Raw genomic sequence first — 57,671 nt, forward strand, 5'->3', positions numbered from 1 at the left:
CACCGGCCCCCCAGTGATACAACACCGAGGTGGACGCTGGGGCCTTAGTTTCTAATTCCTAGTTGCGTTTGTTCATTACCCCACACGCACGCCACGGGGGCCCGGCCCGCCCCCTCCGGGGCCGGGCCCCGCTGCACGTCCCCGCGGTGCTGGTCATGACGCTGGGCTTCTCCCGGTTCGCCCTACCCCCCCCCATCTGGTGCCTTCTGACGGTCAAATGCAGGAGTCGCAGCGCGCATTTCTTGTTAATCCCCTTATATGGGCTTTGGGCGTGGTTTCTTCCATTCCAGGCCTACGTAGGTTCATGTCGAAGAGAGTGGAGAACATGAAGCAGTCGCTGAGATGGAGAACCGTCCTGGCCCCGGCCGCCATGGCTGCTGCGCTCGTCGCAGCGCCGCTTGTCGGCACCGGTGTCGCCTACGCGACGGACAACCCCTACCCGCCGCACGCGACGGACCACCCGTACCCGCCGAAGCCGCACAAGCCGCACGACTCCGACCATCAGTACCCGCCGGGGCACCACGAGCCCGGACACGGGGACTCGGACCACGACAACGGTCACAAGCCGGGCAAGCCGCACCTGGCAGACACCGGTGCCGACAACACCAAGGAAATCGTGCTGGGCGGCACTGCGGCTGCTCTGGTGGCCGCAGGTGTGGGCGCCGCGTGGGTCGCTCGCCGCCGGCAGAACTCGTGATGATGGCAGTTCCACGTATGACCTTCCGGAGGCGTCCCGAGTCCGCTCGGGACGCCCACCGGGCACGCAAGCGCGTCCACGGCCCCTGGGTCAGAAACGTGCTGTTGGCCGCCGCCGCTCTGTCGGCGGCGGCCGCCGTCTGGATCGGCACTACGGGCTGGCTCGCCCGCGACGAACTCCTCGCTGCCCAGGACGACCTGAACGCACTGCGCGAATCCCTTGCGACGTCGGTCGCAGGGGACAGTGCGCCGGCTGTCGTTGCAGGGTCCCCGGGCGAGTCGGATCAGGAGCGACTGCTGCGGTCCGCCGCCGGCCATGCTGAACGCGCACACGACCTCACGACCGGGCCTGCCTGGTACACCGTCGCGCAACTCCCCTTCGTCGGCGAGCCTTTCAGGACCGTACGCGGTATCGCGCAGGCCTCGGACGGTTTGGCCGGCGACGTGCTACCGCCGCTGGTGCGCGCGGCTCCCCGGCTCAAGGCGGGCGCGCAGACGGGCGGCATGTCCCGGGTTCTGTCGGAGCTGGAGCGTCAAGCACCCACGTTCGCCCGGGCCGCGCAGATCGCGGCCGAGGTGCAGGACGACACCCGCCGACTGCCCGACTCGACCTGGCTGCCGGCGGCCGACCGGGCTCGTGCCCAGCTGGCGCGGCAGCTCGACCGGCTCGTCCCTCAGGCGGACGACGCCGCCTTCGCGGCCCGCACGGCGCCGCCTCTGCTCGGGGCCCATGGACCACGGCGTTACATCCTTGTCTTCCAGAACACGGCTGAGGCACGGGGCACCGGTGGCCTCCCGGGAGCGTTCGCCGTGCTGCGAGCCGACCGAGGGAAACTGGCGTTCGAGCGCTTCGGCAACGACACGGCCATGGACGGCGTGCGCGCGGACGTGGACCTCGGAGCCGAGTTCACTGCCCAGTACGGGGACAACGCACCCGGCAGACTCTTCGTGAACTCCAACTTGAGCCCGCACTTCCCGTACGCAGCCCGCCTCTGGAAGGCCTACGGCGAGAAGCTCACCGGTCAGCGGCTGGACGGTGCGATCGCCACCGACCCGGCCGCGCTCGGCCTTCTGCTGCGCGCCACAGGACCGGTCGACATGCCCGACGGCACGACCATCACTGCGGACAACGCCGTGGACCTCACGCAGCGGACCAGCTACGTGAAGTACTCGGACTACGTCGAGCGCAAGGCGTTCTTCATCGAGGCCGCTCGTGCCGCCGCCATGCGGCTCATGAACGGGATCAACGACCCGCACCTCTTCCCCGCGCTGCTGAGGTCCCTGCACGACGTGCAGCAAGAGGGCCGTGTCCAGATGTGGAGCGCACACCCGACAGAGCAACGCCTGCTGGCGGCAAGACCGTTGGGAGGGGCGCTGCCCGATGCGCACGGTCCCTTCGCGGGGCTCGTGGTGAACAACGCGGCCGGCTCCAAGCTGGACTACTACCTCGACCGGAGCCTGGTCTGGACGCCCGGCGCCTGCACGGACACCGGCCGGTCGGTCACCGCGACCGTGGCGCTCACCAGCCGGGCACCGACCTCGGACCTCCCCGACTACGTCACCATCCGGGCCGACGCCCCGCCTTACCCCACCCGGCCGGGCGACAACCGGCTCCTGGTGTCGTACTACGCCGGTTCAGGTGCGACTCTGACGCGGGCCACACTGGACGGCCGCCCGGTCAAGCTGATCCGCGGCGTCGAACGCGGCCATCCGACGTACACGCTCGACCTGGAGCTTCCCCGGCAGACCAGCCGCACGTTGGTGCTGCATCTGATCGAGCCCGAGGCCGACAGCGCCCCGACGGTTCTCCGGCAGGCCCTGGTGACGCCGCTGCGCACCACGGTGAAGCCCGCCCGGCCGTGCAGCGGCTGAAACACGTCCGCGCGCCTCGGGGGCGCACCGCGCAGTGCGCGGTGCGCCCCCGTTGTCACGGAGCCAGGATCCCGGCCAGCGTGCGGACGGCGTCGCGGACCTCCAGGGCCCGTGCCCGGTGCACCTTCGGAGAGGCGCCGACCGGATCGTCGATGCCGTCCGACTCATCCGCCGGGGGAATCACCGTGCCACGCCGGGACGCGGCCAGCCGCACGGCCTCGTGCGGCGTGTCGGCCTTGGTCCCCTCTGCGAGGCGGTTGAACTCCCGGAGGGTGAAACAACGGCGTAGCGCCAGTGGGCTGAGCCGCACCGCGGCCTCCCGGTGGCACCGTTCCAGACCGAGCACCAGATCGGCCTGTTCGATCTGACCGGCATCCAGCCGCAGTGTGGCGAACCCCTTGGCGTCGCCGCCGAGTTCGTCGAGGATCGCCCTGGTGAGCGGGTCCAGCGGCATCGACCGGGCAGCGGTGCCCGCGCTGCGCACCCGGAAGCCCGGCTGGGGCAGCGCGGCGGCCAGCAGCCGCTCCGCGACGGGCGAGCGGTGCAGATTGCCGGTGCAGACGAACAACACCTCGAAGCCGTTCATCGAACCACCACTTTCCCCGGCGGCCGCCGACTGGCCCCTCATGACTTACCGACGGCGGTCGGCGAGGCGGGCTTCTTCGGTTTACCGACCGCCGTCGACGAGGCGGCCTCCTCCGGTTTGCCGGCGGCGGTCGGCGAGGCGGGCTTCTTCGGTTTGCCGGCGGCGGTCGGCGAGACGGCCTCCTCCGGTTCGCCGGCGGCGGTCTGCGATGCGGGCTCCTCGGTGCTCGTCGCCGGCCGGGGCATCGGCAGTTCGGTCGGGGCGTAGCCGTAACCGTAGCCGTACCCCTTGCCCTTGTAGGTGGAGGACATGTTGAGGGCTGTCCCAAGGACGGGTACGCCGATCCGGCTCAGCGACTCGGCTGCGTCGACGATCTGGTCGCGTCCGGTCTTGGAGGCGCTGACGACCAGCAACACCCCGTCGGTGAGCGAGGCCAGGCCCAGGGTGTCGGCCACCGGCAGCAGGGGGGCGCTGTCGACGATGACGATGTCGTAGGTGTCGGCGAGTTCCCGCAACACCTCCGCCATCCGGCCGCAGGAGAGCAGCTCTGTCGGGTTCGGCGGCAGGGTGCCGCTGGCGAGCACCGAGAGTTGGCCACCGGCCTCCTGCACCACGTCCTCGATGCGGCCCTGGCCGATGAGCACGGTGGTCAGTCCGGCGCCCTCGATCATCCCGAAGGTGGGGGCCACGGACGGGCGACGCAGGTCCGCGTCGACCAGGCAGGTCCGCAGGCCGGCATCGGCGAGGGACAGCGCGAGGTTGACGGAGGTGGTCGTCTTCCCCTCTCCCGGCAACGGGCTGGTCACGACGATCACCCGTGGCGGGTCGTCGACCTGGGCGAATTGCAGGTTGGCCCGCAGCTTGCGGAAGGCTTCGGCGCGCGCGGAGGTACTGGCCGCCTCGATCGCGATTCTCTTCCGGCCCGCGCCCTTGTCGTAAGGGATGGAGCCGAGCACCGGCAGGGAGGTGAGTTCCCCGAGAGCCTCGCTGGTCTTGACGGTGGTGTCGAGCGCCTCGCGCAGCGCAACGATTCCGGCACTGAGCAGCAGGCCGCCGAGCACTCCGAGCGCCAGACCGAGCAGCCGGTTCGGTGACACCGGCTTCTTGGGGACGGCTGCCTTCTCCGTGACACCGAGTGAGACGGGTGAGACGGAGGAAGCGCTCTCCTTCTTGCCCGACGTGAGGGCCTTCTTCGGCGTCTCCAGCCGTTCGACGAGGCCGACGAAGCGATCCGCGACCGCGTCGGCGATCCGCGCCGCACGTGTCGGATCTGTGTCGCGCACCTTGATGTTGATGAGGACGGTGTTGAGCGGAGCCTCGGCGGTGATGCGGGACGCGAGCTCCGACGGCGTGTACGGCAGCTTCAGCTGACGCACGACGGGTTGAGTCACCTGGCGCGTGGCGACGATCGCCGAGTACGACTGCACCCGCGCCTGCGAGAAGCTCTGACCCTGGTTCAGTTCGGAGGTGTCCGCACCGCTCCGGGTGGCCACGAAGAGCTGGGTACGGGCCTCGTAGACCGGTGTTCTCACGGCCGTGACGACCTCTGCCGCGGCGATGCCGAGCATGAGACAGATCAGGACGGTCGGCCAGCGTCTGGCCAGTAGCTTGAGGTATCCACGAAGATCCAACGTTCACCCCTTCACAGGGCAAGAAGTGCCCAATTCACCCATTTTCCTGCTGATTTTCCCGTTCACCATAGACGCAGCGGGTCGCAAACCGGCAGCGACGGCGGCAAGGGCACCCCGACCGGCCTATCGTTCGCACCTGTTGCGCCGGATGCGCCCCACCCGACGGGCAGGGTGATCCCCCATGGACAGGCCTGCGACGACGCCGACGCGTTCGTGATGACCAGCCTGCGGGACTCCTCCGGTGATCCCGGCGATCTGCCTCAACGCCTCGCGTGGGCGCTCAGCGGTGTGCTGGGCGGCCGGCGCGCCCGCCGATGCACGGCACGGGCCGCCGTCGAGTGGGCACGCAAGCACACCTGCGCGGCGAAGGCGGAGATCGCCGAACAGCTCTACCGCACCGCCCTCGGCACAGCCGGGGGCCGGCCGCGTACGGCGATGCGGCCGGCCCGCTTGGATGCCCCCTCGGCTCCTGTGGCAGCAGCCGTATCGGCTCAGCCCCGGCCCGCGGAGTAGACCGGCGACATGTGGCCGACGGCCGCCTGCTGGGCCGGCAGCGCGGGCGGCGCCGGCCTCCCCAGCGCACGCAGGGTCCAGCCGGCGGACTGCCACCGCGCCGCGTCGAGGGCGTTGCGCGCGTCGAGGATTCTGCGCGCGGGCGTCACGGCCGCGAGCGCGACCGGATCGATGCGGCGGTAGGCGGACCACTCGGTCAGATGCAGCACGAGGTCGGCCCCCGCACACGCCGTGTCCACGTCGGGCACGTAGTCGAGCAGCGGCAGGACGGCCCGCGCGTTGTCCATGCCCTCCGGGTCGTGCAGCCGGATCTCCGCGCCTTCGCGATGGATCGCGGCCGCGACGGCCAGGGCGGGCGAGTCACGGACGTCGTCACTGTCGGGCTTGAACGTGGCGCCGAGGACGGCGACACGGCGTCCGGCGAATCCGCCGCCCACCATGTCCCGGGCGATGTCGATGGTGCGGCGCCGCTGCCGCGCGTTGATCTCGTCGATCTCGTGGAGGAACGTCACCGCCCCGCCGACGCCGAGTTCGTCCGCGCGGGCCGCGAGCGCCCTGATGTCCTTGGGGAGGCATCCGCCGCCGAACCCCAGCCCGGCGGAGAGGAATCGACGGCCGATCCGGCTGTCGTGGCCGAGGGCGTCGGCCAGGGTGGTCACATCGGCGCCCGCGGCGTCGCAGACCTCGGCCATGGCGTTGATGAACGAGATCTTCGTCGCGAGGAAGGCGTTCGCCGCCGACTTCACCAGCTCGGCGGTCGCCGGATCGGTGCAGATGTACGGCACGCCGGCGCTCAGCATCGGCGCGTACACCTCGCGCAGGACCTCGTCGGCCCGCTGCGACAGCACTCCCGCCACGATCCGCTCCGGGCTCAGCGTGTCCTGGACGGCGAAGCCCTCCCGCAGGAACTCGGGGTTCCAGGCCACCTCGACGTCCGCGCCCTGTGGGGCGAGTTCGTGGACGCGCGCCGTGAGCCGGTCCGTCGTCCCCACCGGAACCGTGGACTTGCCCACGACCAGACAGCGACGGCGCAACAGGGGCGCCAGCCCGTCGATGACGGCGTCGACCGCCCGCAGGTCGGCGGACGGTGCGTCCCGGCGCTGCGGTGTGCTCACACAGACAAAATGCACCTCGCCGAACTCGGCGGCCTCGGCAAGGGAGGTCGTGAAGCGCAGCCGGCCGGAGTCGACGGCTCTGCCGAGCACCTCCTGCAGACCTGGTTCGTGGAAGGGGGCCACGCCCTTGCCGAGGGCCGCGATCTTCTCGGCGTCGATGTCGACGCCGAGGACCTCGTGCCCGATGTCCGCCATGCACGCGGCGTGCACGGCGCCCAGGTAACCCGTTCCGATGACGGTCAGTCGCATGTCACTCGCTTCTTCTAGGATGTGGTCCGGTTCATGGGTCAGGCCGGATAGCCGGAGGGGTTGAGCTCCTGGAACCGCCACGCGTCCTCGCACATGGCGGTGAGGTCCCTCGTCGCGGTCCAGTTCCAGGCCCGGGCCACGGCGCTCGGGTCGGCGACGAGGGCCGGCACGTCGCCCGGGCGGCGATCGGTGATCTCGTACGGGATCGGCGTACCGCAGGCGCGCTGAAAGGCCGCGACGAGTTCCAGTACCGAAGTGCCCTGTCCCGTACCGAGGTTGAGTACGCGCATGCCGTGCTCGTCATCGAGGTGTTCCAGTGCCACGCGGTGGCCTTCGGCGACGTCCATCACATGGACGTAGTCACGGACGCCGGTGCCGTCGGCGGTGGGGTAGTCGCCGCCGAAGACCTGGAGCTGCGGGAGCCGGCCCGCGGCGACCTGGGCGAGATAGGGCATCACGTTGCCCGGCGTGCCCCGGGGTACTTCGCCGAGCAGTCCGCTGGGGTGCGCGCCGGCCGGGTTGAAGTAGCGCAGCGACAGCACGGACAGCTCGGGCAGATACCGGCAGGTGTCGGCGAGCACCTGCTCGCACAGCCACTTCGAGGTGGCGTACGGGTTGGTGGGGTCCGCCGGGTCCGCTTCGGTGAGCGGCACCCTGGCAGCGTTTCCGTAGATCGAGCAGGACGAGGAGAACACCAGACGGTGGACTTTGTGGTCGTGCATGGCGTGCAACAGAGCCGTGGTGCCGCCGACGTTGGTGTCGTAGTACGCGACGGGCAGCTCCACGGACTCCCCGACGGCCTTCTTCCCGGCGAAGTGGATGACGGCGTCGATGGCGTGCTCGTCGAACACGCGGGAGAGCGCGCGTCGGTCGCGCAGGTCGATCTCGTACACGGCGGCCGGCGGGCGACCGGCGATCTTCGCGACGCGTTCCAGCGCGCCGGGCGAGCTGTTGGAGTAGTCGTCGACGACCACCACGTCATGGCCGTGGTCGAGGAGTTCGACGCAGGTGTGGCTGCCGATGAATCCGGCGCCACCGGTCACCAGCACAGTGGTGCGACCGGGCATGGGTCACCTCTCTTGATGCCGTCAGGAGTGTGAGGGTGCGGAAGGCGCCCGGTCAGGTGGCGCTGAACCATTCCACGGTCCAGCGCACGCCGTCCGCGACCGGTACCTCCGGTCGCCAGCCGAGGTGTTCCAGGGCGCGTGTGATGACCGGTCGGCGGCGGACCGGGTCGTCCGTGGGGAGTGGGTGGTACTGGATCTCCGAGTCCGAGCCCGTGATGTCCAGTACGAGTTCGGCGAGGTCGTGCACCGTCCACTCATCGGGGTTCCCGAGGTTGACGGGCCCGGTCTCGGACGAGTCCAGCATCGCCACGAGACCGCGAACGAGATCACTGACGTAGCAGAAGCTGCGGGTCTGCTTGCCGTCGCCGTAGATCGTCAGCGGTTCGCCGCGGAGAGCCTGGTTGATGAAGCTGGAGACCACCCGGCCATCGTGCGGACGCATGCGCGGGCCGTAGGTGTTGAAGATCCGGACGATGCCCACGTCGACGCCCAGCGTGCGGTGGTGGGCGAGCGAGACGGCCTCCGCGTACCGCTTGGCCTCGTCGTAGACACTGCGCGGTCCGACGGGGTTGACGTGCCCCCAGTACTCCTCGTCCTGCGGATGGATCTGCGGATCGCCGTAGACCTCACTGGTCGAGGCGAGCAGGAAGCGGGCGTCGTTGCGTCGGGCCAGTTCGAGGGCGTTCTCGGTGCCACGGCTGCCCACGGCCAGGGTCTGCAGCGGCAGCCGCAGATAGTCCGGCGGCGACGCGGGACTTGCGAGATGGGCGACCGCATCGACTGGACCGGGCACGTCCGCGGCGATGCTCACGTCCGCGTGGATGAACTCGAACCCGGGATACGTACGAAGGTGCGCGAGGTTCTCCGGCTGCCCCGTGCTCAGGTCGTCCAGGCACACGACGGCGTCTCCACGCCGCAGCAGCGCCTCGCACAGATGTGAACCAAGAAAACCGCACCCGCCGGTCACAGCTACGCGCATGATTCATCTCCATGAATGCAGGAAAGGGATGGAGATTTCCTTCCGGAAAGAAGGCGATAATCTCCCGAAACATCGGAAGGATATGATCCGATTCCGCCCCGTCTTTCGCGCGGGAAGCCTGCTGTGAACCGTTTGGCCGGTATCCCGATCCGACGGAATTCCGGAGCATGAGCGCGCATCCCGGACGTGAGCGATGAGCGGACAATCCGTCCGCCCGTGGGCCGATCACTCGTACGTGTGAGAGGACACCTCGCGCGTCGGGCGCGGGAAGGCTTTGCCGCCGTGCAAGGGTGCGCACCTGACGCCGATCCTTCGTGACAAAGGTGGGAGCGACCACCCCATGACGCAGCTGAGTTCCGCCACCGTCCGGGGCATGCGCTGGACCTATCTCGCCAGCGTGGCCGGGGTCGTCCTGCAGCTCCCCTACACGGCAGTGATGGCCCGTCTGCTCACCCCCGAGGACTTCGGCCTGATGGCCCTGGCCCACCTGGTGCTGCGCTTCGCCCACCACTTCGCCCAGGGCGGCCTGCGCTCCGCGGTGGTCCAGCGCGCCTCGATCACGGACCGCGACGTCCGGGTGATCTTCACGCTGGCACTCGCCGTCGGCACCTGCTCCTTCGCGGCGGTCTGGTGCATGGCGCCGTACGCCACCGACCTGGTCCGCGGTCCCGCCGAACTGACCCGCTTGATCCGGGCGACCGCGCTGATGCTGGTGTTCATGGCCCTGGGCGCCCCCGCCGCCGGACTGCTGACCCGCGCCATGCGGTACCGGGCCGTCGCCCTCACCGACCTCTTCTCCTTCGCCTTCGGCTACTGCGTCGTCGGATTCACCTCCGCCCTGTTCGGCGCGGGCGTATGGAGCCTCGTGTACGGCACGCTCTGCTGGTACTTCCTGCAGGCCCTGCTGCCCTGTCTTCTGGTCAGGCACTCGCTGCGTCCGCTGTTCGACGTACCGGCCATGCGGGACATCCTGGGCTTCGGCGGCAAGATCTCCGTGAACGGATTCCTGGAATACCTGACGGAGGACTTCGGCAAGCTCGCCATCGGCCGTTACGTGGGGGTCACGGCCGCCGGCCTCTACGACCGCGCCGTACTTCTGGCCCACCTGCCGCAGTACCAGATCCAGGCGGCGGCGAGCAAGGTTCTCCTCCCCGCGTTCAGCCGCATCCGGCACGAGACCGGTCGGCTCGGCGCCTCGTACGCCGACTGCGTCGCTCTGACCACCCTGAGCCTCTTTCCCCTGTGGGCGGTGATCGGCGCGAGCAGCGAGCAGCTGGTGGCGCTGCTGCTCGGCGAGCAGTGGCGCGCCAGCGCGGAACTGGTGCCTTTGCTGGGCCTGGTCAGCGTGCTCGCTCTGGTGGCGCAGTTCCTGGGCACGTTGATGGAGGCCATGGGGGTGGTGGGGCCCAAGGTGGTCATCCATCTGGTGCAACTGGCGGTTCTCATCGGCGGCACGGCCGCAGCGCTGGCCGTCGGCGGCGGGATCCACGCGTTCATCGTGGTGGTGCTGATCGGGCAGGTCGTCAGACTCGCCCTGTTCCAGGCACGGCTGAGCCGGCTCTTCCCCGCGACCCGGCGACCGGTCGCGGTGGCATACGCACAGGCGGCCTTTCTGGCGGCCCTGACCTGGGCTGTGCTGTGGTCCGTTCAGCACGTGCTCGGGAGCACGTGTCCTTCGGCGCTGCTCCTCGCGGTCAAGCTGGCGACCGCGGGTGCGCTGGTGGTGTGCTGGGTGCGCTACGGGGGAAGCCTGCAGGGCGTGCGAGTCGCCCGGGAACGCGGTCTGCTCCCCGCCGTGCTCATGGGGCGCCGGTCCGCAGCAGGTCAGTAGGCGCCATTGCCCTCGACGACGGCACGCACCGTGCGGCGCAGGATGCCGAAATCGACGGCGGGCGACCAGTTGTCGACGTAGCGCAGGTCCAAGGCGACGGTCTCGTCCCAGGACAGGTCGGAACGCCCGCTGACCTGCCACAGTCCGGTGAGCCCCGGCTTGACGCTCAGCCGTCGCAGCTCCACGTCGGTGTACTGCGCGACTTCGCTCGGCAGCGGCGGCCTCGGACCCACCAGGGACATGTGTCCCCGCAACACGTTGTAGAGCTGAGGGAGCTCGTCCAGTGAGAAGCGGCGCAGTACCCGGCCCACGCGGGTGATCCGAGGGTCACGGCGGATCTTGAACATGAGGCCGTCGTGCTCATTGGTCCGGGTGAGTTCCTCCCTCATCTGCTCGGCGTCCGTGACCATGGTGCGGAACTTCACCAGGCTGAAGTGACGCCCGCCCAGCCCGACGCGGATCTGACGGTGCAGGGCCGTTCCGGGCGAGTCCAGGCGCACGGCGACGGCCACCGCGGCCAACGCCGGGGCGAGCAGCACCAGCAGCAGGGCGGCACCCACCACGTCCGTGACCTCCTTCAGCAGCACGGCGGCGCCACGGCGGACGGGCGGAGCCACGTGCAGCAGCGTCAGACCGGCCACGGACGAGACGTCCACCCGGCGCTGGGTCACCTCGGTCAGACCCGGCACGACGACGAGGGGACGACCGTCCTCGTGCACTGCCCACGACAGCCGGCGCAACCGCTCACCAGCCATGCTCGGCCCGGACATGACGAAGACCAGATCGGGGTCGAGCGCGCGGGTCGCCGCCAGCACCGGCGAGGCGTCACCGGACAGTTGCGCCGGCGCCCGCTGCTCCAGCCGTGCCATGACCGGGGCGACGGAATCGGGGGAGTCGTCGCCGATCGGGCACACTCCGACCACGACGAATTCGTGGTCGGTGCGGCGGGCGAGATGGCGGAGCAGATCGTGCAGAGCGGCTGCCTCACCGATCACCAGGGCACGGCGGACGGACCGGCCGGCGCGGCGTTGCGCCACCAGATGGCGGTGTGTCAGGTTCTGGCAGGCCGCGGTGACCACGAGGCACACGAGGAGGCCGGTCAGCACCGGAAGAAGGGGGGAGTCCTCGCCGGTGGCCGCTCTCACCGCGGTGAGCAGCGCCAGCAGGACCGCCCAGTCGCGCAGCAGGGCGTCGGCGTTCCGGCGCTCCCCCAGATCGCGCCACGCGTAGCGCATGCGCGAGCCCCGGACGAGAACCCAAGCCACGGCCACCGCTGCCGCGTACCACAGGGCATACGCCTCGCCGGCGAGGCGGAGGGCCGTGTACACCGGCACGGACGCGCCCACGGCGTCGACGGCGATCGCTGCCGGCCGGTACCAGGCGGGTTTGCGGCGGCGTCGCTTGCGGTTCGGTGGCTCGCGGTCGGGCTGCTCCTGTTGCTGCCCCGACAGCGGCACATGAGGTACCTCTCCCCGAACGGTCACGATGCCCCTTTCTCAGCGGTTCCAGCGGATCGTTGTCGGTCCTTGCACCTGTCCACGTCATGAGACCGACGCCGGATAGCCGTGCGGGCCAGGGCATCTTTCGCGGTGTGGCGGAGCGGCGGACGGTATCGAGTGTGTCCGCCGGGCACCCACTGACGCCGCCGACGGCGCTCGCCGCGGTGAACTATCACCCGATGAGCAGCATGGTGGGAGACCACGCCGATTCCGGAACCGGGCAGTCCACCCCGCCGCACTCGGCCAAGCGGGTGGGCTCACCGCGACGATCTCCCAGAAACATCGGAGACGACCACCTCGTGCGCGAATTTGTCTGTTGGCCCGCCCAGCTCTGCACGCCCTTGTCCGAGAGATTGCGGGGAGCGCGGCGGCAGACCAGCGTCCACCCGTCCCTGCCAATGACGACGAGAAGCCCATGCCGACGACCAAAGGTGCCCTGTCATGAAGATCGCGGTGGTTCACAGCTTCTACACCGCGGGGAAGCCCAGCGGAGAGAACCAGCTCGTACGGGACCAGGTACGCGCGTTGCGCACGGCGGGCCACGCGGTGGAACTGTTCGCCGCGCACACCGACGAACTGGCACGTGATCCGCTCTACCCGCTGCGGGCGGCGGCGCGCGTCGCCACCGGCCGCGGCAACAACCCGCTCGCCCTGCTGCGCGCCTACGGCCCCGAGGTGGTGCACGTCCACAACCTCTTCCCCAACTTCGGGCGCTCCTGGGTGAGGCACTGGGACGGCCCGCTCGTCGCGACCCTGCACAACTACCGGCCGATGTGCGCCGCGGCGACCCTCTACCGTGCGGGCGCCGTCTGCACGCGCTGCCCCGACGGCGAGCCCTGGGCGGCGCTGAAGCTCGGCTGCTACCGCGACTCCCGGGCCGCGACCCTCCCCCTGGCCTGGGCCGGACGACACGGCCCGACGCGGGACCCGCTGCTCGCCCGCGCCGACCGGATCGTCGTGAACTCCCGGCTGAGCGAGCAGACGTACCGGCGTGCCGGTGTGCCCGCAGAGCGCCTGACGCTCGTACCCAACTTCGTCGACGCGCCGCAGACCGGTGAGGCGCCGGGTGACGACACCGGCCGCTGGCTCGTCGCCGCGCGCCTGTCGGCCGAGAAGGGCGTCCTGGAACTGCTGCGTCAGTGGCCGACCCACGAGCCGCTGGACATCGTCGGCGACGGCGAACTCCTCGCCGAGTGCCGGGCGGCGGCCCCCTCCTCCGTTCGCTTCCTCGGCCAGATCGACCGCACCGAACTGTGCCGGCGGATGGCGACCTGGCGCGGCCTGGTCTTCCCGAGCCGCTGGTACGAGGTCCAGCCCTGCGTGCAGGTCGAGGCGCTGGCGGCAGGGCTTCCGACCCTCGCCTTCGACGGCTCGTCGGTGGCCGAGTCGGTCCGGACACACGGCACCGGCCTGGTCACCCAGTGGGACAAACCCCTGGCCCCCGTCCTGGCCGAGGCCGCCGCCCTCTTCCCCTCGCTGCGCGCCCACTGCCGGCAGGTCTACGCCGACCACTTCACAGAGCGGGCCTGGCTCTCCCGCATCACCACGGTGTACGAGGAGGCGGCACGGATCGCCGGCGGCCGCGCCCTGACCACCGCATGAGCACACACCTGACGCACCCGGGAACCGGCATGACCCGCCCCGCGGGCGCCGCCCTCCGCCCACCCGTCCACACGGCGGCCACTCGCGAACCCGCCGGCGAAAACAAGCTGATCGCCGGGGTCGTGGTCGTCGCCGTGATGCTCACCGGCGGCCGGTGGCTCTCGCACATGCGAGTGGGGCCGCTGTACATCGGCGACATCCTGTTGGCAGCGGCCTTCCTGCACACCCTGCTGTGGATCCCCCTGTCCAGGAAACGGCACCAGCACATCCACGGGCCGGGAATCGCGCTCGGGCTGCTGCTGCTGGTGACCGGAGCACATCTGCTCACCGTCCAGGGCGACCTGCGCACGGCCGCCCGCGACGCGGCCCCGTTCGCCTACGCCGCGATCGCCTATCTCTCCGCGGGCAGCTACCAGAGGGTGAGCGAACGCGGCAGGCAACGCACCGTCCGGCTCCTGCACGGCGCCCTGGTGCTGCACCTCGCATGGATGATCGTGGCGACACTCGCACCGGCGTTCGTCGCAACCCTGCCCGAGGTGGGCCGCACCCGCGTCTTCGAGATCAGGACCGACTTCGACGTGGCCGTGCTCGGTGTGCTGGCAGGAATGTCGATCCTGCGGATCAGACGGGGCCGGGTCTGGCTGCACGCTTCACTGGCTGCCGCCGCACTCGTGACGGGCCTGGCTCAGGTGAACCGGGCAGGCCTCTTCTCGTGCTGTGCGTGCGTGCTGGTGGCGACCCTGTTCCGGGCGGGCAAGAACGGCCGTATCACCCCCCGTGCGGTGCTGCTCTCGGCGACCGCGCTGCTCACCGTTGCCGTGGCGCTGCCGATGTCCCCGGCCGGCCAGCGCCTCCTCGCTCTGAGCACGGCCACGACGGCCGGTCCGGACGTTCTGCACGCCCAAGGCACCAAGCGTGCACGGTTGTTCGCATGGGAGCGGGTCGTGACCTACACCCTCGACGACTCCACCCGCACCGCCGTCGGCGTGGGCTTCGGGCCGGACTTCCTCCAGGAGTCCGACGGCGACCTCCCCATCGGCCGGGGAACGGGGGTGCGCTCGCCGCACAACTACCTGATCACCGTCTTCGCCCGGCTCGGCATCGTCGGTGTCGTCCTCATCGTCTCGACGCTGGCCAGTCTCCTGATCATCACGATCCGAACCGTCCGCAGAGGACCGCCCGACGAACTGACGTCGCTGTGCGTCCTGCTCGTGATCTCACTTCTCATCGTCGCCCTGCTGGGCGTGATCCTGGAGTCGCCCTTCGGCGCCGCTCCCTTCTTCTGGGCGGCCGGAATCCTGCTCGCCGGCGACCGGTCGCGACGCAGTCTCCTCCGTCGCACACCGGAACAGAAAACCTTGGTCAACTCCTCTCGGAAAGTGATGGTATGAGCGTCGCTGTGGTGACCGGCTCAGCCGGTCTCATCGGATCAGAAGCGGTACGGCACTTCAGCCACCTGGGACTTGACGTCGTCGGCATCGACAACGACATGCGGGCACAGTTCTTCGGACCGGAGGCGTCCACCGCGTGGAACGTCACACGCCTGTCCGCGGACCTCGGCCCGGCCTACGCCCACCACAACGTGGACATCCGCGACCGGGATGCACTGGCCTCACTCTTCCGCCACTACGGCCAGGACATCGCCGTCGTCATCCACACCGCCGCGCAACCGTCCCACGACTGGGCGGCACGCGATCCGTTCCTGGACTTCGACATCAACGCCGCAGGCACCCTCAACATCCTGCAGAACGTACGCGAACACTGCCCCGACGCCCCCGTGATCCACTGCTCCACGAACAAGGTGTACGGCGACCGCCCCAACTCCCTGCCGTTCGTGGAACAGGAGACGCGCTGGGAGATCGCCCCCGATCACCCCTACGCGGCCGGCATCGACGAGAACATGTCGATCGACACCTGCCTGCACTCCGTCTTCGGCGCATCGAAGACGGCCGCGGACATCCTGGTCCAGGAGTACGGCCGCTACTTCGGACTCCGGACGGCGTGCTTCCGTGGCGGCACCCTCACCGGGCCCGGCCACTCCGCCACCGAGCTGCACGGATTCCTCGCCTACGTGATGCGCTGCGCCATGGAGAGGCGCACCTACAAACTCATCGGCTACAAGGGCAAACAAGTCAGGGACGCCATCCACAGTCACGACGTGGTCGCCGCGTTCGAGGCGTTCTTCCGTGCCCCACGCAGCGGCGAGGTGTACAACGTGGGCGGCGGCCGGCACTCCAACGCCTCCAACCTCGAAGCGATCGCGCTGGCCGAGAAGATCTCGGGGAACGAGATGCTCGTCGAGCAGGTGGACACGCCCCGAACCGGCGACCACATCTGGTGGATCAGCTCCAACGCACGGTTCGAACAGCACTACCCGGGCTGGCAGTTGACGTACGACGTACCCATGATCATGCAGGAGATCCATGAGGCCAACGTGGACAGATGGGCACCGGCCCGGTGAAGCGTAACGTTCTCGGCGTCCTCGTCGACGTCACCAGCTACGGGGAAGCGGTGGACGCCGTGGTCGACGCAGCCCGGCAGCGCCGCCCCTTCGCACTGACCGCGCTCGCCGTCCACGGCGTGATGACGGGTGTGCTCGACCGTGAACACGGCGCCCGGCTCAACTCCTTCGACCTGGTGACTCCGGACGGCCAGCCAGTGCGCTGGGCGCTCAACGCGCTGCACCGCGCGGGCCTGACCGAGCGGGTGTCCGGCCCGACCCTGACGCTCCGCGTGCTGCGTGCGGCAGCCGACGAGGGTCTACCGGTGTATCTGTACGGCTCCACGGAGCAGACGCTGGACCGCCTGGCGCTGAACCTGCAGAACACACTGCCGGCACTGAAGATCGCCGGTCGGGAGGCGTCCAAGTTCCGCACGGCCCGCCCTGGCGAGGACCGGGAGATCGCCGACCGGATCACCGCCTCCGGGGCCCGGATCGTCCTGGTCGGGCTCGGCTGCCCGCGTCAGGAGATCTTCGTGCACGCCATGCGCCCGCTGCTGCCGATGCCGCTGCTCGCGATCGGTGCCGCGTTCGACTTCCACGCAGGGATCCTGCGCCGACCACCCGTGTGGGTGCGGCGTCACGGGCTGGAGTGGCTGTGGCGGCTGGCCTCGGAACCGGGTCGACTGTGGCGCAGGTACCTGATGCTCAACCCGTACTACCTCCTGTTGATCTCAGCCCAGAGGGCCGGACTGAGACGCCCCGTCCCGCCGCCCCCGTCGAGGGACCGCCCGGCCGGGTTCCCGGTGTGAACAGCGGTGACGAGGCCGGGACCGGTGGGAACTGGGTGCAGTCCGCCGCTGTCCCGGCGTGACGACCAGTGACACGGGGCGGCAGCGGCCGTCCCGTCGCCTCCGCTAGAAGAGCGATTCGGGCTCCGCGCCCGACTCGAAGGCGAGCAGCCGCTGCTTGCGGCCGAGTCCGCCGCCGTATCCCGTCAGGGAGCCGCTCGCGCCGATCACGCGGTGGCAGGGCACGACGATGCTGACCGGGTTCTTGCCGTTGGCGAGACCGACGGCGCGGGAGGCCCCGGGGCTGCCGAGGGTCTCCGCCAGCTCGCCGTACGTACGCGTCTCGCCGTACGGGATGAGGCGGAGCTGCTCCCACACCCGCAGCTGGAACGGGGTGCCGATCAGCTTCAACGGCAGGTCGAACTCGGTCAGTTCACCGGCGAAGTACGCGTCGAGCTGGTGGATCACCTCGCCGAAGGGGTGCGGGTCCGGCGCACCGAAGGTCTCCTCGGCGGGGCGGTGGCGCTGGTCGGTCATGTGGATGCGGCTGAGGACACCGTCGACGGCGACCAGGGTCAGCGCGTCGTAGGGGCTGTCGACGACGGTGTGCCGGACGTCGGGCATGGCGGGTCGACTTCCTTATGCGGGGAGGTGGTTGATCGGGTGGCTGTCGGTGGCCCAGAGGTACTGGACGGCGTACGCCCGCCAGGGCCGCCACTGCGCGGCGCGGGCAGTCAGCGCGGCCGGGGTGGCGGGCAGGCCGAGGCCCTCGGCGGCGCGGCGGACGCCGAGGTCGCCGGGGAGGAAGGCGTCGGGGTCGCCGAGGGCCCGCATGGCGATGACCTCGGTGGTCCAGGGGCCGAAGCCGGGCAGCGCGAGGAGTCGGGCGCGCGCCTCGTTCCAGTCGGTGGCCGGTCCGAGGCTCAGGGAGCCGTCGGCGAGGGTCTCGACGAGGGTGAGGAGGGTGGTGCGCCGGCTGCGGGGCAGCGCGAGGGACTCGGGGTCGAGGCCGGCGAGCGCCTCCGGGGTCGGGAAGAGGTGGGTGAGGCCGCCTTCGGGGTCCTCCACGGGCACGCCGTGCGCGGTGACGAGCCGGGCGGCGTGGGTGCGGGCGGCGGCCGTGGAGACCTGCTGGCCGAGCACGGCCCGTACGGCGAACTCGGCGGCGTCCACGGTCCTCGGCACGCGCCGCCCCGGTGCCCGCTCGACGAGCGGGGCGAGCAGCGGATCCGTACGCAGCTGCTCGTCGACGGCGACCGGGTCGGCGTCGAGGTCGAGCATCCAGCGGCAGCGGCTGATGGCGAGGGTGAGATCGCGCGGGTCGGTGAGGAAGAGCCGGCAGGCGATGTGGTCGGGCCGGGGGGTGAGGGCGACGATGCCGTGGCCGTGCGGCAGCGTCAGTGTCCGCCGGTACGCGCCGTCTCGCCACTCCTCCACGCCGGGAACGGCGGTCGCGGCGAGGTGGCCGAAGAGGTTGGAGGGGTTGAGGGGTGCGCGGTACGGCAGCCGCAGCGCGATCACGCCCGGGGTGCGGGGAGCGTCCGCGGTGCGGGAAGCGCCCGGAGTAGGGGGAGCGTCCGCAGTACGGGAGGTGTCCCGGGTACGGGAAGCAGCCGGCGTGGCCGAGGACCGGGCGGCGCGGGCGCGCAGCTCCCCGGGCGTGAGCGCGAAGACCTCGCGGACGGTGTCGTTGAAGGTGCGGATCGAGGAGAAGCCGGCCGCGAAGGCGATCTCCGCCATGGGCATCGGGGTCGTCTCGATGAGCAGCCGGGCGGTCTGGGCGCGCTGGGCGCGGGCCAGGGCGAGCGGTCCGGCGCCGAGTTCGGCGAGGAGCTGGCGTTCGATCTGGCGGGTGGACCAGCCGAGCCGGGCCGCGAGTCCCGGCACGCCCTCGCGGTCCACGACACCGTCCTGGATGAGCCGCATGGCCCGGGCGACGGCGTCGGCGCGTACGTTCCACTCGGGCGAACCGGGGCTGGTGTCGGGCCGGCAGCGCTTGCAGGCCCGGAACCCGGCGCGCTGGCAGGAGGCGGCGCTGGGGTGGAACACCATGTTCTCGGCCTTGGGCGGCACGACCGGGCAGCTGGGGCGGCAGTAGATCCGGGTGGTCAGGACGGCGGTGAAGAACACGCCGTCGAAGCGGGCGTCCTTCGACCGGACGGCCCGCACGCAGCGCTCGGTGTCGGTGTGCATGCCTCCATGGTCGGGGACCGGAACGCGCTTCCGCTGGCGAGAAAACGACATGGACCCTTTCGGCGGCCGGAGCGGCACGACTGGTCCGCTCCGCCTCGATATCCCGCCGCGGCAGGAGCAGCATGGAAGGGGAACCGAGGAAGTGGACGGGTGACAGCCGAATCCGTGACGACAGCCGAACCTCCGAGAAGCACCCCATGAGCGGACGTCTTGGCCGCCGACCCAAGGGGCTGGGGCTGCGCAGTGTCGCCGGGCAGGTGTTCGCCCTGCAGGCGATCATCGTCGTGCTGCTGGTGACCGTGGGGGCGCTGGCGCTGATCTTCCAGGCCCGGTACGACACCGAGCGCGACGCGCGCAACCGTTCGCTCGCCGCGGCGGAGGCCTTCGCGCACGCGCCGGGGCTCGTGGACGCTCTGAAAGCGCCCGACCCGACCGTCCTGCTCCAGGAGCGGGCCGAGACCGCCCGGCGGGCCTCGGGGCTCGACTTCCTCGCCGTGATGACCCCCGACGGGATCCGCTACACGGACTCCCGTCCCGAGCTGATAGGGGAGCGCGCCACCGGCGACCTCGCACGCGCCCGGGCCGGCGAGTCGTTCACGGAGATCTTCACCGGCGAGCCGACGGACGCGGTCCGTGCCGTCGTCCCCGTGCGGACCGAGGACCGGGACATCGTCGGCCTGGTGAGCGCCGGTGTCGAGATCGAGAACGTCGGCAACGTGGTCGAGGGCCAGCTGCCGCTGCTGCTCGGCACGGCGGCGGGCGCCCTCCTGCTCGCCGTCGGCGGCGCCGCGCTGGTGAGCCGGCGGCTGCGCCGGCAGACCCACGGCCTGGGCCCGGTCGAGATGACCCGGATCAACGAGCACCACGAGGCGGTCCTGCACGCCGTGCGCGAGGGCGTGCTCATCATCGACGCGGACCGCCGGCTGCTGCTCGCCAACGACGAGGCCCGGCGGCTGCTCGACCTCGCTCCCGACGCCGAGCAGCGGCACGTCACCGAGCTGGGCCTCGCCCCCCAGACCGCCGCGCTGCTCTCCTCCGGGCGGGTCGTGACCGACGAGGTGCATCTGGCGGGCGACCGGCTGCTCGCCGTGAACGTACGGCCCACCGCGCCGTACCGGGGCCGCCCCACGGGGACGGTGATGACCCTGCGGGACTCGACCGAGCTCGCCACGGTCTCGGGCCGGGCCGAGGTGGCCAGGGGCCGGCTGCAGCTGCTGTACGAGGCCGGGGTACGGATCGGCACCACGCTGGACGTCGTACGGACCGCCGAGGAGCTGACGGAGGTCGCCGTCCCGCGCTTCGCGGACTTCGTCACCGTGGAGCTCCTCGCGCCGGTGCTGCGCGGCGAGGAGCCGTCGGGCGCGGTCACCGAGATGCGCCGTACGGCGCTGAGCGGTGTCCGGGCCGAGCATCCGTTCCAGCCGGTGGGCGACCTGATCAGGTGTGTCGTGCCGACCACGCCGATGGCGCAGGCGCTGGACAGCGGTCATGCGGTGCTGGTGGCGGAGCTGACGACGGCCGACGGCTGGCGGGCCCAGGATCCCGACGGGGCGACCACCGCCCTCGCGTACGGGCTGCACTCGCTCGTCGCCGTGCCGCTGCTCGCCCGGGGCGTGGTCCTGGGGATGGCCAACTTCTGGCGGGCCGACACCCCCGACGCCTTCGGGGAGGAGGACCTGACGTTCGCGGAGGAGCTCACCGCGCGCGCCGCGGTCTCCATCGACAACGCCCGCCGGTTCACCCGTGAGCACGCCATGGCGGTGACGCTCCAGCGCAGTCTGCTCCCCCGGGTCCTGCCCGAGCTGTCGGCGGTCGACGTCGCCTACCGCTACCTGCCCGCGAAGGCGGGCGTCGGCGGCGACTGGTTCGACGTGATCCCGCTGCCGGGGGCCCGGGTGGCGCTGGTCGTCGGCGATGTCGTCGGGCACGGTCTGCACGCCGCGGCGACGATGGGCCGGCTGCGTACGGCGGTGCACAACTTCTCCACCCTGGACCTGCCGCCCGACGAGCTCCTGGGCCACCTCGACGAGTTGATCGACCGCATCGACCGGCCCGACACCGGCGACGTCGGGGGCGGGGCCGGTGCGGGCGGCGACGACGACGAGAGCGACGACGAAGGTGACGAGGGCAGCGACCGGATGACCGGTGCCACCTGCCTGTACGTGGTCTACGACCCCGCGAGCGGGCGCTGCACCATCGCCCGGGCCGGGCATCCCGGGCCCGCGCTCGTGCACACCGACGGCCGGGTGGAGTTCCCCGAGGTGCCGGCCGGGTTGCCGCTGGGTGTGGGCGGGATGCCGTTCGAGACGACCGAGCTGCAGCTGCCGGAAGGGAGTCGGCTGGTGCTCTTCACGGACGGTCTCCTGGAGGACCGCGACCGGGACTTCGACACGGGTCTGGGGCTGCTGCGGGAGGCGCTGGGCACGACCGGCCGCAGCCCGGAGCAGGCCTGCGCCGATGTCCTGACCGCCCTGCTGGTGCCGGCGCCGGACGACGACATCGCCCTGCTCGTGGCCGACACCCGGCGGCTGGAGGCCGACCGGATCGCGGAGTGGGACGTCCCCGCCGACCCGGCCGAGGTCTCCCGGATCCGCAACGCGGGCGCCGCGCAGCTGGACGCCTGGGAGTTGGACGCCATCGCGTTCACCGCCGAACTCATCCTCAGCGAGCTCATCACCAACGCCATCCGGTACGGCGCCGAGCCCATCCGGGTCCGGCTGCTCCGCGACCGCCGCCTGATCTGCGAGGTCTCCGACGGCAGCAGTACCGCCCCGCATCTGCGCTACGCGGCCACCACCGACGAAGGCGGCCGCGGGCTGTTCCTGGTCGCCCAGTTCGCCGAGCGCTGGGGCACCCGCTACACCGAGCGCGGGAAGGTCATCTGGGCCGAACTGCCGCTGACCACACGCGGCTCGGAGCTGCCGGCGCTCGCGGTGCCGGATCTCGACGCGCTGGAGGACCTGGCCTGGTGAGCCGTCACCTCAGCGGGGTACGGGCCAGGAGCACCGCCACGTCGTCCGGCGGGGCGCAGGGCAGCAGCTGTTCGAGGATGTCGTCGCAGAGCTGACTGAGCGGCCGTTCGATGTGCAGGAGCGCCTGGGCGAGCTGGTCCATGCCCTCGTCGAGGTCCCGGTCCCGTGCCTCGATGAGGCCGTCGGTGTACAGCACCAGCAGGCTCCCCGGCGGCAGCCGCAGCTCCTCGGTCCGGAAGTCCAGGCCGCCGGTGCCGAGCGGGGTGCCGGGCGGGCCCTCCAGGAAGGTGATCGCGCCGTCCGCCGTGGCCACGGCCGGTGGCGGGTGTCCGGCCCGGGCGATGACGACTCCGCCGGTCGCGGGGTCGTGGACGGCGTAGACACAGGTCGCCATCTCGTCCTCGCCCACGTCGGCGACGACGGCGTCGAGGGAGCGGAGCAGCTGCGCGGGCGGCACTCCGTGCCGGGCGAGGGTGCGTACGGCCGTACGGAGCTGGCCCATGACGGCCGCCGCGTGGATGCCGTGGCCCATGACGTCGCCGATGACGAGGCCCGTCCGGCCCTCGGGCAGGGCGATGACGTCGAACCAGTCGCCGCCCACGTCGTGGTCGCTCGCGGGGAGGTAGCGGCCGGTGAGCTCCAGGCCGTCGACCTTGGGCAGGGCGCTGTTGGTGAGGCTGCGCTGGAGGGTGAGGGCGGCCTCGCGCTGGGTGGTGTACATGCGGGCGTTGTCGATGTTCAGGGCGGCGCGGGCGACGAGTTCGTCGATGAGGACGCAGTCCTGCTCGTCGAAGGGTTCGCGCTCGTTGAGCCGGGTCACGCTGACGCCTCCGAGCACCTTGCCGCGGGCGACGAGCGGGACGATGCGCGCCGAGCCGATGTTGGCCTCGAAGTAGGCCCGCAGGGGTTCGGTGCGGGGGTCGGGGAAGAGCGCCGGGAGGTCGGAGTGGTAGAGGTTCATCGGCCGGGCGTCGGTGATGACCTGCTCGTACACCGTGCCGAGCGGGATCTGGAAGGTCTGGCCGCGGCTGAGCATCGCGGTGGGCGCGGTCGGGTCGGGGAAGACGGCCGCGAGGCGGCGCAGCAGGCCGTGGGTGGAGGCGCCCGCCTCGTCGGGTTCGAGCACGGATTCGAGCAGCTGTACGTCGGCCGAGTCGGCGAGCTGCGGCACGAGGACCTGGACGATCTCCTCGGCGGTCTGGTGCAGGTCGAGGGTGGTGCCGATCCGGGTGCCCGCCTCCGCGAGCAGGGCGAAGCGGCGCCGGGCCCGTTCGGCCTCGACGAGCGCCCGCTGGCCCTCGGTGATGTCGATGAGGGAGGCGATCAGGCCGAGGCGGCGGCCCGAGCCGTCGAGCAGCGGGGCGTACGAGCAGGACCAGGTCCGGTCGTGGTCGGGGTCGGCCGGGGTCCGGCCGGTGCGGCGCACGTCGACGACGGCCTCGCCACGTTCGAGGACCTGCCGCATCGTGGCCTCCAGGGCCACGGCGTTGACCCCGGGCACCACCTCGGTCAGCCGCCTGCCCAGGTGCTCGGCGGCGGAGACCCCGTTCATCCGGGCGAGGGCGTCGTTGACCCGGAGGAACCGCAGGTCGGGGCCGAGGGTGGCCAGGCCGATGGGCGACTGGGTGAAGAGGCTCTGGAGGGCGGCGAGCGAGTCCCGCATCCGCAGGACCTCGGAGGTCTCCACGGCGATGAGCATGGCGCCCGGCCGCCCCTGGGGGTCGGCGTCGGGGACGATCCACATCTCCATGGTGACCTGGTGGCCGTCGCGGTGCCGTACGGGCAGGGTGCCGACGACGGTCTCGCCGGCCTGGACGCGGACGGTCAGCTGGTCGGCGAGTTCCCGGTTGGTGTCGGGGACCAGAATGGGTGACGCGTGGCGTCCCAGCACGTCTTCGGGGCGGTATCCGAGCAGGTCCTGGGCGGCCAGCGACCACTCGACGACGCGCCCGTCGGCGTCCTCCCGCCACAGCGCGATCGGGAGGAGTTCGCGCAGGACACCGGCGTAACCGATGGCCGCCGGCGGCCGCTCCGGCGTCTCACTCGGCGACTGAGTAGTGTCCAACGCTTCGACCTAACCCCGGGGGGTGTGTTCCTACCCGATCACCCTATCCGAGCCGTGGATGCGGGGCGCTGTGGCACCACTCCGTACGGTGGGGGCGCCTACGGCCCGGGGATCTCCCCACCACCGCACCCCGCCTCGACGCGCTGGGCTTCGCGCGCGCCTGGTAGCGGTCGCCCCCGCGTCGTTCGGAGGGGTTCCACTCGTACCGACCCGCCGGTAACTTGGCGCCGCCCACTCCCCACCGTCCTGGCAGGTACGAGATGCAGAGCTTGTTATGCGTAGTCCGAGGCGCCCTTCTGGTGGGCGCCTTGCTGGTGCCGGCCCTGCCGGGATCGGCCGCGGCGCAGCCCGGTCCGCTCCCCGAGGCACCCGTGGCGACCGCCGCCCCCGACTGGACCCCGCCGCTGTCCACCCGCGGCCGGTACATCGTCGACGCCCACGGCGACCGCTTCCGGCTGCGCTCCGCCAACTGGGACGGCGCCCAGGGCTCCTGGAACGGCTCGGGCGACATCGCGGACCCGGCCAACCACCACGCCGGGCAGCCCTCCCACGGGATCCCGATCGGCCTGGACCGCACGCCGCTTCCGGCGCTCCTCGCCGACTTCCGCGCCCTCGGCCTGAACAGCATCCGGCTGCCGTTCTCCAACGAGATGCTGCGCACCACGGCTCCCGTGCCCGACGCGGCGGTCGCTGCCAATCCGGCGCTGCGCGGCAAGACCCCGCTCCAGGTCTTCGACGCCGTCGTCGCCGCCCTCACCGCCGACGGATTCGCCGTCGTCCTCAACAACCACACCGTGACCACCCGTTGGTGCTGCGGACTGGACGGCAACGAGCGCTGGAACAGCAGCGGGCAGTCCACCGCCCGATGGGCCGACGACTGGGTGTTCATGGCGAAGCGCTACCGCGCCAACCCGCGCGTGGTCGGCGCCGACCTGTACAACGAGGTCCGCCGTGACGTCTGGGACGACCCCAACTGGGGTCTCGGCGACAACCACGACTGGCACGCCGCCGCCCAGGAGGCCGCCGACCGCATCCTGGCCGAGGCCAACCCGGATCTGCTCGTCATCGTCGAGGGCATCAACTGGCAGGGCATTCCCGTGGACGGCTTCACCCACGGCCGCCCCACCCTCACCCCGGTCCGTACCCTCTCGCACACCCTGGTGGTGTCGAACAAGCTCGTCTACTCGGCCCACTTCTACGGCTACACCGGCCCGAACCACAGCGGCGCCACCGGCATGGGAGAGACCAGCGACCCGCGCTACCAGGACCTCACCCGCGAGCAGCTGCGCCAGGTCGTCCACGACCAGGCGCTCTACGTCTCCGCGGAGACCGGCCGGCACTTCACCGCCCCGGTCTGGATCAGCGAGTTCGGCATCGGGGCCGACGAGCAGAACAGCCGTCCCCGCGACTGGTTCCGCAATCTGACCGAGCTGCTCGACGACGCCGACGTGGACTACGCGTACTGGCCGCTGGTCGGCTGGAGCAACAGCGCTGGTGGCGGGGATAGTTGGGCGCTGCTGCGGTACGACTCCGAGGGCCGGCGGACCGGTGTCCTGGACGCGGGCGACTGGCGCACCCCGCTGTGGACCGGGCTGACCGAATCCCCCGGCCGCACCGGGCCCGTGCCGGCCGTCCCCGCCTGGTACCAGCTGACGACCGACCACCGCGACCACAACGCCTCGCTGCTCGTCCGGGCGGGCGGGGACTGGGACAGCGGTGCCCGCAAGGCCGTGTGCCCGGACGGCGCCCGGCTGGCCGGGCTCAGCCACACCGGCGGCCGCGGCCTGTGCGCGAGTTCTGCCCTGCGGTCCTCCACCGGCGGGCACTCCGTCGTCCGCGACGAGTCGCACGTCCCGGCGGGCGGCGACTGGGCCGGCGGCTACTCCAAGTTCCAGTGCCCGGCGGGTCAGTTCCTCATCGGCTCCAGCGTGCGCGGGGAGCGGGTCTCCGCCGCCCTGTGCGCCCCGGCCCGCACGGCGCTCCCGACGAGCGGGGGCCGCACGGTGTGGTTCGACCGTGGCGACAATCGCCCGGCTGGCGCCCCCGGCGGCGACTACGCGAACGGCCACTACAAGGGCCAGTGCCTGCCCACCGAGTACGCGGCCGGCATCGCCTTCACCACCCGGTTCGGCGCCCGGCCCTCCCCGGCCGCCCTGCTGTGCCGCCCGGCGCCCCCGGAGGCGTAGCCGGGGTCAGACCGACGACACGGCGCGGGGCGTCTCCAGAGCGGTGGCGATGCCCTGCGCCAGGTACGGGATGCGGTGCGCGGAGACGCCCGCGATGTTGATGCGGCCCGAGGCGGTGCCGTAGATGCCGGACTGTCTGCGCATCCGGCGCATCTGGTCCGACGTCAGCGGCAGCATGGAGAACATGCCCTTCTGGCGCCGGAGCGAGGCCGCCACGTCCGCCCGCCCGAGGGCGTCCAGGTGGGCGACGAGGTCCGCGCGGTTGGCCGTGATCCGGTGGCGCATCGCATCGAGTTCGGCGAGCCAGTCGGCCCGGAGCCGGTCGTCCTCGAGGACGGTGGCGACGACGGCGGCGCCGTGCTCGGGCGGCATGGAGTACATCACGCGCGCAGCGTTCTGGAGTGCCGTCTCGACGTGCCGCAGCGCCTTCGCCGACGATCCCACGACCATGGCGCACCCGGTGCGGTCGCTGTAGAGGCCGAAGTTCTTGGAGCAGCTGACGGCGATCAGTACCTCGGGCAGCCGCTCGGCCAGCATCCGGGTTGCCCGCAGGTCGGCGGCGAGGCCGTCGCCGAGCCCGTGGTAGGCCAGGTCGACGAAGGGGACCCAGCCGTTGGCCGCGGCGAGTGCGGCCAGCTCCTCCCACTCCCCGAAGGAGGGGTCGACTCCCGTGGGGTTGTGGCAGCAGCCCTGGAGCAGGACGACGTCGTCCCGTCGGGCGGCGCTCAGGTCGTCGAGCATGGAGGCGGCGTGCCCGTACGTACGGACGACGAGCCCGGCGCCCTCCAGGATCGGGCGGTGATTGACGTACGCGGGGTCGCTGATCCACACCGTGGTGCCGGGGCGGGTCCGGCTGACGAGATCGGCGAGCAGACGCAGCGCGCCGGTGCCCGCCACGGTCTGCACGGCCGTCGCCCGAGCGGTCAGGTCCTCGGCGCCGAGGACCATGGACAGCATGGCGTGGTTGAAGGCGGTGTTGCCGGAGAGCCCGCGGTACTCCTTGGAGACGGAGCGCTCCGCCAGGCGTATCTCGGCCTCCTTGACCGCCGCCATGACGGGGGTGACCCCGGTGTGGTCGCGGTAGACGCCGAGGACGAGGTCGAGGCGCTCGGGGCGCGGATCGGCGGCGAATTCGGCGGCCAGGTCCCACAGCGGGTCCACGGGCGGGGCGGGAAGAAGCTCAAGCATGGGCGGAGACCTTGGATCGGGGGCGCCGGTTCGCGAGCGCGACGCCGAGGGTGATGAGGGGGACGCCGACCAGGACGGAGAGGGTCGGCGACTCGTCGAGGAGCGGGATGGCGAGGAGGACGACGGCGACCGGACTGAGGCTGCCGACGACCGAGCTGCGCTCCGGGCCGAGGCGGCGGATGGCGAACGCGTACAGCAGCCCGGCGCACAGGCCGACGCCCAGGCCCTGGACGACGAGGAACAGCGCGATGTCGCCGCCGGCCGCGTGGGCGAGCCCGGTGGGCAGGACCCCGGTCAGGCTCAGGAGCGCGATGACGGCGAAGGAGGGCAGGCAGAGCAGGCCGATGGAACCGATGGGGTCGAGGTCCACCTCGCGCAGCCCCACGGTGTACAGCGCCCACAGTCCACTGGCGACGAGCAGCGTTCCCGTACCGAGCAGGGCGTCCGCGTCCAGTGCGGCGGTGTGGTGCCAGACCAGTGCGACGACGCCGGCCACGATCAGCGCGAGACCGGCGGACTGCGTGCCACGCGGGGCGCTCTTGCCGCCCGCGACCATGAGGGCGGAGACGAACAGCGGGACCATGCCGGGGACGATCGCCCCGACGAACGCGGCCGAGGTCAGCGACCCGCCGTACATGGCGGCGAGGAAGAACGGGACCCCCGCACCGCAGATGATCTTGACCGCGGGGCCCGGCCGCACCGCGGCCAGCCGGCGCCTGCGCCGCCAGAGGGCGGGCGCGAGGACCACGAGGGGCACACCGAAGCGCAGCAGGGCGGCGTCGGCGGGCAGCAGCGTGGAGGCGCTCAGGGCGCGGGCACTGAGGGCGAACGCGGCCCAGATGGCCACGGTGAGCAGCAGGGCGACAAGGCCCACGGTCTGCGGCGAGAGCGTTCCCGACCGGCCCTGGCCGACGCTGCGCGCCGGCCCTGCCGGGGGTGCCCCCGCCGTACGTATCCCACCCACCGAAGAGTCCTCCCGCTCGCAACCGCTGCCTGAAGCAACGCTAGAGCTTTCGACGGGGCAGCCGATTGCCAGTTCTGCCCTCCTGCCCTAGCGTGAGGGCAGAATCTGCCAAGGAGTGACGTTGGACGCTGTGGACTTCCAGATCATCCACGAGTTGCAGGCGGACGGACGGCTGTCCAACCAGGACCTCGCCGACCGGATCAGGCTGTCCCCCTCGCCCTGTCTGCGCCGGGTGCGCCGCCTGGAGGAGGCGGGTCTGATCCGCGGCTACACGGCGATGGTGGACCAGGTCACCTACGGCCTGCCCATCACCGTCTTCGTACGGATCCGGCTGGAACGCCACACCGCCGATGCCGTCAACGTGTTCGAGGAGCACATCCACGGGATCGAGCACATCCAGGACTGCTATCTGATGGCGGGCAGCAGCGACTACCTGCTCAGGGTCGTGATCGAGAGCCTGGAGGCGTACGAATCCCTGGTGCGCAACCGGATCCACGCCATCCCCGGCATCGCGTCGATCGAGTCCAGCTTCGCCTACGGCAGCGTGAAGCAGTCCAGGGTCTACCCGCGTCCCGGCGCCTCCCTCAGGTGAGGTGCCGGGGCCACTGAGGCGGCCGTGGACGGCGTTCGGGTGCTACTCGTCCGTGCGCATCTGCTCGGCGAACTCCCGGTACGCATGATCGTCGAAGAGGACGAACCGCACCTCTTCCACCGACGTGGCGGCGGCACGCACCGTCTCGATCGCGATGCGGGCGCCGTCGTCCATCGGCCAGCCGTAGATGCCGGTGGAGATGGCCGGGAAGGCGACGGTACGGGCGCCCAGCTCGTCCGCCACCCGGAGCGACTCCCGGTAGCAGGAGGCCAGCGTCTCCGAACGGTCCTCGTCCCGGGTCCAGACGGGGCCGACGGTGTGGATCACCCAGCGGGCGTCGAGCAGGCCCGCCGTGGTGGCGACGGCGCGGCCGGTGGGCAGGCCCCGGCCGTAGTGCCCGGCGCGGAGCTTGCGGCACTCCTCCAGGATGGCGGGCCCGCCGCGGCGGTGGATGGCGCCGTCGACGCCGCCTCCGCCCAGGAGGGAGGAGTTCGCGGCGTTGACGACGGCGTCGACGTGCTGCTCGGTGATGTCACCCCGGACGAGGACGAGGGCCGGTCGCGTACTCATGTGACCATCATCGCGCCGCCGCGCGCAGGCGGCGCCACACCGCCTTGGCCGCGTTGTGGCCGGACATGCCGTGCACGCCCGGGCCCGGCGGGGTCGCGGAGGAGCAGAGGAAGACCGCGGGGTGCGGGGTGGCGTACGGACGCAGCGACAGCTTGGGGCGCAGCAGCAGTTGGAGCCCGCGGGCCGCGCCGCAGGCGATGTCGCCGCCCACGTAGTTGGCGTTGCGGGCGGCGAGTTCGGGCGGGCCCGCGGTGGCGCGGGCCAGGACCAGGTCGCGGAAGCCGGGGGCGAAGCGCTCGATCTGGCGCTCCACGGCGTCGGTGAGGTCGCCCTCCCAGCCGTTCGGCACATGGCCGTAGGCCCAGAAGGCGTGTTTGCCCTCGGGGGCGCGGCCGGGGTCGACGAGGCTGGGCTGGGCGGTGATGAGGAAGGGCGTACGGGGGGCCGTGCCGGAGGACGCCTCGTTCAGGGCGGCGCCGATCTCGCCGCTGGTCGGACCGATCTGGACGGTGCCCGCGTGGCGGGGCGCCTCCGCCGTCCACGGCACGGGGCCGTCGAGCGCGTAGTCGATCTTGAAGACGCTCGCCCCATAGCGGTAGTGGTCGTAGTAGCCGCCGAAGCCGGCGATGCGGGCGAGGGCGGTGGGCGAGGTGTCGAAGACGTACGCGCGGGCGGGCGGCAGGTCGTCGAGCCGCTTCACCTCGTAGTCGGTGTGGACGGCGCCGCCCAGGTCCTTCAGATACGCGGTGAGGGCGTCCGAGATGGCCTGGGAGCCGCCGCGCGGCATCGGCCAGCCGCCCTCGTGCGCGGCCAACGCGAAGACGAGGCCGACCGCCGTGGTGGCGAACCCGCCCAGCGGGGCGATGACATGACCGACGAGCCCGGCGAACAGGGCCCGCGCCTTCTCGTCCTTGAAGCGGCGCATGAACCAGGTCGAGGGCCGCAGGCCGTCGATGCCGAACCGGGCGAGCGTGACCGGGTCCCGGGGCAGCGCGGTGAGCGGCAGGGACATGAAGTCCCGTGCCAGGGTGTCCCACTTGCCGAGGTAGGGGGCGACGAGCCGGCGGTACGTGCCGGCGTCACGGGGCCCGAAGGAGGCGGCGGTCTCGGCGACGGAGCGGGAGAGCACGGCGGCGGTGCCGTCGTCCCAGGGGTGCGCCATGGGCAGTCGGGGGTGCAGCCACTCCAGGCCGTACCGGTCGAGCGGCATCGTCTTGAAGACGGGCGAGCCGACACCCAGCGGGTGCACGGCCGAACAGGGGTCGTGCAGGAAGCCGGGGAGCGTCAGCCCCTCGGTCCTGGCGCCTCCGCCCACGGTGGATCTGGCCTCGAACACGGCCACGGAGAAGCCCCGTCGGGCGAGTTCCACCGCAGCGGTCAGCCCGTTGGGTCCCGCCCCCACGACGACTGCATCGAGCATCGACGGCACCTTCGGACTCCTTCGTCAGCCGATGGCCAAGGCTCCCAGGATATTCCTGGGCTCCGGCGGCCTTCACCGGCCCCGCAGCAGTGTCCGGATCCGGTCGGCGGTGGCCGCATCGCGTGCCGCCGTGAAGGGCAGCGCGTTGCCGCCGGTGATACGGAACGGCTCGCCGGCGAGCGTCGTGTGCGCGCCGCCCGCCTCGACCACCAGGAGCAGCCCGGCGGCGTGGTCCCAGGCGTACTCCCAGGAGAAGGCGGTGGCGTCGAGGTCGCCCCGGGCCACCGCAAGGTACTCGAGTCCGGCGGAGCCGCAGGGGCGCGGGCGGACACCCTCGACGTCCAGTCCGAGCAGGGCCCGCTTCTGGTCCTCGGTCGTGTAGTCGGGGTGGGAGGTGGCGACCTCCAGGACCGCGCTGGGCGTCGGCGAGCCGGACCGTATCGGCGCTCCGTTGAGCGTGGCCCCGCGGCCCCGCACCGCAACCGCCATCTCGTCGAGGGCCGGTGCGTACGTCCAGGAGGCGAGGAGCTCGCCGCGGAGCGCGAGGGCGACGAGGGTGCAGAAGCCGGGCTCTCCGCGCACGAACTGGCGGGTGCCGTCGACGGGGTCGACGATCCACACCGGGGCGTCGCCCTGGAGCGCGTCGTAGACCGCGGGGTCGGCGTGGACGGCCTCCTCGCCGACGACCACGGACCCGGGCAGCAGCGTCGTGAGCGACTCGGTCAGATGGGCCTCCGCGGCCCGGTCGGCGACCGTCACCAGGTCGTGCGGCCCGTTCTTCTCGACGATCTCGTGCGCGGCGAGCTGCCGGAAGCGCGGCGTGATCTCGGCGGCGGCCGCCTTGCGGATCGCCTCCTCCACCTCGGTCGTATCGCCGGCGAGGACGTGGTCAAGGAAGTCTTCGATCATGTGTCCAGCTAAGCACGGTGGGCTGACATTCCGGGAGACCGTCCCTTAACCCTCCGTTTCCCCACGGAGTACGCTTTGGACCGGTTCACCCCTTACGGGGAACACGGGGAGAGGGAGGGTCCGTGCACGGCGAGTACAAGGTTCCCGGCGGAAAGCTCGTGGTCGTCGACCTGGAGACGCGCGAAGGAGTCCTCGCGGACGTCCGGGTCGCGGGCGACTTCTTCCTGGAGCCGGACGAGGCGATCCTCGCCATCGACCGCGCCCTCGAGGGTGCCCCCGTCGACGCCGACGCATCGGGGCTCGCGGCCCGGATCGACGCGGCGCTGCCGCCGGGCACGGAGATGTACGGGCTCACCACGGAGGGCATCGGGGTCGCGGTCCGCCGGGCCCTCGCCCACGCGACGGACTGGACCGACTACGACTGGCAGCTGATCCACGAGCCGCCGCAGTCCCCCGTCCTGCACATGGCCCTGGACGAGGTCCTCACCGCCGAGGTCGCCTCCGGCCGCCGCCCGCCGACCCTGCGGGTCTGGGAGTGGGGCGCGCCGGCCGTCGTGATCGGCAGCTTCCAGTCGCTGCGCAACGAGGTGGACCCCGAGGCGGCCGAGCGGCACGGCTTCGAGGTGGTCCGTCGGATCAGCGGCGGCGGCGCCATGTTCATCGAACCGGGCAACACCATCACGTACTCGCTCTCCGTCCCCGACGCCCTGGTCCAGGGGTTGTCCTTCACCGACAGCTACGCCTACCTCGACGACTGGGTCCTCGGCGCGCTCGGCGACATGGGCGTCAAGGCCTGGTACCAGCCGCTGAACGACATCGCGACGGACGCCGGGAAGATCGCGGGCGCGGCCCAGAAGCGGATGGTGGCGGGCGAGGGCGCGGTCCTGCACCACGTGACGATGGCGTACGACATCGACGCCGACAAGATGACGGACGTGCTGCGGATCGGCCGCGAGAAGCTCTCCGACAAGGGCACGAAAAGCGCGAAGAAGCGGGTGGATCCGCTGCGCCGTCAGACGGGCCTGCCGCGCGAGGCGGTGATCGAGCGCATGATCGGCTCCTTCCGCGACCGGTACGGCCTGTCGGAGGGCCGCGTCACGGAGGAGGAGTCGGCCCGGGCCGAGGAGCTGGCGGCGGCGAAGTTCGCGACGAAGGAGTGGACGGCCCGGGTGCCGTAGGGTCGCCGGATGCGTGTCGAACGGCCGGTGAAGCCGGGTCTGCGGATGGAGTGCGCCGACGGGCGGCGGCTGATGCTGGTGCAGGACGGGGTTCCCGTGCTCTTCGCACGGCAGCGTGCGACCCACCGGGGCTTGCACTACGCCAGGACCGGACGGTACGCCTCCCCGTTCGCCCCGCTCCGGGCCGAACAGGCCCGCACCTTCGCCGAGTTCGCCGAACCGGGATCGGAGGAGTGGACGGAGCGCTGGGCGGCACACGCCGAGGCAGCACTGCGCTCGACCGCCAACAGCCCGCTCCATGAAGGCGATTGGAACCTCGCTCCCGGACTCTCGGGGTGGTTCGCGGACGTCAACTGGCCCAAGTTGCTGTCCCACGACCCCGATCGGGGCCATCTCACCTGGTTCGGCTACGGCGATCCGGAGGAGGACGCGCGCGATCTCCTGCCGCTGCGGACGCTGTCACATCCGGAGGCGCCGCGCGTGAAGGCGTACCGCCGCCAGTACCGCGACGGCGTCCTGCCGCCGGTCCTTGTCTGGTGGATCAGCGGCCTCAACTCCCCGGTGGTCCTCGACGGTCACGACCGGCTGACCGCCGCACTCGCCGAGGGAGACCGGCCGCGCCTCCTGATCCTGTCGCGGGCCGTGGACGAGGACTGGATCGCCCTGTGTGCCGAACGGCCGGTCCTGGAGTACGAGAAGACGGTCGCCGCGCTCGACGGCCCCTTGGCGACCGTGCGCGCGTCCGCCGAGGCGCGCCGACTGGCGGAGACCCTGCGGAGCATCGTCGCAGCCCCCGACATCACCCGGGCATGGCCCCTGCCCGGCGGCGTACCGGCCTGGGAGGCGGCCGCCGCCGAGCACGTCCCCGGCTGGGCCCCGGACGCCGACCGCTAGAACGGCCGAACCGGCTCCGGCGGGCGGTGGGCGAACCACTTCTGGTCGTCCTCCAGTTGGGCCGCGAGCGAGATCAGCAGCGGTTCGCTGCCCGCCGGGCCGAGGAGCTGCGCGCCGACCGGGAGGCCGTCGGGCGTGAAACCCGCGGGGACGTTCACCCCGGGCCAGCCGAGGACGTTCCACGGCCAGGCGTAGGGGCAGGCGGACGCCATGGTCAGGTCGGTGCGCCAGGCCGGCATCGCGTCGAAGGTGCCGATCCGGGGCGGGGGCGCGGCCGTCGTCGGGGCGAGGAGGACGTCGTACGAGTCGAAGAGCGCGCCGATCCTGCGGTGCTGGTGGGTCTCGCGGGCGCGGGCGGCGCGCAGGGCCCGGCCGCCGAGACGGCGGCCGTTGCGGGCGGCGCCGCGGGTGCGCGGGTCGAGCACCGCGGGCTGGGGGTGCCGGTCGGCGTACTCGGCGATCCCGGCGGTCGCGCGCGGCAGGAAGCTCAGCCCGATCAGCCCGTAGCGCGGACGCGCCTCCTCCACCGTGTGGCCGAGCCCCGCGAGCGCTTCGGCGAGATCGGCGACGGCCCGCCGTACACCTGCGTCGAGGGGGTTGTACGTGGCGGTGAACGGCGCTCGCCAGGCGAGCGCGATCCGCAGCCGGCCGGGCTCCCGGCGGGCCGCGGCCGAGGCCTCGACGGCGGTCGGCTGGAAGCGGTCGCCGGGATGCGGTCCGGCGACCGCGTCGAGGAGCAGGGCGGCGTCGCCGACGGTCCGGGCGAGCGGGCCGTTGACGGTGAGGCCCTGGAAGCAGTCGTCGTACGGGTGGACGGAGACCCGGCCGCGCTGCGGTTTGATGCCGACGAGATGGGTCCAGGCGGCCGGTATGCGGATGGAGCCGGCGCCGTCGGAGCCGAGCGCGGCGGGCACGAGTCCGGCGGCGACGGCCGCCGCCGAGCCCCCGGAGGATCCTCCGGGGGTGTGGCCGGTGTTCCACGGGTTGCGGGTGGCACCGAAGGCGGGGCCTTCGGTGAAGGGCCACTGTCCCAGTTCGCAGGAGTTGGTCTTCCCGACGATCACCGCCCCGGCGGCCCGCAGCCGTCGCACGGCCTCGCCGTCCTCGGCCGCGTCGGGGATGTCGCCGGCGCAGCCGAACCGCGTGGGTAGTCCGGCGACGTCGGTGTCGTCCTTGACGGCGATCGGGACGCCGAGCAGCGGCAGCCTCTCCCCCGCCTCGAGCCTCCGGTCGGCCGCCTCCGCCTCGGCGAGGGCGGCCTCCGGGCGGGTGCAGCGGAAGGCGTTGAGGGTGGGCTGCGTGGCCTCGATCCGGTCGAGCGCGGCCTGGACGAGGGCCGTCGAGGTGACCGTGCCATCCCTCAACTGCCGTGCCTGTTCGGCCAGTCCGGTGTAGTCGACCGTGGTCACGGCAGCCCCCTCGTCTCGTCGGCTGCCGGAACCCTACTGGAGCGTAACTTCCCTGTCATCATCCTTCCGTCGCCCTGCCATGAGGGCCGTGTAGAGCAGCAGCGCGGCGGCGAGGCCCACGGCCCAGCCGTAGTCGGCGAGCGGCTTCAGGAAGGGGATGAGCCCGTCCTCCGGGAAGGGTCCCTTGCCGGGGGCCGAGTGCGAGCCGCCGATCGCCAGGACGCCGCCCACGGCGAAGGCCAGGACGGCGGCCGGGTTCCAGCCGCCCGCGTACCAGTACGGTCCGTCCTGCCGGTAGAGGCCGGCGAGGTCGAGGACGGTCCGGCGGACGATCCAGTAGTCGGCGATGAGGATGCCGGCCACCGTCCCGAGGAGACCGCCGACCAGTCCGAGCCAGGTGAAGATGTACAGCTCGGGGGTCTCGGTCAGCTTCCACGGCATGATCAGCACGCCCACGACGCCCGTGATCAGCGCGCCCGTACGGAAGTCGACGAGCTTCGGCGCGAGGTTGGCGAGGTCGTACGCCGGTGAGACCACGTTCGCCGCGATGTTCACCGAGATCGTGGCGACGAGCACGGTCACCAGGGCGAAGAGCAGCCCGAAGACGTTGTCCGTCTTCGCGGCGAGCGCGACCGGGTCCCAGACGGGCGCGCCGTACACCGCCTGCGAGCCGGAGGTGACGAGGACGGAGAGCAGCGCGAACAACGTCATCGTCGTCGGCAACCCCAGGGTCTGCCCCCAGATCTGCGCCTGCTGGCCCGCCCCGAAGCGGGTGAAGTCCGGGATGTTCAGCGACAACGTCGACCAGAAGGCGATCATCCCCATGAGCGAGGGGAAGAAGACCGGCCAGAAGTCGGCTCCCCAGCCCAGCTTCGAGGGCTGGTCGAGCAGCGGCCCGAGACCGCCCGCCTTGACGGCGATCCAGACCAGCAGCACCAGCGCACCGACGATGACGAAGGGCGCGGCCCAGTTCTCGAAGCGGCGCAGCGCCTCCATCCCCCGGTAGATGATGGCGAGTTCGAGGATCCAGAAGAGGACGAAGCAGAGCCAGAGCGTCCACGGCTGGCCGCCGACCCGCGCCGCCTCCGCCCAGCCGCCGAAGACCTTGTCGAGCAGGATGAAGATGCCCTGCCCGCCGATCCAGGTCTGGATTCCGAACCAGGCACAGGCGACGCCGGCGCGGATGAGCGCGGGCAGGTTGGCCCCGCGCAGGCCGAAGGATGCGCGGGCGAGGACCGGGAACGGGATGCCGTACTTGGGTCCCGCGTGCCCGGTCAGGAGCATCGGCAGGAGCACGATGACGTTGGCCAGCGCGATGGTGAGGACAGCCTGTTTCCAGTCCATGCCGAGGGCGACGAGGCCGGAGGCGAGCAGCCAGGAGGGGATGTTGTGGGCCATTCCGACCCAGAGCGCGGCGAAGTTGTACGTGGTCCAGCGGCGCCGCTCGACCGGGACGGGCAGCAGGTCGTCGTTGACGAACCGGGGGTCGGCCGGGGCCGCGTCGGGCGGGAGCTCGACACGGCCGTCGGAGATCGTGGGTCTACCGGAGGGAGCGGTTGCCGTCATGCTGCGGAACCCTTCGTTCGGGGACGGAACGAGGCCGTGCGGGGCGTGGGGGTTCGTCCGCGAGGGGTGCGGCGCGTCAGGCGTCGACCGCCCGGTGACCGCTGGGCAGTTGGCGTCGATCGTCGCTTCCCTCGCGTCGTGCACAGCGTAGACCGCCGACTGGTCCACGCCCAGATCCCGCCGGCCGCCGCGGCGTCACCCGGCGGACTCGTCGTACGAATCGGTTCCGAAGGTCAGGGTGTCGGATACTTCACGATCACGGCGTCGGCTACTTCCAGGTCGCCAGCGTCTCGTCGCCGTCGACCCACTCGACCTTCTCCGGCGCGCCGCCCCCGGTGTCGGAGAGGTAGATCTGACAGCCCTCCGCGCTGCCGCCCTTCGGGAGCTCGTCGAAGCCGGTGACGCTCCGACACTTGTCGAAGGTGCGGACGTCGAACGGGTCGTCGGCGTCGCCGGTCGCGTCGAGGGACGGCAGCACACTCAGCCGGGTCAGGTGCCCGTCCTCACCGGAGACCGCGAACTCCCCCGACCAGTCGGCCGCGCCCTCCTGGGTCTTGGTGTACCGGTACCGCAGGTAGTACGGCGTCCGCCCGGCGTACTTGGACGCGTCCTTCAGCTCGCTGAGATCCTGCGCGCTCCCCGCCTCGACGGCGAGGACCGTCACGTCGGCCGAATACCCCTTGGCGACCTCGACGTCGAGCGTCTTCCCGACCTCCGCCTCCGGCGTGGAGGAGCATCCGCCCAGCGCGAGCGCGCCGAGGACGGCGGAGGTCGCGGTGGCGGCGCGGCGTACGGTCCAGCGTTGCATGACATCCCCCGGAGGCTGAGTGACCACCTAGCCCCTGAAGGATAGCGACACTATCCTTCAGGGGGGCGGGTTCCGGCCATCCGTTCACCGGCGCAGCGCGGCGGCCGCCCGTTTCACCGTGCGGGCCTCGCTGCGGTGGCCGTGCTTCCTGAGGTACCGGGCGAGCCAGGTGAGGGACTCCGCGAGGCTCGCGACGTCGTTGCTCGGGTGGTGCCGGTCCGGTGCGTCGAAGAGCAGGTCGACGGCCTCCATGGTGGGGGCGAGGACCTCGTCCTCGCGGTCCGCGCGGGCCAGCCGGAGGGCGAGGTTGGAGAGGGCGTGGACCGGTCCGTAGAGGTACGTGTCCGGGGCGTCCGCGCGCAGCCTGCGGTAGATCGTCACGACCTCCCGCGCGGAGCGCAGGGCGTCGTCGTGGCGGCCGGTGTCGGCGAGGCGGATGCCGAGACCGTTCAACGCGCGGGCGAGGCCGGGCAGATGGGTGTGGGGGTCGGTGTCGGCGAGCTGCCGGTAGAGGGCGACGGACTCCTCGGCCGGGACGAGTGCGTCGGCGTGGCGGCCGAGGGAGGCGAACCTGTTGCCGAGGCTGTCGAGGGAGTCGGCGAGGACCGGCCGGATGCGGTCAGGGGCGACCTTCAGGTGCCGCCGGTAGAGGTGGACCGCCTCGTCGGCGCATCCGAGGGCGTCGGAGTTGCGACCGAGCCAGCCGTGGGTCAGGGCCAGGTTCTGCAGGGACCGGGCCAGTGCCAGGGCCGCCCTGGGGTCGGCGGTGGCGGGCGTACGGCACAGGGCGACGGCGTCGCGCAGGGTCTCGGCGGCCAGGTCCAGGTTGCCGGCCGAGACGAGCCGAAGGGCCTGGTCGTTCATGGCGTGCACGCGGTCGAGGAGAGCACGGTCGACCGGCGAGTGGGCGGTAGCGGCAGTGGACGACGGGGCCTGGGAGGACGTGGTCTGGGACGACCCGGCCTGGGACGACCCGGCCTGATACGACCCGGCCTGAGACGACGAGGGCCTGGTCGACGAGGTCGACGTGGTCGGCGTCGCGCGTCGGAATCCGCCCTCCGGGGTCACCGTGTAGCCGTACCGGCGCAGCACCGCCTCCATGACCCGGAGTTGGCCGGAGTCGGCCGCGGCGAGGGACCGGCGCAGGGACTCGGCCTCCGCCACGTACGGCGCGGCTTCGGCCTCGCGGCCGAGTCGGGACAGTTCGTGGACGAGGGCGAGCAGCGCCGCGTAGTGCTCGCCCAGCTCTGCCCGTGGCGGACCCGGGCGGGTGGCGGCGGACGCGCGGAAGAGGTCGACGGACTCGCGGAGGGTGCCGACCGCCTCGTCCTGGCGGCCCATCTCGCCGAGCTTGACGCCCAGTTCGGACAGCGCGGAGGCGAGTTCGGCCCGGTCGCCCAGCCGGCGCCGTATCGCGACGCCTTCGCGGATCAGGTCCAGGCCTTCGTGATGGCGCCCCAGCTCCGCGACCTGGTTGCCGAGGTTGGTGAGCGACCAGGCAAGGTCGGGCAGGAAGACGTCGGGCTCCCGCCCGGCCAGTTCGCGGAACAGGTCGGCGGCCTCACGGGCCATGAGGTACGCCTCCACCCGGCGGCCGAGCAGGCCGAGGACGAGGGCGCGGCGGCCCAGCGTGGCGGCGAGGCCGGGGGTGTTGCCCTCGGGATCCCGTGCGGTGAGCTTCCGGAAGACGTCGACGGCCTCCAGGAGGACCTCCGCCGACTCGCCATGCCGTTCGGGAAACTCGGTCAGGATCGAGGCGAGCCCGTGCAGGCACACCGCGAGCGGGGCGAGATACCCCTCCGGGTCGGAACGGGCCCGCTCGCGCAGGTCGGCGACCTCGCGTCGCGCTTCGAGCAACGTGCTTTCGTCAGGCATCCCGGAAGGCTCCCCCGTCGGTCCGCTCCCCTACGCCTGCTGTCACGCACCCGCCTCGGCACCGGTTCCGTGGGCGGGCGGGCCCGCCCGCCGGGGCGAGATCCTCGGGCCCGGTGACCCCGCCATGGCGCTCACACCGACGAGCCGGTCAGCGCGCCTCCGAGCGGAGTGCCCCCTCGATCAGGGCGAACGGCGGGTGGTCGCTCAGATAGAAGTGCCCTCCGGGAAGCATGTGACGGTCGAACGGACCGCGCGTCACCACGGCCCAGGCGTCGGCCTCGGCTGCGGTGACATGCTCGTCCTCGTCCCCGGCGATCGCGGTGACCGGGCAGTCGAGCACGTCGGTGGCCCGGTGCTCGTACGCCTCGAACATCCGCAGGTCGCCGATGAGGTACGGGAGCACCAGCTCGCGGAGCATCGGCTCGGCCATCAACTCCGCGTCGACACCGCCCAGTTCCATGATGGCGTCCACCACGGCGTCCTCGGTGAACTCGCCTCCGTCCGGCAGACCGGGGCGCTCACGGTGCGGCGCCCGGCAGCCGGAAGCGAAGAGCCGCAGGATGGGAGTACCGCTCCGCGCGAGCAGCAGGGCCGTCTCGTAGGCGATGACCGCGCCCATGCTGTGGCCGAAGAACACCAGCGGCCTGTCGTCCAGCGGACGCAGGGACTCGGCGATGTCGGCGACGAGCGCGCGCAGATCGTCGGGCGGCGGCTCGGCGATGCGCTGCGCCCGGCCCGGGTACTGCACGGAGTGGACCTCCAGGCCGGGGAGCTCCTCGGCCCAGCCCCCGAAGAACTGGGCCGAACCGCCGGCGTGGGGGAAGCAGATGAGCCGGTACGGAGCCTCGGGGCGTGGAGTCCGGCTGTAGAGCCAGCTCATCGCGGTACCTGCCCGTCCTCCGTGGAGCGGGCCCGGCGGGCCCTGGCGGCCCGGGCGCGGCGCACACGCTCGGCGCTCCCGTCCGCGCGGGCGCTGCCCGACGGGGCCGAGGACGCGCCGGACCGGATGAGCTCCACCTGGGATTCCACGGTGGTGCAGCGGTAGAGGTCGAGAGGGGAGGGACGGACGCCGGTCAGGCGCTCCAGCGCCCCCTGGAGTCGGACCATCATCAGTGAATGACCGCCCAGCTCGAAGAAGTTGACCGTGGCGGGGACGTCGGTCAGGTCGAGCACCTCCGCCCAGGCGGCGGTGACCTGGGCGAGGGTGTCCCCGGGTACGTCGGAGGTGCTGGGCTCTGTGCCGGTCCGGTTCATCTGCTCACGCTTCTCGATCAGTTCGGCGAGCGCCTTCCGGTCCGCTTTGCCGTTGGCGGTCACGGGGAAGGCGTCCAGGACGCGTAGCCGGCCGGGGACCGCGGCCTCCGGCAGCTTGGTGGCGAGCTGCTTGCGGGTGAGGGCGGTGTCGGTGCCCTCGTCGGCCAGGACGAAGCCGACCAGGCTGCTCAGGGTGGTGTCCGGGACGACCACGGCCTCCCGGATGCCGGGGCAGGAGCGCAGCGCGGTCTCGACGGCGCCGAGCTCGACCCGGTGGCCGCGGATCTTGACCTGGTTGTCGCGCCGCCCGAGGAACTCCAGCGTTCCGCCGTCGCTCCAGCGCACCAGGTCGCCCGTGCGGTACATCCGGGAGCCGTCCTGGCTGAAGGGGTCGGCGAGGAAGGACCGTTCGGTGCTGTCGGGGCGCCCGTAGTAGCCGCGGGAGACTCCGGCGCCGCCGATGTACAGCTCGCCGGTGACGCCTCGGGGCACCAGCCGCCGTTCGTCGTCCAGCACATACAGCAGGGTGCCGGGGACGGGGCCGCCGATGTCCGTGGTGCGGGACAGGTCGCTGCGCCGGTGGGTCGCCCACACGGTGGTCTCGGTCGGTCCGTACTCGTTGACGAGGGCGGTGTCGGGCAGCGCCACCAGGTGCCGGGAGAGCAGGGCCTGCGGCAGCGCCTCTCCGGCGACGATCGCGGTCGACAGGGAAGCCAGCCGGTGGAGTCCGGCGCGTTCCGCGGCGGCGAGCAGCGTGTCGTACAGGGAGGGGACGCACAGCAGGTGCGTCACCCGGTGTCGCTCGATCAGCCGTACCAGTTGGTCGGGGTCGCGGTACTCGTCCTCTCCGGCGACGACCAGCCGCCCGCCGGCGGTCAGGGTGCCCCAGAGGCCGGCGGCCGAGGAATCGAAGGCGAGCGGGGAGAGCAGCAGGAAGACGGGTGCGCCGGGGTACACCTGGCGCCGGGCGAGGGTCGATGCCGCGAGCTGGCCGTGTTCGACCAGCACTCCCTTGGGCAGGCCCGTGCTGCCGGAGGTGTAGATGACGTAGGCGGCGTCCTCCGGGCCGACGGTGACCGGCGCCGGCTCGTCGCCCGTATCCACGGGCGACCGGAGGGCCGGTTCGTCGGCTCGTACGATCCTGGTGGCGGCGGATCCTGCCAGGCGCTCGCCCAGCGTTCCGGTGACCACCACGGCCGAGACTCCGGCGTCGGAGAAGACCGAGGTGACGCGCTCGTCGGGGTGGCTCGGGTCGACGGGGGCATAGGCGGCGCCGGCCCGGAGAATGCCGAGGGTGGCGGCCACGGCGGCGAGGGATCGTTCCGCCAGAAGGCCCACCCGGTCACCGCGGCCGACCCCGGCGTCCAGGAGCTCGGCGGCGATCCGCGCGGCCCAGGCGTCGAGTTCGCCCCGGTTCACCTCCTCGCCCGCGCAGACCACGGCGGGGGCACCCGGGTCCTCGGCTCGGAGCCCCGCCACCCGGGTGTGGACCGGCCCCCGGCCTTCGTCGGGAAGGTCCTGGCCCCGGCCGAGCGCGAGCAGTTCCTCGCGCCGGGCCTCGTCGAGCAGCACGAGCTCGCGCAGCGGCGTCTCGTACCCGGACTCCTCGGTCAGGGCGAGGAGCGCCGCCCGCAGATGCTCGAGAAATCCGGTCAGTTGGGGGGCGGTGTAGCGCTCGGCGGGGAAGGACGCCGCCAGTTCGCCTCCTCCGCCCGGGGTGTGGAGCAGCGCGATGTGGACGTCTCCGGCGGCGGACCTCGCGAGCGGGGCCGCTTCCCCGCCCTGGACTCCGTGGCTGAACTCCAGGAGGACGGAGGGGACTTCACCGGGAGCCAGGGCGAGGCTCCGGGAGTGCGCGAGGGCCGCGTGGGTGGCGGAGAGGAGTTCGGTGGCCGACATGTCCTCCCGCAGATCGAGCAGTACCGGCACGTCGGCGTCGGAGGTGCCGATCACCTGCCGGTACGTGGCGGTGTGGCGGAGCAGCGTCAGGGCGAGGGCGGACAGGCCGACGGCGAGGGGGCTCACCGCGTGCCGCTGCGCGGTCCGGCCGACCGCGGTGCGAAGGGTGGCGCCCAGGGTCAGCCGTACGTCGGCCGTCGGCCCGGTGGGGACGGGTCGGTCCCCACCGAGGCCGAGCGGGCGCTCGGTGAGAGCGGCGCGGACCTGTTCGGTCCACTGCCGGAACTCCTCTCCCCCGTCGCTGCCCGAAACGGCCGCTGCGGCCGGGTGGGCGGGCCGTGATGACATGGGTACTCCTTCGGTGGCGGTCGGCACGGAGGGTCGCGGCGTCAGTCGGCCAGCGTCATCGTCAGGTGGACGCGGTCCGTGCCACCCGCGTTGTAGGCGGAGTGGTGGAGCTTGGTGTTGAGGATGTGGATCCGGCCGTCGGTGGGCACGTGGTAGGTGTGGCCGCTGCGGAAGAGCAGCCGGCAGTCCTCGTTCGTCTGGATGGCCATGTGCGCGACCCGGGAGTGGTCGGTGTGCATGTGGTAGATCTCGCCCGGGTGCAGGGTGACCAGACGCATCCGGCCGGGACGGAACGGCAGGCTCTTGTAGATCTCGTAGAAGTACGTGTCCTTGAGCGCCTCGTTGAATTCGGAGAACTCCGACTCCTCGAAGTTCTTCTCGCCCGTCTCCTGGTTGTACTGGCCGTTGCCGGCGTCCCGCCACGGCTCCTCGGCGCCCACCCGGTGGGTCAGGCCGAGGCGGCGCAGCCGCTCCTCCTCCTTGCCGGACGGGGGCAGCGGCACGCGCTCGATGTACTGCTGGTAGGCCTTGGCCAGCTCGTCGTGATCGAACTGGAGCCCGGGAACGAGTTCGAGCAGCTCGGGACCGACCGTGGTGAGGGTCTCGACCGACATGGAGTTCTCCTGTGCCTCTGTGAGTGGTGATGCGGATGGGTGGGACGGGTAGGACGGTGCCCCGCCGCTAGGCGGCGGCCGTCGGGGACACCGGCGGCTTCGAGGCGGTGCGGCCGGCCCAGCGGATGAGCGGGCCGCTGACGAAGCCGACGGCGAGGAAGAACGCGCCGAGCAGATACCAGCCGGGCTGTCCGAGGCCGAGGGCGAGCGAGCCGAGCACCATCGGCGCGAGGGCCTCGGCGGCTCCGCCGCCCAGGCCGAAGACACCGGAGTACTGGCCCTGGGCATGGGGCGCCGCGAGACCGTAGGAGTACTCCATCGCCGCGGCGGAGTGCCACAGTTCGCCGAGGGTGTAGACGGCCGTGGCCGTCACCAGCAGCGCGACGGACACCCAGGCGGACGGCTTGCCCGCGGCGAGCATCAGCAGCAGCCCGGCCGCGACGGCGATGCCCGCCCAGCGCATGCTCCGGCCGGCCGCCGCCGTGTTGTCGACGTTCTTGCTGACCACCACCTGGAGGGTGATGACGAGCACGGTGTTGAGGATGAGTACGCCGGAGACCATCCAGCGCGGTGCGTCGGTGTGATCGATGACCCACAGCGGGAGCAGGAAGGTCGGCACCGCGAAGTGCAGCGACATGAGGCAGTTGAGGACGGTCGCGGCCAGGTACGGGCGGTCCCGCAGCGCCTCCCAGCGTCCGCTCAGCTCCGGTGCGGCCACGGGGGCCAGCCGGGGCAGACGCAGCAGGACCAGCGCGCACCCGGCGAACGACAGGGCCCGACCGGCGACCAGCGCCAGATAGGCGGGGGCGGTGTCGAACTGGATCGCGACACCCGCGGCGAGCGCGCCCAGTGCCACGGCGAGGTTGGTCGAGGCCCGTAGATAGGCGCGGAAGCCGGCCTGGTCGTCGCCGCCGATGCCGCGGATCAGTGGGGCCTTGCTGGACTTGTCCGCCGCGAACACGACGCCGATGAGCATGGAGACCAGCACGTACGACCAGAAGGCCTCGACCATCAGGTAGCAGGCCATGAACAGGGTGCCGCTGACCATCACGCCGATCTGTGTCTCACGTGCCCCCCAGCGGTCGGCGACCTTGCCGCCGAGCACTCCGGCCGCGAGTCCCACCATCGCTCCGGCGAACAGCCCGAACGCCACCTGGGACATGGGCAGATGCACCACGCGGGTGAAGTACAGGACGCTGGAGGACATGAACATCCCGCTGCCGAGGGCGTCCACGAAGACGGACGTCGCCAGCAGGCGGCGTGGGCCGGCCGGCTGGAGCAGCCGATCGGCGAGAGGGGGCCGCTGGGGCGCCGGCGTGCCGGTCCCGCTTTTGTTCACTGCCACATCTGGTCCCTGAAGTCGGCGTCGGGGCGCAGGACCTCACGGTGCCAGGCGCGCAGTTCCCGGCCGGAGACTCCGTGCGGAGCGACGATCAGCCGTGCGTCGAACCAGCTCCGGACCGCGGTGAAGCGCTCCTGCAGTTCCTCGTCGTCGGCCGCGGAGACCAGGATCTGGCCCATGCGGTGGTTGGTGCTGTCGACGTCGGCGGAGAACCGCTGTCCCACCGGGAACTCGAGCCGGGCGAACTCGACGCCGGGCAGCTCGCGGAGCTCGGCGGGCGAGGGGCAGTCGAAGACGATGCCGGACCTGCCCGGAAGGTAGCTGGTACCGACCAGCTCCGTGCGGTAGGTGGTCTCGGCCTTCGGCGGCCGACCGAGCGCGCAGAACAGCGCGGCCTCCCCGAAGTTCACCCCGAACTTGGCCATCACCTGCTCGTCGATGAGCGCTCCGCCGCCCCGTGCCGCGCACTCGCTGAACGTCAGCCGGCCGGTCTCCGGGTCGTGGAAGAGCTCCATGTGGAAGAGGCCGTCCCGCAGGCCGAGCGCCTCGAGGGCGCCACGGACGACGGGCTCCGCGCGCTCGTACGCCCACTCCTCGCTCTTCTGGTCGAAGTGCCGCATCCACAGGACCTGTTGCTCGTCGACCATGGTCAGGCACGGCAACCCGTAGCGGCCGACTGCGAGGAACCGCACCTGTCCGTCGTACAGGAAGCCGTCGGCGATCCACTCCTCGGTGCCGGCGCCGCCCACGTACTCCTCCAGGGCGAAGGTGCGCTGGGCGAGTCCTTCCTTGCGGTAGCGGTCGCTCAGCTCGCGCAGGCGTTCCAGGCTGTCGACGACCGTGGTCCGGGCGGTTCCCGCACCGGCGATCGGCTTGAGCACGGCGCGCTCGTAGGGCAGCTCCGTGAGGCCGGAGACATCGTGGATGTCGTCGATCACGGTCACCCGGGCGGCGGGAATCCCGGCGGCGGCGACGCGGCTCTTCTGCAGGGACTTGTCCCTGAAGTAGACAGCGGTCGCCGGGTCGACGGCGACGCGGCAGCCGAGATGGGACGCGAGCAGGCCCGCAGTGACCAGCGACCACTCGTCCGAGGTCTGTACGCCGTCGAAGGGGAGGTCCACGAGTCCTTCCCGGTGCAGGGCCATCAGCACGGCCTCGGGGTTCTTCTGCTCGTCCACCCGCACCACGGTGATGCCGGCCGGGACCTCGGCGAGCCCGTAGTCGTAGCTGCCAGGACCCCAGATCAGCACGGCATCGATGTCATGGCGTACACACGCCTGCATGACGTACTTGTCGGTGCCGAGCAGCAACACTCTGGGGCGGCGGTCGGGTTCGCCCACCTGGTAGACCTCGTCCTTGAGGGTCTGGATGGCCTGGTGATCGGCGCGGATGGTGTCCTGCTCGGGAGCCGTCATGAAGATGCGGAGCGGGCTGGTCAGCAGGTCGGCGGTGGGGCGTATCCGCTTGCCGGGGCCCAGCTTGACGCTCACCAGATGGACGCTGGGCAGGGCGGCGATCCGCTCGACCGCCTCCTGGTCGACGGCGCTCACCGGGCCGTCCTGCTCGGTGCGGGTGTTGTGCACCGCGGCCGCCTGTCGGCGGGAGTAGACGTGCCCCGCGTACCGGGTACGGAACTCCCAAGGGCGCGCGTACGCCAGCGCGGTGAGGTCGGCCTGGTTGGTGCCGAGGCAGATGTCGTGGAATCCGGGGTTCATGTTGCCGTTGAGGCGTGCCCCGATCTCCACGAGCGCGGGCCCCTCGGGCGTCATGATCACTTCTGCGTGGGCGGGTCCGTGCCGGATGCCGAGGGCCTCGAGCACGGTGTCCACATAGGCGATCAGCTCGGGCACCGGCGCCTCGGCCGGGTCACGGAGCACATCGAGGTCGTAGATGTTCGCCCCGTTGGGGAGGACCTTCTTCTCGTACTCCCAGACCCCGCAGACATAGCGTTCGCCGTCCACGCCGACGGTGTCCACGATGTACTCGGTGCCTTCGAGGAACGACTGCACCAGGGCCTCGGTGTTGCGCCGGTCGAAGATGTCGGTGGAGGCCAGCACGGCCTGCGCGGCCGCCTCGACCTCGTCCGCGTCGTGGCAACGGTAGACATGGTCGGTGGAGGCCGAGCTGAGCGGCTTGACGACGACCGGGTAGGACGTCTCGCGTTCGGCCCACTCGACGATGGCGGCCGGGTCCGCGCTCTTGAACTGGCGGGCGCAGTGGATGCCGGCGGCCCGGAGGGTCTCGGCCATCTCGTACTTGTCCCGACGGGCGTTGGACAGCGCCGTACCGTTCGTCGCCAGGCCCAGACGCTCGCTGAGGGCGTCGGCGAGCGGGACTCCGGGCTCCTGGCCCGCCAGGACGGCCACGGGCTTCAGGGCCCTCAGCGCCTCCACGGTCCGCTCGAAGGACTCCTCGTCCCCGCAGTGGTAGTGCTCACGGAACGCGGCGGGATCCGGCGCGAGCATGGACGCCATCGGCTCAGCGGTGCTGTGGACGTGTACCACGTCGATGCCGAGCCTGGCGAAGGCCGGCGGCAGGAAGGTGCCGGTCGAGTAACCGTCCACGATCACCGCGGTCTTGGCTTCCGTCGCGGCGGGTGGGTCAGAGGCCATCGGAATCACTTTCCGTTGCGGGGTACAAGGGGGCGGCGGGGCCGGCGGTTACGGGGCGGGCCAGCCGATGTCGTTGAGGGCGCCGGCCACGGGGACAGCGGGCTTCGGCGGCAGCGGCCAGCCGATGTCGCCGGCTACGGAGCCCAGACCGAGGGCGGCGGCGGCGAGAACGGCCAGGAGGCCGGCGGAACGGACGAATCTGGGGAACTTCCGCATGACAACTCCACGAGAGGAAGAGGGAGGTAGCTGGTCGCGGAGGTCGGTGACATCTCGCGCCGACCAGGAAGCTAGTACAGCGATCACGGTATTGGCAAGGTTTGCCAGCGGTTGGCAAATTACCTGACGAACCGTTCGGCGCAGGCGCGTTGGACAGACGGACGACGAGCTCCGAGGCGATGGCGCGCCGCCGCGCGGGAGGGCATGCTTCTCCCATGTTGATCAGGGAAGCCAACGCATCGGACTGGCCGGCGATCTGGCCCTTCTTCCACACGATCGCCGCGGCGGGCGAGACCTTCACGTACCCGCTCGACCTCGGTGAGGAGGAGGCACGGGACTGGTGGATCCTGCCGTCGCCGAACCGTACCGTCGTCGCGGTGGACGGCGACGCGGTTCTGGGAACCGCGAAGATGAACCGCAACCATCTGGGCAACGCCTCGCACATCGCGAGCGCCAGCTACATGGTGGATCCCGCGCACCAGGGGCGCGGCGTGGGCCGGGCCCTGTGCGAGTACACCCTGGAATGGGCACGCGCACAGGGCTACCGGGCCATGCAGTTCAACGCGGTGGTGGAGACCAACACCTCCGCGGTGAAGCTCTACGAGTCCCTCGGGTTCACGGTGCTCGGCACGCTGCCGGAGGGCTTCGACCACCCCGCGCACGGCTACGTGGGACTGCACATCATGCACCGCGCGCTGTGACGCCCCGCCCGTGGTCGGGGCGCCGGCGCGGGCGACTCAGGACCTGAACGCCGAGACGACGACCCGGGGCACCGTCGCCAGGAGTCGGGGCGCGTCCTCCGCCTCGTCCACGAGCACCTGGGCCGCCGCCTCGCCCATCTCCCGGGCGAGCGCGTCCCTGGATCCCAGGATCCGTTCGTACACGGCGAGCTGACGCTCGGTGGACCCCTCGACGACCTGGGTCTCGATGTCCTCGAAGCCCGCCGGCTCGAGGAACCAGGAGTAGTCGAAGTGCGGGGGCGCCCAGGTCGTGAAGACCAGCGGGCTCCCCGGCCGCAGCAATCGGGCCAGCTCCTCGAAGGCCGCCACCTTGTCGATCACCATCCACAGTGCGTCGACGCTCATCGCTCCGTCGAACGCGGCCTCGGGCAGTCCGGTGTCCGTCGCGCTCGCCGCGTGGAACGAGGCGGGCGGTGCGCCCTCGAAGGACTGGGCCATCCTCGCGGCCTCCGCCACCGCCTCGGCGACGACGTCGACACCCGTCAGCGATGCCTTCAGCTCACGGGCGACCCAGAGTCCGGGCCCGCCGCGGCCGCAACCGATGTCGAGCAGTCTCGTCACCTCGAACGGGGCGAGGAACTCCGCGAACGACCGCAGGTCGCGACGCGTCACGAAGCCGAACGGCTCCACCTCGTCCGGGTACTCCTCGCCGTAGACCTCCTGGTAGATGGCCCGCAGGGTGCCGCCGGAGCGCTGGTTGGCCAGCACGGGACGGTAGCGGTCCTCGTACACGATCGCCGATTCGTGACTGGTCACAGAGCTTCTCCCCGCCGGTGGTCGAGAGTCGCGCGCAGCGAGTACATCAGGGGTACCCGGGGCTTGCCGTCGGGGCCCTTGAAGGTGCCGTCCTCGTGCGCGTCGAGTGAGTGGAACTTCTGGAACAACGTGATGTCGTGCTCGTTCAGGAAGTCGATGCGCAGCCCCGCCGAGACGAGCGCCGACACGACCTCGCCCAGCCCGTGCTGGAAGGCGACCGCCTGGGAGTTCTCCGTCGACGCCTTGGTGTCGGCATACGTTCCCGACATGTCGCTGATCTGGGGTCCGGAGTCGAAGTAGTCGTGGACGACGGTCCGTCCGTCGTACCCCAGGGTGTCCGCGAAGGGGTGGAACTCCGAGAGGTAGAGGAAGCCGCCCGGAGCGAGCAGGGAGACGACCGTCTCGGCCCATCGCCGGATGTCCGGCAGCCAGCAGAGCGCCCCCACACCCGTGTAGACGATGTCGTACGCCTGCGTACCGAGCCGGGCCGGCGACTCGTAGACGTCGGCCGTCTCGAAGCGTGCGTCGAGGCCCAGTTCGGCGGCGAGTTCCCTGGCCTGCTCGATCGCCGGGGCCGAGAAGTCGAGCCCGGTGACCCGCGCGCCGCGCCGGGCCCAGGAGAGGGTGTCCAGACCGATGTGGCACTGCAGATGGGCCAGGCGCAGGCCGCTGACGTCGCCGACCTCGCGCAGCTCGAACTCCCGCAGCGGGTCGGCGCCGCGTCGGAAGCCCTCCACGTCGTAGTAGTCGCTCTCGACGTGGATCGGCACCCGCTCGTCCCACAGCGCGCGGTTGACCTCCAGGTAGTCGGTCTCCTCCTCCACGGGCGCTCCGGCCGCCGTCAGGCCCTTGATCAGGGTGGCCTGACCGCCCAGGGTGCGGGCGACGAGCATCGCCCGTACCGGGATCTCGATGCCGAGTTCCCCGGAGAGCCGGGAGGTGACCCGCGTGATCAGCAGGGAATCGCCACCGAGGTCGAAGAAGTCGGAGTCGTCGGTGAGCGCGCTCTCCCCGAGGAACTGTGCCCAGGCGCGGGTCACCGCGTCATGCACGTCGGTGGTGTGCGCGGGTGTGTCCGCCTGTCCGTCCCGTGCCGGCCGGGAATCCGCCGACGTCTCCTGGAGCGTTCCCTCGTGCGTCGGCGTCCCGGGTACGGGAGCCTCGGTGCGGTCCGGGGCGGCAGCCCGGGCGGTACCGGCCAGAGCCTCGGGTGCGATCCGGCTCGGCCCGGCGAACGGGTATCCGGGCAACCGGACCTTCCGGCCCTCGCCGCAGAGCGCGGCGACATCGAGCGGCTGTCCCAGAGTCCACAGCGCGCCCAGCGCCGCGAGCGGCCCCTCGCCGCTGTGCCCGGAGCGCGCCGAGGACAGCGCCACGGTGTGCAGTCCGGCCGTCTCCGCCGGCGCCGAGAGAGCCCGACCCGGTCCGACCTCGACCGCGACGGCCCCTGGGAACAGCTCGGCCGCTGCGGCGAGCGCGTCGGCGAACCGGACCGTACGGCGGGCCTGTTCGGCGTAAGCCCCGGGAGCGATCTCCGCCCCGATCGGGATGATCCGCCCGGTGGTGTTGGACGCGATCGGGACGGTGGGCCGACCGAGCCGGACGCCGGTGAGCGCCGCGAGCAGCTCCGGCACTGCGGGTTCGAGGAGGGCCGAGTGGAAGGCGTGGCTCGTGCGCAGCGGACGGGTGAACACGCGGTCGCCGAGCCATGCGCGGAAGGAGTCGACCGCCTCCGCGGGACCGGCCACGACCACGTTGTCCGGTCCGTTGACGGCGGCGAGCTCAAGACCGCCGCCGGACTCCGCGAGCAGCTTCTCCGCCCGCGCCGCGCCGCAGCCGAGGGCGAGCATCGCACCGGGCGGGCAGTTCTGCATGGCACGTCCCCGAGCCGTCACGAAGGCGGCCGCGTCCGTCAGGTCCATGACCCCGGCGAGGCAGGCCGCCGTGATCTCTCCGAGGCTGTGCCCGACCAGTGCCGCGGGGGTGACGCCGAGCCCGGTCAGCGCGGTGGCCGCGGCGTACTCGAGCGCGAAGAGCGCGGGTTGGGCCAGTTCCGTGGCTTCCAGCTCCTCCGCGGGGAACTCCGTGTCCAGGAGCGCGCGGCGCAGGGTCGCGGCCTGCTCCGGGGCGAAGGCGGCGAGGCAGGTGTCGAGCGCCTCGGAGAAGCCGGGGAGTTCCTCGGCGAAGGGCAGCGCCATGCCCGGTCGCTGCGTACCCTGGCCCGGCAGCAGGAAGATCACCGGTGCGGGCCCGGCGACGGGGCGGCTGCCGCGCGCCACGGACGTCCCCTCGGTGAGCCGCTCGGCGATCTCGGCCGGCCGCCGGCCGGACACGGCGAGGCGGCGCGGGAGTTCGGCCCGGCCGGTGGCGAGGGTGTGGGAGACGTCGGCGAGGTCGGGAGCCTCCTCGCCCAGATGGGCGGAGAGCTGGGCCGCGGATCGGTCGAGGGCGTCGGGCGTGGCGGCCGAGAGCAGGACCAGCCGCTCGCGCTCCGGCCCGACGGTGGCCACGGGTTCGGGCGACGGGGCCTGCTCGAGGATCACGTGGGCGTTGGTGCCCCCGATGCCGAAGGAGCTGACCCCTGCCCGCCGGGGTCCCGTGGCGTCGTCCCAGGGACGGGCTTCGGTGGGGACGAAGAGCGGGGAACCGTCCGTCTCGAGCAGCGGGTTGAGGCTGCCGAAGCCCGCCACCGGTGGCACGATGCCTTCCTTCACCACGAGGAGCGCCTTGATCAGCGCGGCGAGGCCGGCGGCGGCGTCCAGATGGCCGATGTTGGCCTTGAGCGCTCCCACGGCCACCTGGCCGGGCCGCGCGCCCAGATCGGCAAGGGCAGCCGAGGCGGCCGACCATTCGATGGGGTCGCCGACCCGGGTTCCGGTGGCGTGCGCCTCCAGATAGCCGAGGGTGGAGGCGTCCACGTCGGCGCTGTGCAACGCCGCACGGATGACGGCTTCCTGGCCGATGGCGGACGGGGCGTGGTAACCCGCCTTGGCGGCACCGTCGTTGTTGATCGCGGTGCCGAGGATCACGCCGTGCGGGGCGACGCCGTGGGCCAGGGCGTCCTCGAGCGGGCTCAGCACCACACAGGCCACTCCGGAGCCGCCGATGACGCCGTCCGCGCTCGCGTCGAAGGGCCGGCAGGCCCCCGAGGGGGAGAAGATGCCGCCCGGCACGTAGAGATGGCCGGCCTGGGGGAAGTCGACGGCTGCCGCGACCACGACGGCCTGGTCGCACTCACCGTTGAGGAGGGCCTGAACGGCGGTGTGGAGGGCGACGAGCGACGAGGAACAGGCGGTCTGCACGGTCAACGCGGGCCCGGTCAGGCCGAGTTTGTAGGCGATCCGGGTGGCCAGGTAGTCCGGCTCGGTGCCGCGCAGCGCCTGGTCGAACGACGCGGGATCCAGGGCGCCGCCGGTCAGCATGGCGCGCATGTACGTGCTCCCGCCGGCCGAGGCGTAGACACCCGTACGGATCGACTCGTCGCGCGGGTTCCTTCCCGCGTCCTCGAGGGCGGCCCAGGCCACCTCGAGCATGAGGCGGGACTGGGGGTCCATCAACTCGGCGTCGCGGGGGCTGACATGGAAGAGTTCGTTGTCGAAACGGTCGGAGTGGGGAAGGTGTCCCCGGACCGGAACGTAGTCGGGATGGTCGACGCGGGCCTGGGGCACGCCGGCCCCGAGCAGTTCGTTCCGTTCGAATCGGGTGGTCAGCACCCGGCCGGCTTTGAGGGCTTCCCACCATGAGGCGATGGGGCCGCCGGGGAATCGGGCGGCCATACCGGTGACGGCCACGTCGAGGGATCGGTCGCGCGTCATATCCCCGACACCTCGCCGTTTCGGCGCGGTGTGAAGGGCGTCGACGCGACGCCTCGACATTTCTCCGACGGTTTCTTCATGATTCCCCCACAAGGTGTGTATCAGCGCGTCCGCGCACATGGGCAAGAGATTTCCAGGTGAATGGCAAGATCAAGCCGAATCGACTCCGCGGCCCGCTCGCATCGCCCGTTCCACGGCGAGAGCCCCGGCGGTCAGCACGGTGAAAACGGCCCCGGTCACCACCGTGCCGGTCCAGCCGTGGGCGCTGTAGGCGGCGGCACCGACCAGCGAACCGATCGCGCCACCGCCGAAGGACGACAGCATGAAGATCGTGTTCAGGCGTGCCACCTTGTCCTCACCGAGGACGAAGAGCCTGGCCTGATTGGCCACTTGACTGCTGCTCGTGCCTAGAATCAGCAGATTGCTGCCCACGACGAGTGCGGCCATCGATCCGCCCAGGAACGCGAACAACGCGAATGAGGCGGCGATGCAGCCCAAGGCCCAGACGTTGACCACGGTCGGGCCGTGCCGGTCGTTCAGCTTGCCCGCATAGGCCGAGAGCAACGCGGCGGGCAGCCCGTACAGACTGAACAGCCCCGCGAGGGCAGGTCCCTGGTGGAAGGGAGGTGCTGCCAGATGGAACGTCAGCGTTGCCCAGAAGGCACTGAAGGCGGCGAACACCGTCGCGCCGAGGAACGCGGAGAACACCACCTCCCGATGAGAGGTGAGCAGCCCGGGAAGCGTGGCCAGGAGCTTGCGGTAGGGAAGCCGGACACCACCCGCGCCCAGCCGCTCAGGCATGGCGCGACGGAGAGCCGGGAGGAGAGCCGCGGTCATCACGGCGGCCACGACGTAGGCCGTGCGCCAGTTGCCGCTGAGGTCGGACACCGCTCCGGAGAGCGTACGGGAGACCGTCGCTCCGAGTGTCAGTCCGAGGCCGATGAGGCCGACGACGTGCCCGTTCCGTTCCGGACCCGCCAGGGCCGCGGCGACGGGCGTGACGATCTGGGGAAGCACCGTGGTCGTGGAGACCGCGAGGGTCGCCACGAGGAGGGTGACCACGTTGGGCGAGGCCGCGGCGACGAGCAGTCCGCCGCTGGTCAGCACCAGCAGAATGGTCGTCAGCCGCCGCACGTTCGCCGTGTCCGCCAGCGGCACGATCAGGAAGATGCCGAGGGCGTAGCCGATCTGCAGGGCGGAGGCGACGAGGCCGGCGGTGTCCTGCGACACCTTCAGCCCTTGCGCGATGGCCTCGAGAAGAGGTTGCGGGAAGTAGATGTTGGCGACGGTGACGGCGCCTGCGAGGGCCATGACCAGGACATTCACCCGGGCAGGGGACGACCGGGAAAGATCGTCCCGGGCGGCGTCACCTGGGGCCATGGAGTGTGGGGCGGTCAAGGGGACCCTCTCGTGAAGGGGTGGCCTGGTCCGGTCTGCGGACGCCAGGGAATCGCGTCGCCGCCGAAACTAGTGCAGCTGTCACGCGCAGGCAAGAAGTTGCCATGGAATTGGCAATTGACTGTTGCCGCTTCGCGCGGAGTGCCCTCTTCTACTTGCCAAGCCATGCCACACCGGGTTATCCTCGTTCGTCACCGAGGCCGATTTGATCAGAAACGTGTCACGTGCGCGACAAGTATGGCAATGGACGAAGAGGTCGCCCGGTACACCGATACCAACCCGTTCCATCAATTCGCTTCTGGGGCACTTCACATGCTGGAACAGCCTGCATTCGGGCGCAGACTCAAGCGATTGAGACACGAACGCGGTCTTTCACAGGCGGCGCTCGCCGGTGCCGGTATGTCCACCGGCTATCTGTCGCGGCTGGAGTCGGGCGCCCGGAATCCCACGGACCGTGCCGTCACCTACCTGATCAAGCAACTCGGCGTGAACCTCGCCGAGTTCGAGGAACAGCAGACGGTCTCGCTGGCACAGGCGCTCACCATCGTCACCTCCATCGATTCCGACTCGGGGGGCGAACTGCTGGAGACGGCACTGGCGAGCGACGACAGCCAGGATCTCCTGCTGCGCTGGCAGGCCCTGTGGCTGCTGGCCCAGTGGAAGCGCCGCCACGGCGAGCACGCCATGGAGCTGGAGTACCTCGAGGAGCTCGTGGCGCTCGGCGACGAGGTCGGCCTGCCCGAGCTGCGGGTGCGGGCGCTGACCCAACTCGCCAGGTGCCTGCGCTCGTCGGGTGACATCGTTCGCGCGGTCGATGTCGCCATCACGGCGCACCGGGTGGCCGGCACGCATGAACTCGCCACCCAGGACGTCGTCCTCATCCTCCTCGCCCTCGTCTCCGTCGAGACCGAGGCGGGACGCCTGCCGGACGCGAAAGCGCACTCCGACGAGCTGCTCGAACTGGTCGAAGGACGCTCCGACGCCCTGTGGGCCGAGTCGCTGTGGACCGCTGCGGCGATCCGTGTCAGGCAGGGCGACTTCGACGCCGCCCAGACCCTGCTGGACCAGGCTCTGCGGGGGTTCCAGAGCAGTGAGAACCTCGTCCTGTGGCTGCGACTCCGGGTCGCCGCGGCCAGGCTGCACCTCCAGAAGGTTCCGTCCGAGGTGGATGTCGCCCAACGCTATGTCGAGGCGATCGAAAGCGGCCTCCCGTTCGCCGGAACGCCCGCGCTGGAGCAGGAGTTGATCTCCCTCAAGGCCGATCTTGCGTTCCGTGAGGGCCGGTACATGGACGCTCGCTCGCTGCTCGGCCGGATCGACCAGTCGGGACTGCTCATGTCCTATCGGGACCAGGTGAGGCTCGACGTCCTGGACAACCGGCTGCGGATCGTGGAGGGCCGCGAGGAGGAGGGGCTGCGCGGCATGCAGCGGCTTGCCCAGCAGGCCCACGCGACGTCCAACGTGGACCTCGCCGCGGACATCTGGCGCATCGCCGCCGAGACCCTGGTCGAGGTCCGGGGCGTATCGAACGACACCCAGCCGCAACCCTGATCCGAGCGCCGGACCGCCCCGGCCGAACCACACAGCACGCACCCCCCAGCAGGCCCTGATCGCACGTCGGTCAGGGCCTGCCGCGCGTCGTGCCCCAGGCCACCGCAGGCGCGCCCAGCCCACCCGACCGGCAGTCGATCATGCCATCTTTGCCAGCCCCTTTCCCAGCATGTTGCCTGCTGGGCGCGTGTTGTTACAACTCCTCACACCCAGGATCTGGAAACTATTGCCAGCATAGAAGATCTCGTGGCAATGTCTTGCCTCGCATTGGGAACCGAGGCGCCACCAACGGCTGCCCACCAACCCCAAAACCCAGGGTGGAGACTATGAGGAGTGCTGAAGCACGCCCCATCGCAGTGCTGGTGGACGCTTACACGACTGGCAATCACTTGCCTCCCGCCTTCGACCGGCTCGGCGTGCACGTGGTGCACGTCCAGAGCACTCCCGAGCTGATGACGTCGATGACCTTGCCCGAGCTCACCGCCTACAAGGCGGTGATCCCGTACGGCACCCCCGAGGACACCGCGGCGCGGCTGGCCGAGTACCAGCCGATCTGCGTGATCCCCGGCCAGGAGCCCGGCGTCCCCCTCGCCGACGAGCTCTCCGAGCGGCTCGGGCTGCCGACCAACGGCACCGCGCTCTCGGCCGCGCGCCGGGACAAGTACGAGATGATCGAGGCCCTGCGCCGCGCCGGCCTGCGCTGCGCCGAGCAGTTCAGGAGCAACGACCCGCAGGCCCTGGTGGACTGGGCGGAGGCCCGCGGCGAGTACCCCGTGGTCGTCAAGCCGCTCTCCTCCGCCGCGACCGAGGGCGTGGCCGTCTGCCGCGACTCCGAGGAGGTCCGCAAGGCTGCCGAAGCCGTGCTGGGCACGCAGAACATCTTCTTCGAGAGCAACGACGAGGTGCTGGTCCAGTCCTTCCTCCAGGGGGAGGAGTACATGGTCGACAGCGTGTCCTACGAAGGCCGGCGCTACTTCACCGGTGTCTGGCAGTACCACAAGCGACTGCGTGACACGCACCGCATCTACGACCAGGAGACGCTCTGCTCCCCCGAGCTGAGCCCGGTGCCCGAACTGGTCGCCTACACCGACGAGGTGCTCACGGCGCTCGGCATCGAGTACGGCCCGGTCCACGCCGAGGTCATCATGACCGCTCAGGGCCCCACGCTCGTCGAGATCGGCGCCCGGCTCAGCGGCGGGGTGCTCCCCGCGTTCAACGACCTGTGCCACGGCGTCAACCAGGCGGACATGGCGGCCCTCGCCTACGCGCGGCCCGCCGAGTTCCTGGAGACGTACGCCGGCCGTACCTACGCGAAGCTGCGCGAGGCCGCGGTGATCGACACCGCCACCGAGCTCGACGGGATCGTCGAGAGCATCGACGAGGACGTGTTCAAGGAGATCGAGTCCCTGGAGTCGGTCCACTTCCTGCGCGCCAAACTGCGGCCCGGCAGCCCCATCCGCCCCACC

Annotated in this window: 43 protein-coding genes (1 of these 43 running past the window's edge); 16 read left to right on the forward strand and 27 right to left on the reverse strand. The window is 71.4% G+C overall.

Annotated elements, in window-relative coordinates; all coding sequences use genetic code 11:
• The first annotated feature begins 325 nt into the window (after nucleotides 1–325).
• Nucleotides 326–697, forward strand: a complete 372-nt coding sequence (locus tag ACFV9D_RS15725) for a hypothetical protein (protein ID WP_385145698.1) — start codon at nucleotides 326–328, stop codon at nucleotides 695–697.
• A gap of 17 nt (nucleotides 698–714) precedes the next feature.
• On the forward strand, nucleotides 715–2,568 hold the full coding sequence (locus ACFV9D_RS15730) for a DUF4012 domain-containing protein (RefSeq protein WP_385145700.1): 1,854 nt from the start codon (nucleotides 715–717) through the stop codon (nucleotides 2,566–2,568).
• Nucleotides 2,569–2,623: 55 nt separating this feature from the next.
• Here ACFV9D_RS15730 and ACFV9D_RS15735 read toward each other — a convergent pair whose 3' ends face one another.
• Together ACFV9D_RS15735 and ACFV9D_RS15740 are read right to left on the reverse strand one after the other, a co-directional pair.
• Nucleotides 2,624–3,154, reverse strand: a complete 531-nt coding sequence (locus tag ACFV9D_RS15735) for a low molecular weight phosphatase family protein (RefSeq protein ID WP_385145702.1) — start codon at nucleotides 3,152–3,154, stop codon at nucleotides 2,624–2,626.
• Nucleotides 3,155–3,192: 38 nt separating this feature from the next.
• Entirely contained in the window at nucleotides 3,193–4,785 is a 1,593-nt protein-coding gene (locus tag ACFV9D_RS15740) for a polysaccharide biosynthesis tyrosine autokinase (protein WP_385145704.1), read from the reverse strand.
• A 171-nt stretch (nucleotides 4,786–4,956) separates the two neighbouring features.
• Between ACFV9D_RS15740 and ACFV9D_RS15745 the strand changes: the two genes are divergently transcribed.
• Nucleotides 4,957–5,298: a hypothetical protein gene (locus tag ACFV9D_RS15745; RefSeq protein ID WP_385145706.1), complete on the forward strand. Its 342-nt coding sequence runs from the start codon at nucleotides 4,957–4,959 to the stop codon at nucleotides 5,296–5,298.
• Here the strand turns inward: ACFV9D_RS15745 and ACFV9D_RS15750 are convergent.
• From ACFV9D_RS15750 to ACFV9D_RS15760, 3 genes are read right to left on the reverse strand one after another with little or no spacing between them, the layout of a single operon-like run.
• The gene (locus ACFV9D_RS15750) at nucleotides 5,277–6,662 is read right to left on the reverse strand and encodes a UDP-glucose dehydrogenase family protein (RefSeq protein WP_385145708.1); all 1,386 of its coding nucleotides are present in this window, start codon (nucleotides 6,660–6,662) and stop codon (nucleotides 5,277–5,279) included. The genes ACFV9D_RS15745 and ACFV9D_RS15750 overlap by 22 nt on opposite strands.
• A 38-nt stretch (nucleotides 6,663–6,700) precedes the next feature.
• The gene (galE, locus tag ACFV9D_RS15755; protein WP_385145710.1) at nucleotides 6,701–7,729 is read right to left on the reverse strand and encodes a UDP-glucose 4-epimerase GalE; all 1,029 of its coding nucleotides are present in this window, start codon (nucleotides 7,727–7,729) and stop codon (nucleotides 6,701–6,703) included.
• Nucleotides 7,730–7,781: 52 nt separating this feature from the next.
• Entirely contained in the window at nucleotides 7,782–8,708 is a 927-nt protein-coding gene (locus ACFV9D_RS15760; RefSeq protein ID WP_385145712.1) for a UDP-glucuronic acid decarboxylase family protein, read from the reverse strand.
• Between the two features lie 340 nt (nucleotides 8,709–9,048).
• Here ACFV9D_RS15760 and ACFV9D_RS15765 point away from each other — a divergent pair, with 340 nt between their 5' ends.
• Nucleotides 9,049–10,539, forward strand: coding sequence for a lipopolysaccharide biosynthesis protein (locus tag ACFV9D_RS15765; protein WP_385145714.1), 1,491 nt, complete (start codon nucleotides 9,049–9,051; stop codon nucleotides 10,537–10,539).
• Here ACFV9D_RS15765 and ACFV9D_RS15770 read toward each other — a convergent pair.
• Nucleotides 10,533–12,023 carry a sugar transferase gene (locus ACFV9D_RS15770; RefSeq protein WP_385145716.1) on the reverse strand — a complete coding sequence of 497 codons (1,491 nt, stop codon included), beginning with the start codon at nucleotides 12,021–12,023 and terminating at the stop codon, nucleotides 10,533–10,535. The genes ACFV9D_RS15765 and ACFV9D_RS15770 overlap by 7 nt on opposite strands.
• A gap of 456 nt (nucleotides 12,024–12,479) precedes the next feature.
• Between ACFV9D_RS15770 and ACFV9D_RS15775 the strand changes: the two genes are divergently transcribed.
• Genes ACFV9D_RS15775 through ACFV9D_RS15790 form a run of 4 tightly spaced genes read left to right on the forward strand, consistent with a single transcriptional unit; the run spans nucleotide 12,480 to nucleotide 16,892 of the window.
• Nucleotides 12,480–13,640 carry a glycosyltransferase family 4 protein gene (locus tag ACFV9D_RS15775; RefSeq protein WP_385145718.1) on the forward strand — a complete coding sequence of 387 codons (1,161 nt, stop codon included), beginning with the start codon at nucleotides 12,480–12,482 and terminating at the stop codon, nucleotides 13,638–13,640.
• 29 nt (nucleotides 13,641–13,669) lie between these two features.
• Nucleotides 13,670–15,031, forward strand: coding sequence for an O-antigen ligase family protein (locus tag ACFV9D_RS15780; protein ID WP_385145720.1), 1,362 nt, complete (start codon nucleotides 13,670–13,672; stop codon nucleotides 15,029–15,031).
• Nucleotides 15,028–16,101: an NAD-dependent epimerase/dehydratase family protein gene (locus tag ACFV9D_RS15785; RefSeq protein WP_385145722.1), complete on the forward strand. Its 1,074-nt coding sequence runs from the start codon at nucleotides 15,028–15,030 to the stop codon at nucleotides 16,099–16,101. The genes ACFV9D_RS15780 and ACFV9D_RS15785 overlap by 4 nt, the downstream gene beginning before the upstream one ends.
• Nucleotides 16,098–16,892 (forward strand): WecB/TagA/CpsF family glycosyltransferase, encoded by a 795-nt coding sequence (locus ACFV9D_RS15790; RefSeq protein ID WP_385145724.1) that lies wholly within the window; start codon nucleotides 16,098–16,100, stop codon nucleotides 16,890–16,892. Before ACFV9D_RS15785 ends, ACFV9D_RS15790 begins: the two co-directional genes overlap by 4 nt.
• Before the next feature lie 105 nt (nucleotides 16,893–16,997).
• Here the strand turns inward: ACFV9D_RS15790 and ACFV9D_RS15795 are convergent, their stop codons facing one another.
• Together ACFV9D_RS15795 and ACFV9D_RS15800 are read right to left on the reverse strand one after the other, a co-directional pair.
• Complete coding sequence (locus ACFV9D_RS15795) at nucleotides 16,998–17,495, reverse strand: methylated-DNA--[protein]-cysteine S-methyltransferase (protein WP_385145726.1); 498 nt, start codon at nucleotides 17,493–17,495, stop codon at nucleotides 16,998–17,000.
• Between the two features lie 15 nt (nucleotides 17,496–17,510).
• Entirely contained in the window at nucleotides 17,511–19,064 is a 1,554-nt protein-coding gene (locus ACFV9D_RS15800) for an AlkA N-terminal domain-containing protein (protein ID WP_385145728.1), read from the reverse strand.
• A gap of 197 nt (nucleotides 19,065–19,261) precedes the next feature.
• On the opposite strand from ACFV9D_RS15800, the gene ACFV9D_RS15805 reads away from it, so the two are divergent.
• On the forward strand, nucleotides 19,262–22,036 hold the full coding sequence (locus ACFV9D_RS15805) for a SpoIIE family protein phosphatase (RefSeq protein WP_385145730.1): 2,775 nt from the start codon (nucleotides 19,262–19,264) through the stop codon (nucleotides 22,034–22,036).
• A gap of 4 nt (nucleotides 22,037–22,040) precedes the next feature.
• Here ACFV9D_RS15805 and ACFV9D_RS15810 read toward each other — a convergent pair whose 3' ends face one another.
• Nucleotides 22,041–24,101, reverse strand: coding sequence for a SpoIIE family protein phosphatase (locus tag ACFV9D_RS15810; protein WP_385145732.1), 2,061 nt, complete (start codon nucleotides 24,099–24,101; stop codon nucleotides 22,041–22,043).
• A gap of 260 nt (nucleotides 24,102–24,361) precedes the next feature.
• On the opposite strand from ACFV9D_RS15810, the gene ACFV9D_RS15815 reads away from it, so the two are divergent.
• Nucleotides 24,362–26,287, forward strand: coding sequence for a glycoside hydrolase family 5 protein (locus ACFV9D_RS15815; RefSeq protein WP_385145734.1), 1,926 nt, complete (start codon nucleotides 24,362–24,364; stop codon nucleotides 26,285–26,287).
• Between the two features lie 6 nt (nucleotides 26,288–26,293).
• Here the strand turns inward: ACFV9D_RS15815 and ACFV9D_RS15820 are convergent, their stop codons facing one another.
• Together ACFV9D_RS15820 and ACFV9D_RS15825 are read right to left on the reverse strand one after the other, a co-directional pair.
• A complete protein-coding gene (locus tag ACFV9D_RS15820; RefSeq protein WP_385145736.1) occupies nucleotides 26,294–27,475 on the reverse strand; it encodes an aromatic amino acid transaminase in 1,182 nt (393 codons plus the stop codon).
• Nucleotides 27,468–28,439: a DMT family transporter gene (locus tag ACFV9D_RS15825; protein WP_385145738.1), complete on the reverse strand. Its 972-nt coding sequence runs from the start codon at nucleotides 28,437–28,439 to the stop codon at nucleotides 27,468–27,470. Before ACFV9D_RS15825 ends, ACFV9D_RS15820 begins: the two co-directional genes overlap by 8 nt.
• Nucleotides 28,440–28,554: 115 nt before the next feature.
• On the opposite strand from ACFV9D_RS15825, the gene ACFV9D_RS15830 reads away from it, so the two are divergent.
• On the forward strand, nucleotides 28,555–29,031 hold the full coding sequence (locus tag ACFV9D_RS15830; protein WP_385145740.1) for an Lrp/AsnC family transcriptional regulator: 477 nt from the start codon (nucleotides 28,555–28,557) through the stop codon (nucleotides 29,029–29,031).
• 42 nt (nucleotides 29,032–29,073) lie between these two features.
• On the opposite strand, the gene ACFV9D_RS15835 is transcribed toward ACFV9D_RS15830, so the two are convergent.
• From ACFV9D_RS15835 to ACFV9D_RS15845, 3 genes are all read right to left on the reverse strand, one after another.
• Complete coding sequence (locus tag ACFV9D_RS15835) at nucleotides 29,074–29,601, reverse strand: O-acetyl-ADP-ribose deacetylase (protein WP_385145742.1); 528 nt, start codon at nucleotides 29,599–29,601, stop codon at nucleotides 29,074–29,076.
• A 7-nt stretch (nucleotides 29,602–29,608) separates the two neighbouring features.
• Nucleotides 29,609–31,030, reverse strand: a complete 1,422-nt coding sequence (locus tag ACFV9D_RS15840; RefSeq protein WP_385145744.1) for a phytoene desaturase family protein — start codon at nucleotides 31,028–31,030, stop codon at nucleotides 29,609–29,611.
• A gap of 63 nt (nucleotides 31,031–31,093) precedes the next feature.
• Entirely contained in the window at nucleotides 31,094–31,930 is an 837-nt protein-coding gene (locus tag ACFV9D_RS15845; RefSeq protein WP_385145746.1) for an inositol monophosphatase family protein, read from the reverse strand.
• Nucleotides 31,931–32,052: 122 nt separating this feature from the next.
• Between ACFV9D_RS15845 and ACFV9D_RS15850 the strand changes: the two genes are divergently transcribed.
• On the forward strand, nucleotides 32,053–33,108 hold the full coding sequence (locus ACFV9D_RS15850; protein WP_385145748.1) for a biotin/lipoate A/B protein ligase family protein: 1,056 nt from the start codon (nucleotides 32,053–32,055) through the stop codon (nucleotides 33,106–33,108).
• Between the two features lie 9 nt (nucleotides 33,109–33,117).
• A complete protein-coding gene (locus ACFV9D_RS15855) occupies nucleotides 33,118–34,002 on the forward strand; it encodes a hypothetical protein (RefSeq protein WP_385145750.1) in 885 nt (294 codons plus the stop codon).
• Here ACFV9D_RS15855 and ACFV9D_RS15860 read toward each other — a convergent pair.
• The 10 genes from ACFV9D_RS15860 to ACFV9D_RS15905 all read right to left on the reverse strand — a co-directional run bounded on the left by ACFV9D_RS15860 (nucleotide 33,999) and on the right by ACFV9D_RS15905 (nucleotide 47,945).
• Complete coding sequence (locus tag ACFV9D_RS15860; protein ID WP_385145752.1) at nucleotides 33,999–35,411, reverse strand: amidase; 1,413 nt, start codon at nucleotides 35,409–35,411, stop codon at nucleotides 33,999–34,001. The two genes, ACFV9D_RS15855 and ACFV9D_RS15860, sit on opposite strands and share 4 nt — an antisense overlap.
• A gap of 33 nt (nucleotides 35,412–35,444) precedes the next feature.
• Nucleotides 35,445–36,977, reverse strand: a complete 1,533-nt coding sequence (locus ACFV9D_RS15865) for an NCS1 family nucleobase:cation symporter-1 (RefSeq protein ID WP_385145754.1) — start codon at nucleotides 36,975–36,977, stop codon at nucleotides 35,445–35,447.
• Between the two features lie 268 nt (nucleotides 36,978–37,245).
• Nucleotides 37,246–37,785 carry a hypothetical protein gene (locus ACFV9D_RS15870; RefSeq protein ID WP_385145756.1) on the reverse strand — a complete coding sequence of 180 codons (540 nt, stop codon included), beginning with the start codon at nucleotides 37,783–37,785 and terminating at the stop codon, nucleotides 37,246–37,248.
• Nucleotides 37,786–37,869: 84 nt separating this feature from the next.
• Nucleotides 37,870–39,660, reverse strand: coding sequence for a tetratricopeptide repeat protein (locus ACFV9D_RS15875; RefSeq protein WP_385145758.1), 1,791 nt, complete (start codon nucleotides 39,658–39,660; stop codon nucleotides 37,870–37,872).
• Between the two features lie 148 nt (nucleotides 39,661–39,808).
• Nucleotides 39,809–40,540 (reverse strand): thioesterase II family protein, encoded by a 732-nt coding sequence (locus ACFV9D_RS15880; protein ID WP_385145760.1) that lies wholly within the window; start codon nucleotides 40,538–40,540, stop codon nucleotides 39,809–39,811.
• Nucleotides 40,537–43,161, reverse strand: coding sequence for an amino acid adenylation domain-containing protein (locus ACFV9D_RS15885; RefSeq protein ID WP_385145762.1), 2,625 nt, complete (start codon nucleotides 43,159–43,161; stop codon nucleotides 40,537–40,539). Before ACFV9D_RS15885 ends, ACFV9D_RS15880 begins: the two co-directional genes overlap by 4 nt.
• A 41-nt stretch (nucleotides 43,162–43,202) precedes the next feature.
• Nucleotides 43,203–43,775, reverse strand: coding sequence for an aspartyl/asparaginyl beta-hydroxylase domain-containing protein (locus tag ACFV9D_RS15890; protein ID WP_385145764.1), 573 nt, complete (start codon nucleotides 43,773–43,775; stop codon nucleotides 43,203–43,205).
• Nucleotides 43,776–43,842: 67 nt separating this feature from the next.
• Complete coding sequence (locus ACFV9D_RS15895) at nucleotides 43,843–45,120, reverse strand: MFS transporter (protein WP_385145766.1); 1,278 nt, start codon at nucleotides 45,118–45,120, stop codon at nucleotides 43,843–43,845.
• Entirely contained in the window at nucleotides 45,111–47,729 is a 2,619-nt protein-coding gene (locus tag ACFV9D_RS15900; protein ID WP_385145768.1) for an ATP-grasp domain-containing protein, read from the reverse strand. The genes ACFV9D_RS15895 and ACFV9D_RS15900 overlap by 10 nt, the downstream gene beginning before the upstream one ends.
• Before the next feature lie 48 nt (nucleotides 47,730–47,777).
• The gene (locus ACFV9D_RS15905; RefSeq protein WP_385145770.1) at nucleotides 47,778–47,945 is read right to left on the reverse strand and encodes a hypothetical protein; all 168 of its coding nucleotides are present in this window, start codon (nucleotides 47,943–47,945) and stop codon (nucleotides 47,778–47,780) included.
• 215 nt (nucleotides 47,946–48,160) lie between these two features.
• Between ACFV9D_RS15905 and ACFV9D_RS15910 the strand changes: the two genes are divergently transcribed.
• Entirely contained in the window at nucleotides 48,161–48,646 is a 486-nt protein-coding gene (locus ACFV9D_RS15910; RefSeq protein ID WP_385145772.1) for a GNAT family N-acetyltransferase, read from the forward strand.
• A 36-nt stretch (nucleotides 48,647–48,682) separates the two neighbouring features.
• Here ACFV9D_RS15910 and ACFV9D_RS15915 read toward each other — a convergent pair whose 3' ends face one another.
• The 3 genes from ACFV9D_RS15915 to ACFV9D_RS15925 form a co-directional block, all read right to left on the reverse strand.
• Nucleotides 48,683–49,441 (reverse strand): class I SAM-dependent methyltransferase, encoded by a 759-nt coding sequence (locus ACFV9D_RS15915; protein ID WP_385145774.1) that lies wholly within the window; start codon nucleotides 49,439–49,441, stop codon nucleotides 48,683–48,685.
• Nucleotides 49,438–53,256, reverse strand: a complete 3,819-nt coding sequence (locus ACFV9D_RS15920) for a type I polyketide synthase (protein WP_385145776.1) — start codon at nucleotides 53,254–53,256, stop codon at nucleotides 49,438–49,440. The genes ACFV9D_RS15915 and ACFV9D_RS15920 overlap by 4 nt, the downstream gene beginning before the upstream one ends.
• Before the next feature lie 150 nt (nucleotides 53,257–53,406).
• The gene (locus tag ACFV9D_RS15925; protein WP_385145778.1) at nucleotides 53,407–54,567 is read right to left on the reverse strand and encodes an MFS transporter; all 1,161 of its coding nucleotides are present in this window, start codon (nucleotides 54,565–54,567) and stop codon (nucleotides 53,407–53,409) included.
• 399 nt (nucleotides 54,568–54,966) lie between these two features.
• Here ACFV9D_RS15925 and ACFV9D_RS15930 point away from each other — a divergent pair, with 399 nt between their 5' ends.
• Complete coding sequence (locus ACFV9D_RS15930; RefSeq protein WP_385145780.1) at nucleotides 54,967–56,205, forward strand: helix-turn-helix domain-containing protein; 1,239 nt, start codon at nucleotides 54,967–54,969, stop codon at nucleotides 56,203–56,205.
• Between the two features lie 362 nt (nucleotides 56,206–56,567).
• A protein-coding gene (locus tag ACFV9D_RS15935; protein ID WP_385145782.1) for an ATP-grasp domain-containing protein crosses the window boundary here: on the forward strand, nucleotides 56,568–57,671 show its 5' portion. It continues 138 nt past the right edge of the window; only the first 1,104 of its 1,242 coding nucleotides appear in the window; it begins with the start codon at nucleotides 56,568–56,570; its stop codon lies off the right edge, out of view.

The organism is Streptomyces sp. NPDC059875, from assembly GCF_042731085.1.
Lineage (GTDB): Bacteria > Actinomycetota > Actinomycetes > Streptomycetales > Streptomycetaceae > Streptomyces.

What these genes read in the sequence shown, in the direction of transcription:
- ACFV9D_RS15800 (WP_385145728.1), bottom strand. Translation starts at nt 19,064, where the DNA reads ATGCACACCGACACCGAGCGCTGCGTGCGGGCCGTCCGGTCGAAGGAC.
- ACFV9D_RS15785 (WP_385145722.1), top strand. Translation starts at nt 15,028, where the DNA reads ATGAGCGTCGCTGTGGTGACCGGCTCAGCCGGTCTCATCGGATCAGAA.
- ACFV9D_RS15905 (WP_385145770.1), bottom strand. Translation starts at nt 47,945, where the DNA reads ATGCGGAAGTTCCCCAGATTCGTCCGTTCCGCCGGCCTCCTGGCCGTT.
- ACFV9D_RS15760 (WP_385145712.1), bottom strand. Translation starts at nt 8,708, where the DNA reads ATGCGCGTAGCTGTGACCGGCGGGTGCGGTTTTCTTGGTTCACATCTG.
- ACFV9D_RS15795 (WP_385145726.1), bottom strand. Translation starts at nt 17,495, where the DNA reads ATGCCCGACGTCCGGCACACCGTCGTCGACAGCCCCTACGACGCGCTG.
- ACFV9D_RS15865 (WP_385145754.1), bottom strand. Translation starts at nt 36,977, where the DNA reads ATGACGGCAACCGCTCCCTCCGGTAGACCCACGATCTCCGACGGCCGT.
- ACFV9D_RS15900 (WP_385145768.1), bottom strand. Translation starts at nt 47,729, where the DNA reads ATGGCCTCTGACCCACCCGCCGCGACGGAAGCCAAGACCGCGGTGATC.
- ACFV9D_RS15765 (WP_385145714.1), top strand. Translation starts at nt 9,049, where the DNA reads ATGACGCAGCTGAGTTCCGCCACCGTCCGGGGCATGCGCTGGACCTAT.
- ACFV9D_RS15910 (WP_385145772.1), top strand. Translation starts at nt 48,161, where the DNA reads ATGTTGATCAGGGAAGCCAACGCATCGGACTGGCCGGCGATCTGGCCC.
- ACFV9D_RS15775 (WP_385145718.1), top strand. Translation starts at nt 12,480, where the DNA reads ATGAAGATCGCGGTGGTTCACAGCTTCTACACCGCGGGGAAGCCCAGC.
- ACFV9D_RS15805 (WP_385145730.1), top strand. Translation starts at nt 19,262, where the DNA reads ATGAGCGGACGTCTTGGCCGCCGACCCAAGGGGCTGGGGCTGCGCAGT.
- ACFV9D_RS15835 (WP_385145742.1), bottom strand. Translation starts at nt 29,601, where the DNA reads ATGAGTACGCGACCGGCCCTCGTCCTCGTCCGGGGTGACATCACCGAG.
- ACFV9D_RS15920 (WP_385145776.1), bottom strand. Translation starts at nt 53,256, where the DNA reads ATGACGCGCGACCGATCCCTCGACGTGGCCGTCACCGGTATGGCCGCC.
- ACFV9D_RS15725 (WP_385145698.1), top strand. Translation starts at nt 326, where the DNA reads ATGAAGCAGTCGCTGAGATGGAGAACCGTCCTGGCCCCGGCCGCCATG.
- galE (WP_385145710.1), bottom strand. Translation starts at nt 7,729, where the DNA reads ATGCCCGGTCGCACCACTGTGCTGGTGACCGGTGGCGCCGGATTCATC.
- ACFV9D_RS15820 (WP_385145736.1), bottom strand. Translation starts at nt 27,475, where the DNA reads ATGCTTGAGCTTCTTCCCGCCCCGCCCGTGGACCCGCTGTGGGACCTG.
- ACFV9D_RS15880 (WP_385145760.1), bottom strand. Translation starts at nt 40,540, where the DNA reads ATGAGCTGGCTCTACAGCCGGACTCCACGCCCCGAGGCTCCGTACCGG.
- ACFV9D_RS15890 (WP_385145764.1), bottom strand. Translation starts at nt 43,775, where the DNA reads ATGTCGGTCGAGACCCTCACCACGGTCGGTCCCGAGCTGCTCGAACTC.
- ACFV9D_RS15815 (WP_385145734.1), top strand. Translation starts at nt 24,362, where the DNA reads ATGCAGAGCTTGTTATGCGTAGTCCGAGGCGCCCTTCTGGTGGGCGCC.
- ACFV9D_RS15750 (WP_385145708.1), bottom strand. Translation starts at nt 6,662, where the DNA reads ATGCGACTGACCGTCATCGGAACGGGTTACCTGGGCGCCGTGCACGCC.
- ACFV9D_RS15875 (WP_385145758.1), bottom strand. Translation starts at nt 39,660, where the DNA reads ATGCCTGACGAAAGCACGTTGCTCGAAGCGCGACGCGAGGTCGCCGAC.
- ACFV9D_RS15780 (WP_385145720.1), top strand. Translation starts at nt 13,670, where the DNA reads ATGACCCGCCCCGCGGGCGCCGCCCTCCGCCCACCCGTCCACACGGCG.
- ACFV9D_RS15930 (WP_385145780.1), top strand. Translation starts at nt 54,967, where the DNA reads ATGCTGGAACAGCCTGCATTCGGGCGCAGACTCAAGCGATTGAGACAC.
- ACFV9D_RS15845 (WP_385145746.1), bottom strand. Translation starts at nt 31,930, where the DNA reads ATGATCGAAGACTTCCTTGACCACGTCCTCGCCGGCGATACGACCGAG.
- ACFV9D_RS15885 (WP_385145762.1), bottom strand. Translation starts at nt 43,161, where the DNA reads ATGTCATCACGGCCCGCCCACCCGGCCGCAGCGGCCGTTTCGGGCAGC.
- ACFV9D_RS15925 (WP_385145778.1), bottom strand. Translation starts at nt 54,567, where the DNA reads ATGGCCCTCGCAGGCGCCGTCACCGTCGCCAACATCTACTTCCCGCAA.
- ACFV9D_RS15855 (WP_385145750.1), top strand. Translation starts at nt 33,118, where the DNA reads ATGCGTGTCGAACGGCCGGTGAAGCCGGGTCTGCGGATGGAGTGCGCC.
- ACFV9D_RS15730 (WP_385145700.1), top strand. Translation starts at nt 715, where the DNA reads ATGACCTTCCGGAGGCGTCCCGAGTCCGCTCGGGACGCCCACCGGGCA.
- ACFV9D_RS15870 (WP_385145756.1), bottom strand. Translation starts at nt 37,785, where the DNA reads ATGCAACGCTGGACCGTACGCCGCGCCGCCACCGCGACCTCCGCCGTC.
- ACFV9D_RS15735 (WP_385145702.1), bottom strand. Translation starts at nt 3,154, where the DNA reads ATGAACGGCTTCGAGGTGTTGTTCGTCTGCACCGGCAATCTGCACCGC.